This window comes from Clostridium paraputrificum (assembly GCF_900447045.1).
Taxonomy (GTDB): domain Bacteria; phylum Bacillota; class Clostridia; order Clostridiales; family Clostridiaceae; genus Clostridium; species Clostridium paraputrificum.
In genome coordinates this window covers 1-57,671 of sequence record NZ_UAWH01000018.1, presented here as the reverse complement: position 1 = coordinate 57,671, position 57,671 = coordinate 1, and the positions used below count along the sequence as shown (strand labels likewise).

Genomic DNA, 57,671 nt, shown 5'->3' with positions numbered 1-57,671 from the left:
GTTTTCCCTTTTCATTATGAACAGTGTAACCAAATAACTTATTTATAGCATCAACTTGTCCTCTACCCCAAGCTACTTCGATAGCATGTCTTATAGCTCTTTCAACTCTTGAAGCAGTTGTATTATACTTCTTAGCTATTGATGGGTATAATTCCTTAGTAACAGCTGATAATAATTCCATATCGTTAACAACCATAGTGATTGCTTCTCTTAAATACATATATCCTTTAATATGTGCTGGCACACCAATTTCATGAATTATGCTTGTAATTTCAGTTTCAAGATCAATAGGTCCTCTGCTAGTTGCAGCAGCTTCTCTTTGAACAACTTGAGTTGAAACAGATCTTCTCTTAGTTTCAACATCTTGTGTGCTAAACATCTCTCTTATTCTCTTTGTAAATATATCCATGTCAAATGGTTTTACCACATAATAATCAGCACCTAAAGTTATTGCTTGTTGAGTAATTTTATCTTGTCCAACTGCAGACAATACGATTACTCTTGGCATTTTATCTAAATCCATTCCATTTAATTTTTCTAGAACTCCTAATCCATCAAGGTGTGGCATTATAATATCTAAAACTACTAAATCGGGTTGCTTTTGTTGAATTAACTCCAATGCTTCCCTACCATCTTTCGCTATTCCTGTTACCACTATATCCTTTTGGTTTAATAAATAATCATTAAGTATGCTGCAGAATTCTTTGTTATCGTCAGCGATTAATACTGATATTTTTGAATCTTCCATGCTTTTCTCCCCTTTTATCCATTTTTTACCAACGTAATTATTAATTCGCCATTTATTTATCAATTCCTTCTTTCACCAAGAAAGATTTCACTAAGACTTTATAATTGCATTATTATAATATAAATTCGACATTACTTAAAAAATTCCTTTTTAACTTTAAAATGTATCATCTAAATTATAAGATTTTTTAATCTTAGTATATACGGTTTATTAATATTACTTTAGTATATAATATTCTTCTTTGTTTTTAAATATTATAATTATATCTTCCACTATTTGTAAATTATACACCATATTTGCATCTTCGTAAATACTTTTATCTAAAATAAATAAATATTTTTACATTTATTGGTAATTATTTCTGTTCTTTACTTCCTATTTACACTCTATTAACAGTATTTCGTCAAAAAATTAAGGATATCCAATAATTTAGATATCCTTAGTATTTTACTTCAAAATTCCTGCATCTTCAAGCATCCAATCAATATAAATTCCATAACCAACATCTGGTTTATTAATTAACACATGAGTAACAGCTCCAACCAATTTTCCATTTTGTATTATTGGGCTTCCACTCATACCTTGAACAATCCCTCCAGTTTTACTTAATAAGGCTTCATCAGTAACCCTTATTAACATACTTTTAGGACCAGGTGAATCTTGTTGAAGCAATTTTACTATTTCTATTTCATATTCCTTAGGTCCTTCTTCATCTATGGTTGTTATTATAGTAGCTTTTCCTAATTTTATTTCATCTCTGAAAGCCACCTTCATAGGTGATGACCTCATGGGATTACATTCTGCTTTTTTACCCTCTCCAAAAATACCACATTGAGTATTTTTCACTATACTCCCTATTGGTTTATCATCATTCACAAAAATACCCTTAAGTTCCCCAGGCGCACCCTTTTCACCTTTTCTTACACTTATTATTGATGATTGTAGAAGATCACCTTTCTTTATTGTAAAAGGTTTATTTGTATCTCCATCAGTTACAGGATGACCTAATGCAGCAAACTTTCCTGTCTTTTCATCATAGAAAGTCATTGTACCAACTCCTGCTGTTGAATCCCTTACCCAAAGACCTAATTTATATCCACTATTGCCTTCCTTAACAAGAGTTACTTCTTTGTTTAAACTTTTACCATCTCTTAATAGTTCAATATTAATTTTTTCTTTATTAATTGAACTTACTTTTTTTATTAAGTCATGCGATGTTTCAATAGCCTCTCCATCAATTTTTAAAATTACATCTCCTACTTCTATGCCAGCTTCACCAGCAGGGCTAATCTTTCTATCATTAGCTATTGCTATTTCAGAAAACCCTACTACTAAGACTCCTTGTGATGAAAGTCTTACACCAATACAATTTCCACCAGGTATAACTTCAATATTCTTCACTTTATGTACTGAAACCTGTTTTATTGGTATTAGTCCAAGTAAGTTCACCTTTAACTTTTCTTCTTTATATTCTACCTTATTAAAAGGTCCCACATTGGGAAGTGCCGACATTACTTCCACTTCACTACTTGTATAAAGATGATCTGGTACATCTTTTAGCATAATGCATGTGGACAGAGCCAAAATCAAGATTGGAGTAATTATTACGCTTACTATTTTTAATAGTTTTCTATTCATGTCCTTCTCCTCCTTCTCCTCCTTTGCTTCTGTTTTTAAGTTACCCATTGGACATGCATTATATTCTATAGGAACTTTTCTAATATAGACAAATATTAAATATAAAATTTTTAAATATCTCTTTTTGAAAAAAATTGATACCTAGTTACAAGGTTTCATAAAATTATGTTTCTTTTTATGGAAAACAAAAAAAATAAAACCACAAACTCTTGTGATTTTATTTTTACCAATATATTATAACTTATGTATATTAAAGATTTTTAATTTCATCTTTTTTAGACTCTGCAAACTTTAGCATCTCTTTTACGTTTTGTATGGTAGCTTCTGTTACTCCATTACCACCCATCATTGATGCCACTTGATTTATTTTATCTTCTATAGATAACATTCTAATTCTTGTATAAGTTTTATCATTTACTACTTCCTTTGAAACAAAATAGTGATGATCTGAAAGTATAGCTATTTGAGGAAGATGTGTTATACATAAAACTTGATGTCCTAATGATACTTGATACATCTTTTCTCCAACACGTTGTCCAACTGCTCCACTAATTCCAGTATCTATTTCATCGAAAATTAGAGTTGAAATTTCATCCTTATCAGCAAATACACATTTAAGTGCAAGCATTATTCTTGATAATTCTCCACCTGATAAAACTCTTTCAAGAGGTTTTAAAGGTTCTCCTGGATTTGTAGATATCATAAAGCTAACATCATCAAATCCTCTTTCATTATAATTATCCTCTAAGGTTATTTCTATCTTCATTCTTGACTTATCTAATCCAACGTAAGATAGTTCTCTAAGAATTTTTTCTTCTAATGAAGGACTGTATTTTTGTCTTATTTCATGTAGCTTTTCACCTACATTTTTCATGTCACTTAAAATTTGGCTTTCTTTTTCAGTTAATTCATTTAGTATTTCTTCAGCATTAATTAACTCATCATATTTTTCTTTTAATTTTTTATGATAAGCTAGCACTTCTTCTACTGAACCGCCATACTTCTTCTTATATGTATTAATTTCATAGATTCTCTCGTTGATTTTACCAAGTCTAACATCATCATAGACTATTTCATCACCAAGATCTCTAATATCTCTTGTAGCCTCTTCTAAGCTAAAATAAGCACCTTCTAATAATTCTCTCTTTTCTTTTAAAGCTTCAAGATGATTTTCCACTGAAGAAACTTCACTTATTACCTTCGAAAGAGATTCTAAAATTGAATTTCCATCTTCTCTTTGGCTTAAAAGTCCATAACTTATTCTAAGAGCATTGTTTATTTTTTCTGCATTATTTAAAACATTGTACTCTTCTTTTAGATCTTCCTCTTCACCAATTTTTAATTTACCTTTTTCTATATCTTCAATTTGGAATTTAGTATAGTCAATTAGCTTATCTCTGTCCTCAGCACCTTTAATTTTATTAATTTTTTCTTTAATTTTTGATAGTTCTTCTTTTAAATTTAAAAATTTATTTAAAGGCTCTTCTATATCTTCTCCAATATAATTATCTAAGTATAAAATATGACTACTTCTTTGTAGTAAACTTTGATTTTGATGCTGTCCATGAATATCTAATATCTTTTCTCTTATTCTTTTAAGCTGAGTTATAATTAAACTTCTTCCATTTACTTTTATTATGCTCTTACCAGATAATAAAGTTTCTCTTGATATTATTAGCATATCATCATACTCGATACCTAACTCATCTAATACATGGTTAACATTGTCATTGTCTATTGAAAAAATTGCTTCAACGAAGGTTCTTTCTTCTCCTGTTCTTATTAGATCCTTTGAGAACTTTCCACCTAAAACATAATCAATAGCATCAATAAGAATAGATTTACCTGCACCAGTTTCTCCTGATAGTATATTGAATCCTTCACTAAACTCAACAGTTATTTCTTCAATTAGAGCAAAATTTTTAATGTTTAATCTAATTAACATTCTACCCCACCTTTTTAACCCTTAAGATATTAAATTTCTTATTTTAACTACTAATTCTTCTGCGCCTTCAGTAGTTCTAAGCATTATAAATATTGTATTTTCACCTGCAATTGTTCCAGCAATCTCATCAAATCCAAAACTATCAATAGCTTCTGCAACTGGAGCTGCGCCTGCAGATACAGTCTTTACAACTACCATTTTATCTATATTTTCAACTGAAGTAGTTAAATTAGCTAAAACGTTAGTTAATTTATCTGACATATTATTTTCATTTGTCTTTGGAACAGCATATTTATACTTTCCTGAAGGCCCTTGCATTTTTATAAGCTTTAAGTTTTTTATATCTCTAGATACTGTAGCTTGAGTCACATCAAAACCTTCAGATTTTAACGTTTCTGCTAAATCTTCTTGTGTCTCAATATCTCTTTGAGCTATTATTTCCAAAATCTTTAAATGTCTTTTTGATTTCAAATTTTCTCACCATCTCATTCCTTAGAATTATTTAAGATTTTTGTCCTTAACACTTTAAAATAATCATAATCCTTAAACAAAAGAACTTGAACACTTTTTTCTGCTCTTTCAACCTTTATCTTAGTTCTTTGTTCAACCTTTGTAGCTTTTTGACCATCCACTGTTAAATAAATTTCTTCTTCCCCATTTTCAGGTATAATCTCAATTTTACTTTCTCCACTTAAAACCATTGTAGGCATACTTTTGGTATGAGGACAAATTGGAGTTAAGGTTATTAAATCAAGATTTGGATAAATAAAAGGCCCCCCTGCAGAAAATGAATATGCTGTTGATCCAGTTGGAGTTGCAACAATTAATCCATCACCCTTAAAAGTTGAATAAAGCTTTCCATCTACAAAGACTTGAAACTTTACCATTCTTGAAAGTGTGCCTCTTGCTACAACTACATCATTTAATGCATGTTCTTCAATAACTTCTCCATCTTTCATGGTTTCATATTTAAGAAGCATTCTATCATCAAGATTATATTCATCTTTTTTTAATTTTTCTATTGCTCTATCTATATCTGAAATTTCTGTACTAGACAGAAAACCTAGATTTCCAATATTGATACCGAAAATAGGTAATGAAGTTTTTTTACTAATTTCTCTTGCTACATTTAGGAGTGTGCCATCTCCCCCTAAGACAACAAGTAAATCTAAAGGGGTTTTAAACTCTTCATCTTTAATCTGGAATGAATTAAAAATTCTTATCTCCTCTAAATCGAAATTCATTTCAAACTTCTTTTTAACCATATTTAATATCTCATCATTTTTATCTTTAGTAGGATTTATGGCTATCCCTATTCTTTTCATACTTTCCCCCAAGAAAATTATATTTCAGTATGAGATGCTTCTACAACCTTATCCACATCTTCCCTAACAAAAGTACTTTCTCTTTCCATATCCTTAGTAAAATAAACTAAATACTCTATGTTTCCTTCAGGTCCCTTTATAGGAGAATAACTAACTCCTAATACATTAAGATTATGTTCAATTAAATAATCAATAATTCCAAATACTACTTCTTTATGTACTTCAATGTCTCTTACAACACCTTTTTTTCCTACTTTTTCTTTACCTGCTTCAAATTGTGGCTTAATTAAAGCTACAACTTCACCTTTATCCTTTAAAAGTTCTACAGTTGCAGGCATTATCTTTTTTAATGATATAAATGATACATCTATAGAAGCAAAATCTACAAGTTCTCCTAAGTCTTCAGGTTTAACATATCTTATGTTTGTTCTTTCCATACAAACAACTCTTTCATCAGTTCTAAGCTTCCATGCAAACTGACCATATCCAACATCTATAGAAAAGACCTTACTTGCACCATTTTGTAGCATACAGTCCGTAAATCCACCTGTTGATGCACCAATATCCATACATACTTTACCTTCTAATGTAATAGGAAAGTTTTTCATTGCCTTCTCAAGCTTTAATCCCCCTCTACTTACATAAGGTAATTTTTCACCTTTATATTCAATATTAGCTGTTACTGGAACCTTTTCTCCTGCCTTATCAACTCTTCTTCCATCTACAAAAACCTTACCAGCCATTATTGATGTTTTAGCTCTTTCTCTAGATGTAATTATTCCTCTATCAACTAATAGAATATCTAGTCTTTCTTTCTTATCTGCCATAATCTTCTCCTTATATTATATAAGTTTAAGCACAGTATCTGCTATTCCTTTTCCATCTAAACCATTATCCTCATATAGAAGATCTACACTACCTTGATTTATAAATTTATCATCGTATCCTAAGTTTACAAATTTACCTTTATGTCCACAGTTAGTTAACTCTTTTAATACTAGAGTACCTAAACCGCCATTTTTCATATTATCTTCTACAGTTACTATGTGGTAACCTTCTTTAGATAGTTCTCTTATTAAATCTGTATCTATTGGCTTAATAAAGGTAGCATTAATTATACTTGGGTTAACATTTTTTTCTTCTAATATTTTTTTTGCTTTTAAAGCATGTTGAACCATTTTTCCAGTAGCTATTATTGCTACTTTTTCACCTTTATTTAATGTTTCCCACTTACCTAGTTCTACTTTACTTATAGGAAACAAGCCATTTACTTCATCTCCACCTCTAGGATATCTTATAGCAACTGGTGTTCCTTTAGCTAAGGCCCATCTAAGTAACACATCAACTTCTTCTAAACACTTTGGTGCCATAATAGTCATGTTAGGAATCATTGATAAAAATGATATATCCATAATTCCTTGATGAGTTTCACCATCATCTCCAACAATACCTGCTCTATCTATGCAAAAAACAACAGGTAGGTTTTGTATGCATACATCATGTATAACTTGGTCAAATGCTCTTTGCAAGAAAGTTGAGTATACTGCAAACACAGGTTTTAAGCCACTACAAGCCATTCCTGCAGCTAAAGTAACTGCATGTTGTTCTGCTATTCCTACATCAAATAATCTATCAGGGAACTCCTTATAGAAGCATCTAAGACCTGTACCATCTGGCATCGCTGCTGTTATTGCTACAACGTCTTTATCCTCTTTTGCAATTCCTATTAAAGATTTTCCAAAGGCTTTTGAATAGCTATTTGATGGAGATATATTAGGTTCCCCACTCTCTAAATCAAAAGGAGAAACACCATGATATTTCCATGGACTTTTTTCTGCAAAATCATATCCTTTACCTTTTTTAGTTATGGTATGTATAATTACAGGTCCATTTATCTCTTTAGCTTTATTAAACATTTCAACCATTGTTGGTATATCATGACCATCTATAGGCCCTATATATTTTATTCCCATATCTTCAAACAACATTGAAGGGACAACTAATTGTTTAACACTATCTTTTAATTTTGATAATGAATGAATAACTGCTTTTCCTACAGAGCTATTGCCTAAGCTTGAATTAATATCCATCTTAAGTTTATTATATCCTGGTTCCATTCTTAATTTATTAAGGTACGATGATATACCTCCTACATTTGGAGATATAGACATTTGATTATCATTTAAAACTATAATCATATCTGTCTTATTGAAACCAACATCATTTAATGCTTCAATGGCCATTCCACCAGTTAAAGCTCCATCACCTATTACTGCAACTACTTTATAATCTTCTTTTTTTAGATCTCTAGCTCTTGCCATACCTAAGGCTGCAGATATTGATGTACTACTATGCCCCGTATCAAATGCATCATATTTACTTTCATTCCTCTTAGGAAATCCGCTCATTCCATCTTTCTTTCTAAGAACCTTAAATCCTTCTTTTCTTCCAGTTAAAATTTTATGAACATAGCTTTGATGTCCAACATCCCATATTATTTTATCTTTTTCTAAATTAAAACTCTTGAAAAGACTAAGTGTTAATTCAACTACACCTAAGTTAGATGCTAAGTGCCCTCCAGTTTTAGATACACTATTTATAAGAAACTCTCTTATTTCTTCCCCTAAAGATCCTAATTCATTATTATTTAGAATTTTAATATCTTCAGGAAACTTCATATTATCTAAAAACTTTGTCATATTATCATTTCCTTTATACTAATATTCTCTATCTAAAAGATTGTAAGTTAACTCCTTTAGATATTTAGCATCTACTGTCAAATCATTTAGTATAGAAATACATTCTTCCGTTAACTCTTTGCAAATATATTCGCATCTGTCTATACCATACATTGTAACAAAGTTGCTCTTATTTTTATCCTCATCCTTATTAGTGTTTTTGCCTAACTTATCTACTGAACCTAAAACATCTAATAAATCATCTTTAATTTGAAAAGCTAACCCTAGTTTCTGACCAAAAATATCAAGCTTTTCAATATCACTTTCGTTAGCATCCCCTAATATTGCACCTGCAACAATAGAACTTCTTATAAGTTCACCTGTTTTCTTTAAATGCATATATTTTAACTCTTCTTCTGATAGTGTTTCCTTTTCTTCACTTAATATATCTACAACTTGACCACCAATCATACCATCAGCACCAGCTGCATTAGCTATTTCTTTTGAAGCTCTTAATGCATTCTTTCCTGATTTTAGTGAATAATCCATCATTAAAATCATAGCTTCATTTAATAATGCATCTCCAGCTAATATTGCTATAGACTCTCCAAAAACTTTATGGTTTGTTGGTTTGCCTCTTCTTAAATCGTCATTATCCATTGCTGGAAGATCATCATGAATTAAAGAATAAGTGTGAATCATTTCTATTGCAGCTGCCATAGGCAATACTTCTTTATAGGATACTTTATATAAACTATATGTTAATAAAAGTAATATTGGTCTTATTCTTTTTCCACCAATATTTAAACTATAACTTGCTGCATCATAAATTTTCTTATTATAACTTCCTTTTTCCAAAAAATAATTACTTAAATATTCTTCTATATCCCTTTTACACTGGTCAATCTTAATTACCATCTTCAAACTCCACTTCTTTTTCTTCTTTTATAATAGAAATTTTGCCTTCTAGTGTATTTAAAGTTTTATATAATTTATTAACTATTTTTACTCCCTCTTCATAGGATTTCATAGATTCCTCTAGAGAAAGTTCCCCATTTTCTAATTCTCCTAAAACTCCTTGAAGCTTTTGAAGCATTTCTTCATAACTCTCTTTTTTTGCCATAAATCCTCCTATTTATCAGGGCTAAACTTACCTTTTACTAGGCCATCAGCTAAGAAAACATTTATTTCTTTCTCCTCTGACATTCTTTTTACGGTATTTATAACACCACTTTCATCCTCTATTATAGCATAACCTTTATTAAGTAGGTTACATGGATTTTGTGCCATTAAAAGATTATTTAGTCCAGATAATTTTTCTTTTTCAAGATTAATCTTGTTAACTATGTTAGAATTGAGCCTTTCTTTAAGCTTTTCTACTACCATATAATTATTAACAATCCTAGTCATAGGTGAGTTTAACTTAAGTATTCTGCTTAATGAATCCACCTTATTTTTTTCTAATTGAAGCTTGTTAGCTATAATACTTCCCATTCTATTATTCATATATTCTATTGCATCTTCTATATCTGATTGCAAAGGTATAGCTATTTCAGCTCCTTGTGATGGAGTAGCTGCTCTTACATCACTCACAAAATCAGAAATAGTAAAATCCACTTCATGTCCAACAGCTGATATTATAGGTATTTTCGATTTAAATATAGCCTTTGCTAATTCTTCTTCATTAAAGTTCCATAGTTCTTCTATAGAACCTCCACCTCTACCTATTATTATTACATCTACTGATTTAGTTCTATTAAAGTATTTTATACCATCAATAACTTCCTTGTAAGCTCCAATTCCTTGAACCTTAGCTGGATAAAGCACTAAATCTACTAATCTATTTCTTCTTCTAGAAACATTTATAATATCTCTAATTGCAGCACCAGTTGGAGATGTAACTATTCCTACTCTACTAGGAAACTTAGGTACTTCTTTTTTTAATTCTTCATCAAAGTATCCTTCTTTACTAAGTTTTTCTTTTAATCTTTCAAACTTTATGTAAAGTTCCCCTCTACCTTCCTGTTCAATAGTATCGCAATAAAGCTGTATACTACCATTTTGAGGGTAAATAGAAGCTCTTCCTCCAATTACTACTCCCATTCCTTCTTCTAAAGTAAGATTAAGCATAATTGCCTTACTTCTAAACATAACACAGTTTATTTTCCCCCCTTCATCCTTAAGAGAAAAATAAATATGTCCACTAGAATGGTATTTTAAATTAGAAATCTCTCCTTTTACAGAGAGATTATTAAGTATAAAATCATTATCTATTATTCGTTTTAAATAATTATTAACCTCACTAACAGTTAAAGTCTTAATCTTCATACTCTTCTGCCGCCTTGCAAGCATTTTTTATTAAAAGTGTTGTAGTTAATGCTCCTACTCCTCCTGGTACTGGAGTTAAATATGAAGCCTTATCTATAACTTTGTCAAAATCTACATCTCCTGTTATTTTACCTTCAAAGGATGAAGTTCCAACATCTATAACTACTGCACCTTCTTTTACATAAGTCTCATCTAAGAATTTAGGTTTACCTATTGCTACAACTAAAATATCAGCTCTTTTACAAACCTCTTTTAAATCCTTAGTTCTTGAATGACATATAGTTACTGTAGCATTCTCCTTTAGTAACAGTTGCGCTACAGGCTTTCCAACTATATTACTTCTACCAATAACAACTGCTTCTTTTCCGCTCAAATTAATACCTAAACTTTTAATTAGGGTGACAACTGAATTCGGGGTACAAGGTAAGAAACCATCTTCGCCCATATATAACTTACCTTGTGATTCAAAAGTTAAGCAGTCAATATCTTTTTTAGGAGATATTCTAGCTACTGCTTCCTTTTCATCAATACCTTTTGGTAGAGGAAGTTGAATTATAATACCATGAACTTTCTTGTCTTCATTTAATTTATCAATAGTATTTAACAATTCTTCTTTGGATGTATCCTCTGAAAGTTCAACTCTCTTAAAAAGAATTCCTAAAGATGTAGCAACCTTCTCTTGACTATTCATGTAATAAATAGAACCACCATCATTTCCTACAAGAATTGATGCTATTTGAGGAATATCTTTTCCTTCTTTTATTCTTTTGTCTACATAGCTCTTTATTTCTTCTTTTATATTAGTTGCAATTTCTCTACCATTTATAATTTGCCCCATTTTATTTCCCCCTATATATTTTTTAGAACCTTATCTAAAACTCCGTTAACAAATGAAACTGACTTTTCATCTGAATATCTCTTTGTTAATTCTAGTGCTTCATTTAAAGCAACCTTTTCTGGAACATCTTCTACATAAAGCATTTCATATATTCCCATTTCTAAAATGCAAAGATTAATTTTAGAAATTCTGTCAAGCTTCCAGTTTTGTAAATTCTTTTCTATTATTGCATCTAACTCAGCTCTCTTTTCATTAATTCCTTGTAATATATTATTTATGTAACCAAAATCTATACCATCTAGACATTCTTCACTGTTCTCTTTGAACATTTCTATAACTTCTTGTGGTGTATCTTTACTTAAGGTCATTCCAAATACTAATTCTAATGCTTTTTCTCTTGAATCTTTTCTACTCATTATTTCCTCCAAATTTAAATCTATATAAATATTTATTACCTTTATTATAGACTTTATAAAAATATAATAAACGACTTTTATTATTTTATCACAAGGGAACTAAGCTTTCCACAAAAAATCACCCATTATTAACTATTTTATCATCTCGAAACCATATAGTTATATTTATTACAAATTATTCTTTAAAGCTTTAAGGAATATAACAGCTCTCCATTTATAATTTCTCCTGTATTTTTAAACCCAACATCTTCATAAAGATTTTTAGCTTTTATATTTTCTGGATAGAATGATAAAAATATTTCCTTGCATTCTTTAAGCTTTTTCATTTCTTCTATTATTATTTTAATTGCTTCTTTACCATAACCTCTTCCTTGATATTTATGATGGATCATTAATCTACATAACTCATAAAAATTATCCTCATAGCAATATCCATACATAGTAAATCCAATGATTTTATCTTCATCATATATTCCTTTTGTAATCCATCCATTTTCTATTTTAGATTGAGCTAGGGATAAAGTATTAGATGGAATAAATTCTTCAAATACAAAATGCTGATTGCTTTTGTCTGTTGTTAAAGCTATACACTCTAACCAATTCTCTTCATTAATATCTCTTAAATTAATTTTCATATAACAATCCCCCTAAACCACTTCTAATACAATAAATTATAAATCACTTATCCAATTCTTTACAGCATAATTTCTATTCAACATATTTATATATTTTTAACTTCTTATAAATATATAAATACTTAAATACATATTTATATATTTATAACTTAATTTTATTTCAAAAAAAGAAACTACATCTCTGTAGTTTCTCCACCAATTTTATTTTGCTACAATAACTTTTAACTCATTAAATTTATTCCACGTCTCTTCATCTTCAAGCATCTTATCCATATACTGTCCTAATACTGCTTCTATATACGATCTTGAATAATTATAACTTTTTTTCTCTATGTCCCCTACTTTAAAAGATATATTATCAACGTCCTCTATTAATGTAAATAAAATTGCGCTATTCTTTTGAAGCACATTTTGTGGATTCTCCCAAAAGCTAGCATACTCATCCTTATCATTAGCTCTAATAGCATATTCAACTTCAATATCATTTGAATCTTTTACCCTTTGAACTTTATCTACATAGAGTTCACCTGGTAGCTTCTTTAATATATCATATGCTTTATTATCTTCTAATTTAGAATTCTCATATTTCTTTAATGATTCAATTTTTACTTCTGCAGTTGATAACACATTATCTTTCTTAGTACTACACCCTGTAACAGTAATCATAAGTAAACACAATAATATAATTATGGAAATCTTTTTTCTCATAGAATATACCTCCCACATATAATCCCATTACTATATTACCATATTTTTACATGCAATATGTCTTTTTTATTTATCTTTAGCAAAATTCCACTCTAGAAAGAATTCATTTAAATAATTCTCCATAAACTTATGTCTTTCTTCTGCTATTCTTTTTCCTTCGGTTGTGTTCATCTTATCTTTAAGCTTTAATAATTTTTCATAGAAATGATTTATTGTTGTACTTTTTTTATTTTTCACTTCTTCTAGAGAATTATAACTATTAATACTTATATCTGGATCATATATAGGATTATTTTTATATCCTCCATAGGTAAAGGTTCTTGCTATACCAATAGCTCCAATTGCATCTAATCTATCAGCATCTTGAACAATCTTCCCTTCTATACACTCTTGAGAAGAATCAACAATGCCTCCTTTAAATGAAATTTTTTTTATTATTTTTATAATCCTATCCCTATCACTTTTCTTAACTTGAAGATTCTCTAATAAAGCTTCTATTTCCTTAGTTTCTGTTTTATTATCATTAGAAAATTTCCAGTCTCCAATATCATGAAGTAGAGCGCACATTTCAATAATAAATATGTCTCCCCCTTCTTTTTTATAAATAGCTTTTGAGGTATTATATACCCTTTCTATATGGAACCAATCATGTCCACTCCCTTCATTTATAAGTTTATCTTTTACATATCTCTTCGTTTGTTTTATAATATCTTTCTTATCCATAGTTCTCCTAACTTAAACTATATAGTCTGCAACAATTCTTGAATTAGTAACCTTTTTAACATAAGAAGCAACCTCTACATGTTTAGGATTTATTTGGTAACTATCTAAATCTTCCTTACAGTTAAATTCTGAATATAAAACTATATCATAGGCTTGTTCAGATTTATTAAAATCTATACCAACCTCAATTTTTACTATTTCCTTAATTTTATCCTTTAATCCTTCTAACATATTCTTTATTAATTTAGCATTTTCTTCTTTAGAGTGCCCCTCTGCTTCTTCTTTTAATTTCCACATAACTATATGCTTTATCATTTCTCCACCTCCATTTTTTATAAAACCGAAAAAAAGGAATTATACTATAAAGCATAACTCCTTTTATAAACTATTCTTCTACTTTTTCTTCTTCCTTTGGTAAGTAAATATTTTGTACATAAACATTTACACCACTAACAGTTAAACCTGTCATAGCTTCTACTGTTTTCTTAACGTTCTCTTGAACTTGGCCTACGACATCCATTATTCTTACACCATATTCAACTGAAACTTCAAGTTCAATAGTAGCTCTATCTTCTTCTAAAGTAACCTTTACAGCTTTACCTACTGCTTTTTTTCCTTTAAAAATTTGAGTTATATTATTAGAAACTCCAGTATGTTGGAATCCTACAACTCCTTGTATCTCTTCAGCTGCTATACCAGCTATTACACTTACAACTTCGTCGGATATTTTTACAACCCCAACATTTTCTTCATTGTTGAAATCTTGCATTTTGTTCGCCCTCCTAAGCTTTGTAAAACAAAACTAAATTATCTTACGTTAATTATATCAAAATAGAAAATATATTACAATGTATTATTTTTTCACAGAAATATTAACATCACTAATTCCACAAGCGCTTTGAACTATCTCTTGGATTATAGCTCCTTCTTTTTCAGTAAGCTGATTATCTGACTTAACTATTATGTCAGCTTTTTTACTATCATCAGAAATTTCACAAATAGCATCACTATAACCTTTATTCTTTATATTTGTTTCTATTGTTTTTTGTTGACTTTGTCTTAATGTTATTTTTGTAATCTGTGCAGATGCAGCATCTTTTTGTGATTGTGAAGTCTTCTCATTTTCAACTACATCTTTTAGTCCTTGTATAGCTGAGGCATCATTGTTTTCTCTTGTGCTTCTTGCATCTATAAAGAAATCTGTTTGACTGATTGTTTCCTTATCCTTGTCTTCATCTTTCTCCCCTTCAACCAATGCCCCTGCTAAATCGCTAGCATCATTTAAACCACCATTATTTAATTTTGCTCCTAAAATAGCAGTACATACTATTAATGCTAATAAAGTAAAGATAATCCCAACTTGTTTTTTTGTCATTTTTTATTCCTCCCATCAACTTTCTATTGAATTATATGCTAAATCCCCATAGGATATACATTAACCTTTTCAACTGATATCCCATATAAACTAGATACAGCTTTTTCTATGTCATATCTAACCTTGCTACTTTCTGCACCCTCTGCAGCAATAACAACGCCTATTACCTTAGGCTTATATGTTTTTAAAATTACTGGTGAATTTCCACCAGACTCACTACTCATTACAACCTTAGTTGTGTCATTTTGCTGATCGCTAACTCTCTTTCCACCATTTGTATCTGTTTCTTCTGTTTTTGTTGTTTGGTTTGTACTATCATATGCTGCTACCTTCTCTTCTCCACTCTCAAAGTTAATCATTACATCAACTTCTCCAACTCCATCTATTTTTCTTAGAATGTTTGTAAGTTCAATCTTTTGTTTATCTTCATAAGTAGAGGCAGTAGTGTTTACTTTTGTATTATTTTCTTCAGTGAGAACTTCATTCTTACCATTTAAAAGTCCTGGCGCTAAAATGGTAATGGCTATTAATATAAAACCAATAACTAAAAGCACCGCAAGAATATTACCCATATACTTGTTTTTAAATAATTTACTAACCTCATTCTTTAGCTTCTTAAAATCCATTGATATCCCTCCTTTTTACAAATAATACACTACTATCTTATCCTTACTTATTTCTAATTCATCTGAAAGAAAATCCTTCACCTCTTTTTGAATGCTATCCTCTTCCTTAACATCTTTTTCCTCTTCCCCAATCTTAACTTCCTTTACTTTCTTAACCCCTTTTTCGCTTATTCCTATACGTAATTCATTAATCTGACAAGTCATATTATCAAAATCTACTATGCAATCAAGGTCGCTTTCAAAATTCATATCTTTAAATTCTTTTAATAACTTATTAATGCAGTTTTTATTAAAGTTATCCTTAAAACTGTCCTCTCTAAGTTGCTGTGTTGCTATAGTAGTATCCTCTTTACTTATGCCTTCTTCTATCTCTTTATCATATTGATCAATAATAGATGTTAAGGCTGTTTCCCCCTGTGAAAAGAACTTTACAATTGGATTTAATAATACAGCTACCAGTATTAGACCCATTACAAACTTCAAATATTTTTTCATGCTGTTATCTGGTCCAACAAGCTCTATAGCTGTAATAAATATTAATGTAGTAACAAGTGTTGTTATAAAACCTTTAATTAACTCCATCTCTTATCCCCCCACAATAAACTTTCCAGCAGAGGCCATAATTGCTAACAAAACAAAGAACATTAAACTTACGCTTAAAACGCATGATAACAACAATACCAATGAATCCCCTGTTGCTGCAATTGTACTTGTTATTCTTTTATCACTTATTGGCTCTACAAGTGCTGCTGACATTTTATATATAAATGTCATAAGAACCATTTTTATTATTGGATATAGAATGATAAGTATTATAACCATAAGTCCAATTCCACTTATTGCATTTTTTATAATTAAGGAATATCCAGCAACTGATGTAATTGCATCTGAAAAAGCTTTACCTACTATAGGTATAAAATTATCTACTGCAAATTTTGTTGTTTTTAAAGCAACAGCATCTATCGTTGTACTAGTTATACCTCTTATTGTTAAAAGAGCTATAAAAGAGGTAATTATTATTCCTTGGATCCATACTGTCCACTGCTTTAATAATTTACACAGGTTATCTATTTTATGCTCTTCCGAAAGATTGTTAGCAAATTGTAGAACAAAACCTACCATAATTAATGGAATTATTACAGTTACATATATCCTTGGTATTATTACAACTGCTGCCATTACAATTGGGTCTATGGTTGCTGCTTGAGTAACACCTCCTGCTAAAGCTATCATTGTAACCAAAACAGGTAAAATTGCTGCCATAAAATCTGCTACACCATTAATAACATCTTTTGCTACAGATATTGATATTAAAAAGCTTTTTGAAAGAAGCATAACCATAACTGCATAACATGCATAAAAAGCTATCTGAGATATACTTTTTGTACTAAAAGCATCCTGTAGATTTTTTAACAAGGTACATAATATAGCTATTACTATCATTGAAATAGCAAGCTTTAATACACTACCAACTTCTTTAAATAGAAGAGAAACTACAGCCTTGCCTAACTGTGAAAAGGATAGGTTACCCTTTCCATTTGTTATATAGCTTTTTACATATTCAACAGGGTCAAGATCATTCATAAGCTCAACATCTACCTTCATCTTATTGATATAATCATAAAGTCCCATTAAATCTTTATTTGTTTCAGGATCTATCATTCCCTCATCTACTATTGTCTCAATAGCCGATTTATTTTCTTCTTCTTCTGCATTAACTATAGCTGTTGGAGATATGATAGAAAAAATACATATGTTTATCACTAATAAAATCATAAGTCTCTTAAATCTCTTCATATTTACACCTACAAAATTTGTAATATAGAGTCTAATACAGCCATCAATATTGGAATTGCTAAAACTAGTATGAACATCTTCCCTGAAAACTCAACCTTGGATGCTAAACTTCCAGCCCCTGCATCCTTGCATATTTCACTTGCAAAACTGGCCAGATATGCTATAGCTAATATCTTAAGTACTATCTGTATATAAACTGTATCTATACCTGCTCTATCAGCTATGTTCTTCAGGAAATTAACTACTTCACTAACTTGTGAAATACAATATATAAAAATCACTACACCAGCAGCTAAAAGAATTAAGGCTGCTAGGTCTCCTCTTTTATCTTTAAAAAGTAAATATAAAAATAGGGCAACAAGCGCAAAGGAAATAACCTTTAAAATCATCATCTTACTATCACCTAGAACATAAACATTGTCTTTACTGTATTAAACAAATTACTAATTAATGAAATTATCATAATTAATATAATTACTATTCCTGCTATGTTAGTGATAGCTGCTATTTCACTTTTTCCACTACTAGTTAAAACCTTGTCCAATATCACCAAAATAATTCCTGCCCCACCTATTTTAAAAAGTATACTTAAATCCAGCATAATCTTCCTCCTAATCTACAATAAAAATATGGATATCATTGCCCCAAAACACATTCCTAAATATCTATAAAGCTTTGTATTCTTTTTAGATTCTTCTCCAGCTTCTTTTATATTTATCTTTAAGTTTTCTAATGCTAGATTAAAAATCTTCTCTTGCCCATAAACCCCAGAGTAACCTAAGGATTTTAGAAAATCTCCTAAGATATCCTTATCTTCTTTATTCAAATAAACCTCTTCTTTAACATCTTCATAATTTTCTTTAAAGGCTATATAAACATCTCCTATTTCCCCATTTTTCAAGTCATCTGAAACGTTTGATATTAGTTTATTAAATGGCTCCTTGCTTTTTTTTGATATTTCATACAAGGCTTCTGGTAATGGTGTTGTATTAAATACAACTTCATTTTGTAATAGTAATACCCCTTTATAGCATTCGTTAAGATTTAATAACCTTTTTCTAAAACTCTCACCATAAATATACCCTGCAAAAGTAAATATAGAGAAAATACTAATTATCAATATAATCTTGACCACTTTTTTTCTCCTCCTTTGCTTAATGAATAAACATTCTCTACTGTCCCAACACCCTCTCTATTGCTCAGCAAAATAACTCTTTCTACAACGTTATTTTCCAATAGCTCTTTAAAAACACTTCTGTTTGTTAAATCATCAATACTTTCTCCATGTAAGGTTACAATAATGTTTACTCCTGAATTAAAAGCCATAATAAGTGCTTCAATATCCTTTAATGTTCCTATTTCATCACATATAATAATCTCTGGTGATAAACTTCTTATGGCCATAATTAACCCTTCACTTTTTAAACAATTATCAAGAACATCAGTCCTTATTCCAACTTTCATTTGAGGTACTCCAAGATAACTAGCTGCAATTTCACTTCTTTCATCTATAATTGATATCTTTTTGCCCCTATCAGATAGGTTCCTTGCAATATCTCTTAGAATAGTTGTTTTACCACACTTAGGTGGTGAAATAATCAAGGTATTTAATACCTTTTTATCTTCCACTATATATTTCATAACTTTTTTTGAACACCCAAGTATCTCCCTACAAATTCTTATATTTAATGAAGAAATATTTCTTATAGTTTTTACTTTTCCATTATCCATAACACACTCACCTGCTAGTCCAACTCTGTGCCCTCCTCGTATAGTTATGAATCCTTGTCTTATTTCTTCTTCATAGGCATATAATGAATAGTTAGAAATTCTTTGAAGTATGTACTTTATGTCTTCTCTTCCCAATATATAGCTAAGTACCACCTCACCTTTAGATGATGTAATTATTATTGGTTTCTCTATTTTTAACCTTATCTCTTGTAAAGCATTATCTTTCAAATATTCTCCTAAAGCCTCTACGACTCTAGGTGGAAATAATTTTACTATTCCCTCATCCAAAATATCCATCACTTCCTCCTCCCTAGTTTGATTCCTATATAATTTCTATTTACGTAATTTAAAAATTATAACCTTATTTTATAAAAATATGTGAACTAATTATTTTGCATAAAAAAATTGGGGTGGATATTTATTTTTCTCCTTCCGTCGCAAGCTCCAAGTCACAGAAAAATAAATATCCCCCCGCTCCTACTAAAGGTAAGGAATAAAAAAAAGAATCCTAAAAAGGATTCTTAAAAATTATTTCACTATATTTTCTCCACAATATGGACATGGTATATTATCTTCTTCTAATGCAGAGGCTTCAATAAATATAGGTTTTCCACATTTACTACAGCTAACTTCTGTATACTCTGATTCAAATTCATCTAAATCTTCTAATGATACTTCCTCAAACAATTCTTCTTGAATTTCTGATATATCATCATCCATATACTTTAAGTTTTCAGAAAGAACAGCTTCATTCACCATAATTTCTTCAATTTTATTACTTAATCCCTCTAAAATTGAAGAAATATTGTTAAAAACGCTTTTATACTCTGATTTATCTATAGTTGAAATTTCTTCTTTTAATTTTTCTATATTATTTCTTATTTCCTTCATACAAACACTTCCTTGTATGTATTTCATAGATAGCAAAAAGTTGCTAAGCAAATTGAACTTAGCAACTTTCTTAATATTAAACTCTTTCCATGTAATCGCCAGTTCTTGTATCTACTCTTATAGTATCTCCTTCATTAACGAACATTGGAACATTAACTACTGCACCTGTTTCAACTGTAGCAGGCTTTAATGCATTTGTAGCAGTATTACCCTTTACACCTGGTTCACAGTGAGTGATTTGTAATTCTACGAAGTTTGGAGCTTCTACTGAGAAAGCTTCTCCCTTATAGAACTTAATTATTGCAAACATATTTTCCTTTAAGAACTTTATAGCATCTTCTACTTTTTCATAGTTTAGTGGAATTTGCTCATATGTTTCTTGATCCATGAAGTAGTATAATTCTCCATCGCTATAAAGGTATTGCATTTCTTTTCTTTCAATAACTGCTTCTTGGAACTTTGCAGTTGGGTTGAAAGTTGTATCTGTAACACCACCAGATATAACATTTCTTAACTTTGTTCTAACGAAAGCTGCTCCCTTACCTGGTTTAACGTGTAAGAAGTCTACAACTGTGTAAACTTGTCCTTCATGTTCAAAAGTCGTACCTTTTCTTAAATCTCCTGCTGATATCATTTAAATATCCCTCCAAAATGTATAAGTTTCAAATATAAATACCTAAAATATACGATACTCTTATTGCATCTAACAATTTCCGTATACACAACAAATTTATTTTATCAGAAGAAAACTAGAATTGCAATTATTTTAGTCACTTCTACCTAAAATTCTCCTATTATGAATATTTAAATGTAAAATTTCCATATATAGTATCTGAGTGTAATTCTAACGAATAATCTAAAATATTTAACTTATCTAGAGAATTTATTTTCTTCAAAAACTCCCCATTTTCTCCGCTTATTACGCCATTAATAATATAATCTTCTCCTGATTTATAAATATTTTTCACTTCTATTGTGTTATCATTTAAGTATTCTAAAACTTCTGTAAGCGAGTATTTTTTTACTATAACTTTTTCTGTCAGTGTAGGCTTTGCCTCTTCTTTTTTAGAATAAAATATAAAGTAGGATTCAATACCTATAAAAATCAATAAAACTATAGCTAGTATTTTATTTTTCATACTATTACCTCTTTATTAGTTCTATTTTATATTTATCATCGCCAAGATAATATATATTATTTATAGATACCTTATCATCTTTACTTAATTGCTCTAAAGTTTCATTGTTGCTTACTTCTAGTGAGGCATTATTTTTAACTATATTTCCTTTTACGCCATTCTTATTTAAACTAAGCCAAAATATAACTTCATCCTTTTTTATACAATTTGCACTCGCATATTCTACATTTTCTATTTTAACCTCTTCTTTAGTATTTATACTTCTTAATGAAAACGGTAATAAGATAAGTGCTGTGATTATTAAAATATATAATCCTCTTTTTTCATCCTTTGAATCTTTCCTCACCTTATCATTTACATATTCTATTGGTAGAAAATTTTTATTTATAAACTTTTTTTGCATTTAATACCTCTCCAAAATCCTTTATGACAAAAGTGTTATAACTCTCTGGAAACTCTTTTGAAATGCCCTCTTCAATGTATGTTTTTAGATTTTTCTCTCTTTCCACTTCTAGATATTTCTCAATAAACCTTGAAAGGCTAGTGTCTACAAAACTTCTAGCTATAAAATTATTATCACATGAAATATAATAGTAGTTTCCCTTATAACTAAATAAAGTTTCCCAGTTCTTTTCCCTTACATTCTTTTTAAACTTTTTAAAAAAACACATCTGAATAGGCTCTACTGTAATAGATGCTGCTCCTTGGCATAATTCACGTATTTTCATTCCACCTTTAACAGCATATATTATAAGTTCACCTTTTCTTCTAGAAAATTCATAATGAAACAAAAAATCTTCACTACTTCCAAAAGCTCTTTCTATTACAGTCTGAATTTCTTCTTCCTTAACTTTAACTTTTCTATTTAGCTTTATCTTTTTTGTATATAAATCCTCTCCTAAAATTATTACTTTTCTCTTTTTACCTAATTTAATTCCCCTTAGGATTTCCAAAGAAAAATTGTATGTATTATTTTTATAGAAAATTTTTTCATTACATATTTCTATTAAATTATTTTCCACTAAACACCTCCATTTTAATACCTATAACTATAAGGTATTAAACTTTTTCCACTACCATCTTCTTTTAAAAATGTATAATTTTCATCATTACCTAAAATAAAAACCTTTTTATTTATGTCATATTTCAAAAAAACATTTTCTCTTATATATACCTTGTCATCACTATTATTTTTCAAGTAATTTATAGCAGTGTTATTAACTATTAAATAATTATCTAACTCTTCTATTTCACATTCTAAATTATAACTTTTCATATCTTTGCTATAATACTGATCAAATTTTTCCCTCTTTAGTCCATTTATTATCATTGTCACTAATACTGTAGAAAAGAAAGATATTAACATTAATATATAAATGAGATTAATTAATACATAACCTTTTTCTTTTCTTAAATACATTTAATGTACCTCTCTCCCCCTTTAGTTATTTCTGCATATACTAGATTTCCTTTTTTATAAACCTTAAAATCCTCTATGCTTTCTATTATTGGATTATTGCTTACCTCTTGAACATTAGTTTCATTGTAATGAACAATACTTAAATTATTTCCTCTCTTTAAAACCCTTTTTATCTTATAATTTTCAATTCCTATATTTTCATATATTTCAACTGTATCTTCACTTTTATCTACTTTAAACACATCCTCTTTAGACGAAAAGTAATCAATTGTACTAAAAGCATTATAAACTTGATTGATTTCTCTACTTTTAATAATTAAATTTCTAGTGTAGTTATAAGCTTCTATAGCTGTACTTACTGCAATTGAAATTATTATTAATGATATGCTCAAATAAATTGTTGTTTCTAGTAAAGTGAATCCTTTATTAGAATTAGTATTTACAAGCTTCCCATTACCTTTTGCTCTAATACCTTTTCACCATCCTCTAACCTTATGACAAACTCTTTTCTTTCATCACTAAATTCTATCATCAAAAAGTTGCTTTCCTCACTATATGCAATATCTAACAAGTCCTTACTTTTTAACTCTTCAAGTAAATTTTTATCATACGGAATCTTAACCTTATTTCTAACTGCTTTACTTTTAAATTTCTCTTTATCTAAGTTGTATCTTATTTCATTTACTACTGCATGAAAGCATTCATAAGTTTCTCTATCTTCCTTTTCATTTTGTAGATATTTATTTGCTGAAATTGCTAGATTAAAAGCTAAAAGTCCAATTATACTTAATATAAAAAGACCAGCCACTAATTCTAAAAGTATATTTCCCTTTTCTTTTCTAACCATTTTTTCTTTTACCCACATAAATATTATTCACTGTTGGATTAATAGAGAGCTGATATTTATTGTTTCTGCTGTCTTTAAGAAGTGTAGTTTTAGATTGTACTATTCCGTATTTACTAATATCATAGCTATCAACTATCGGATAAAATAAAACATAATCATTATCAATCATTATACTCTTTTCCAATTCCCTTTTAATCTTAGTGTCACCTCCGCTACTAAATAAAATAATAAACTTATCTTCATATTCTCTTAATTTTATAGTCCCAATAACACCATTGTTCTTACAATAATCTCTTCCATAACAAAAAGTGTCCTCTAACTCATATAAAAAATTCTCTACTTTTATATTTTCCTCAAAACTTTTATAAAGATTATAACCACTAAAGCTAAATGAAAGTATAATCCCAAGTATTAGCATTACTACTACCAATTCTATAAGCGTATATCCCTTCTTCAACTACATAACTCCTCCATAAATCATATCGAACATAGGTAATACAAATACCCATATAAATACCAAAACCCCAAGAGCCATAGTTATGATTAAAGTTGGTTGAATTAATGATAAGAGCTTTGAAATACTCTCTTTTGTTCTCTTTTCCAATCTCTCTTCTGCCTTTTTTACCCTTACTGTAAGTGACCCACTATTCTCACCAAGCTTTATCATTGATATTGAATACTTAGATAGGAAACTTAAATTACTTATGCACTCACTAAGTTCTTTTCCCTTTAATATCTCTTCATTTATTCCCTTTAAAATGTCACTTAGAAATTTTATATCATTTGAATCTGAGCAGTAACTAAAACCTATTGGCAAAGATACACCACTATCTAAAATTAATGACAAAATCAACATAAATATAAATTCTTCTAACTCTTTCACAATTTTTACTTTTCTAATGAACTTAAATCTTCCTTTAAAGTATTTTGAAACTTGAAAAATTATTAATGGAATTATAGGTAGATAGCATATAACGCTTACTATAGACAAAATAGGACTATCATTAAAACTTAGTTTTAAATTATATAAGAATTCGGCAACTTTTGGCGCCTCACTTCCTGCATTTTTATAACTCTCATAAAAAGATGGAATAAGTACAAATGCTAAAAAAACTCCTAATAAAATTAAAGTACCTATTAAAAAGCTGGGGTATATTAAAGCATTTTTTATTTCTTTTTTTATGTTACCTAGTTTAGAGTAGAACATTTCAAGCTTATTAAAGGTTCTTCCTAGCTGGCCACTGTTTTCTCCTACCTTTAATATTCCAATAAAAAGTCCTGGATATAGTTCATCAAACTTACTAAAAGCTTCACTTAAGCTTTTTCCTAGTAAAATATCGTTACGAATATAAGTTATACTATTTTTATAATTTTTACTTAAGGGTAATTCATTTAATAGCTCTAGTCCATCACCTATAGCTATACCATCTTCATACAAGCTCCCCAAGTTTTCAGCTATTATTGTTAAATCACCATAGCTAATCTTCATTTAATTCTTCCCCTTCTAAAATACTTAAATAATCGTAATAATCAATTACCCCTTTTAAAAGTAAATCTCTTAAGCTACTTACCATCTGACAGTTGGAAAGTAAATCTTCCTTTTCATATATTTTACTAAGCTCACCTTTTAACTTCTTATCTATATGATAAACAGATGCAATTAGTTGCCTACCAATATATCCACTATTATTACAAATATTGCAGCCACACTTTTTGTATATTTCTATACTTTCTCCATTAAGGTCTATAACTCCAATTTCCTCTTTACATTTACATAATAGCTTTATTAACCTTTGAGAAATAATACCTACTAAAGCATCTTTTATTAGGTAGCCCTTTACTCCCATTTCTTCAAGCCTTAAATACACTTCTCTTGGTGATTTCGTATGTATTGTAGAATACACCTTATGCCCTGTTATTGCAGATCTAACAGCCATTTTCGCAGTTTCTTCGTCTCTAATTTCTCCAACCATTATCACATTAGGATCCTGTCTTAATAGACTACGCAAACCTTCAACAAAGGTAAGTCCAATTTTATAATTTAAATTCACTTGATTTATCCCCTTCATTGTTACCTCAACTGGGTCTTCGAGGGTTGATATATTTATATCGTCATCCTTTATTTCATTTAAAATTGTATAAAGTGTTGTTGATTTACCACTTCCTGTTGGTCCATTAACTAGCACAAGTCCATTTTTAAGTCTAATAATTCTGCTTAATGTTTCTTGCTGTTCCCTAGTAAACTGTAAATCTTCTATAGGGGTTAAAAATCTATCACTATAAAGAATTCTAAGAACAATTTTCTCTCCATATATAACTGGCACTGTAGATAATCTACAATTATATTTTTTATCCTTACACCACATAAAAAGCTTCCCATCCTGGGGTCTTCTTTTTTCCGTAATATCCATGTCAGCCTTAATTTTTAATCTAGATGATATTTTTTGATAATCCTCTAAACTTAATTTTCTTACTAATGTTAATGAGCCATTTATTCTAAATCTAATATTTAACCCATTTTCTTCTGGTTCATAGTGTATATCACTTGCATTACATGCTATAGCTTCTTCAAATATCACTGCTTCTATATCTTCCATTTTAAAATTCAACATATTCTGAATTAGCTCTAAAATTTCATCTTTTTCTCTATAAATAAGTTTTATTTTCTTGTTAAACAAAAAACTTAATATATCAATTATTTCATTATTGGGTGTTTCTGTTGCTGCAATATAAACATTTTTTTCATCTTCATAAATAGGTAAGATTCCATACTCTTTTGCTTGATTTATAGACAATTTTCTTGCTACTCTTATATCTATTTTATCTATTAATCTATCATTATTTGACAACTTTACACCTCCACTTCTAGAACCTTGCCATCTTGGCCACATAATATACAAAAAAATAAAAATAGGTAAGATTTCTCTTACCTATTTTACAAAAGAATATTCATTTTTAGATTCTGAAACTTTTCTTATTGTTCCATCTTTGCTTATACTATATATTTCTTCTAGTTCAGGATCTGAATTACTTCCAATGAATAAAATATTTCCATCTTCATCTACTGCCAATCCATATCTAGTTGCTTTAATACTACTAGGAAAATCAAAGATTAGCCTATAATGCTTACCATCTTGTAACTTATATATAGATAATATTCCATCATTAAATTCACCTAAAACATAATAATTTCCATCAACATTAACTATATCATACAATCTAGTTATATCTTTAGATATAGTTTTCACTTCACTAGTTTTACTATTAATAACTTGAAGTATTTTCTCATCATTAATCGTTTCCTGTAATATAACTATACCTTCAGAATCTGTACTTAAATACTGAACTATACCCCCATCAATATTATAAAGTAACTTTTCTTCACTACTTTCTAGATTATATGTAAAAATGCCATTAACTCCTTCATTATTTACTCCATAGTAAACTAAAGTATTAGAATCTATCCAATCTAAATAATGACCTGATATACCTGTATCAGTATTAAAATCTACATATTCACCATTTGATAACCTAATTACCTTATAGGTAGTAACCCCATCTATATTTCTATATAATGATAGATATTCACCACTTGGAGACATTTTTAGTCCATCATCTCCAATTTCAATATTTGAAAGCTCAATTATTTTACCACTATAAAAAGCAATATACTTACCATCTTTTTGTGCAATATAATTATCGCTATTATGCTCATATAATCCTATTACTTCATCATCATTAACCTTCTCATACTTCCCTTGTCTATAGTTATAATTTGAATAATTTCCCCCGTCATTTTCTATAATTGCTCCCTTATTTAACTTAATCCCTTCCACCATTTCAACATCATCACTAGGTTTACTACATGACATTAAAAATAAAGAACAGAATAAAATACCTATTGTCCCAACTCTCCTACTTCTACTAATCTTCATCTCTTCTCCCTCAAATCACATTCAGTATTATATTCTATACATTTCTATATATAAAAGCACTATTTCCGTATTACATAATACTCTTTAATATGACCAATTACAATATATTTTATTAATATATTTACTTCTATCTTTTCATTAATAATTCCTTCTTATTTTGCCAATAAAAATATTACAAATTCATTACACTTAACTTACCATATTTTTAATGGTATACTAAGTTTATTATATTGAAAGGAAGAATAATATGGCACTAGACGGAATATTTTTAAACAGTTTAATTAATAATCTTAAAGATGTATTAATAGACAGTAAAATAGATAAAATTAATCAACCTGAAAAAGATGAGGTAATATTAACTATTAGAAAAGATAGAAAGAATTATAAACTTCTTATATCTGCTTCATCAAAATTTCCAAGGATTCATTTTACTGAAACTTCTAAAGAAAATCCTCTTAAAGCACCAATGTATCTTATGGTTTTAAGAAAGTATCTTACATCTGGTAGAATTGTTGACGTGTATCAAAAAGATGGAGATAGAATTGTAATAATTAAAGTAGAATCAAGGGATGAACTTGGATTTGATAGTGAATATTCTCTTATAGTTGAAATAATGGGTAGACACTCTAACATTACTTTAGTTAGAAATAGAGATAATAAAATAATGGAATCTATAAAACATATAACACCAGATATTAATAGTTATAGAGTATTATATCCTGGAGCTACTTATGTTGAACCACCCAAGTCTACAAAACTAAATCCTTTTAGCCTAGATATAAATGAAATGACTAATTTTATTAAGGAAAATAACTTAGAATATAATGATTTATTTTTCTCTAAGCTTTTAACAGGAGTTTCAAAACCACTTTCAAAAGAGCTTTATGAAAATTCTTTAAAAGAAAATATATCTACTAGTAATATTTCATCATTATATAAATATACAACAAGTTCAATAAATGATATTTGTAACCATCCTTCCTTTAATATTATTACGGATTCTGATGGTATATATAAAGACTTTTATTGTGCTAATTTAAATTCATACTATAATGGTTATAAAAATATAAAATATGAAAATCCATCTATTATTCTTGATGATTTCTTTAGAACTAAAGATAAACAAGATAGATTAAATAATAGATCCATTTCCCTTCAAAAATTAATACATACTAATATAGATAGATGTAATAAAAAGTCTAAAATATTAAATGGAAATATTGAAGAAGGTGGAAAGAAAGATGGCTATAAAATAAAGGGTGATTTACTTACTTCTTATATTTATATGATAAAGCCTGGAGATGATAAAATCTCCTTACTAAACTTTTATAACGATAAGGAAGAAGAATATTTAACTATTTCCCTTGATCCTAATAAAAGTCCTTCTGAAAATATTCAAAAGTACTATAAAAAATATAATAAATTAAAAAAATCTGAGGAATGGGCCTTAGAGCAGCTTGAAAAGAACGAAGATGAATTAAATTATTTAAATTCTGTTTTAACAAATATATTAAATGTAGAATCATATGATGAAATTGAACAAATTAAAAAGGAATTAATGGAAACAGGATATATTAAATTTAAAAATACATCTAAAGGTAATAAAAAAGTAAAGGATAGCAAGCCTCTACACTTCTTATCATCTCAAGGCATAGATATTTATGTAGGTAAAAATAACTTACAAAATGATTACCTAAGCCTTAAGTTTGCAAATAGAAATGATATGTGGCTTCACACAAAAAACATTCCTGGATCACATGTAATTATACAAGCAAATCCTGTAGATGAAATTACTTTAGAGGAAGCTGGAATTATAGCTGCCTATTATAGTAAAGGTAAAAATGATTCTAAAGTATCAGTTGATTATACAGAAGTTAAAAACTTAAAGAAACCAAATGGGGCTAAACCAGGTATGGTTATATATTATACTAATAAAACTATGTTTGTAGATCCTAAGGACTATGAAAGCTTAAAAATACAAAAACTATAATAAAAGAACCAGAGAAAGTCCTCTGGTTCTTTTATTAGCTATTTCTAATCATTTCTTGTATTACAGTACTACCTTCATTCTTAATTAAATCATTATCAAAATATTGATAGTAATAACATTTTAATTTACCATTAAATAATTTTCTATTTTTTGTTGCCTTTCTTCCAAATGGCTTTTCAAAACCTTCATATGATGTAAGAATATTAAATTCCCAATTTTTATAATCTTCCTTATACTTTCCAAACTTTCTATAAAGCTCTTCAACTTCTCTCTTATCACTTAATCTTTCACCATATGGTGGATTAGAAATTATAAATCCATATTTTCTCTTATTAGAAAACTCTCTAAAATCTCTCTTATGGAATTCTATCCACTGACTTACTCCTGCTTTAACTGCATTATTTTCTGCTGTTCTTAAAACCCATGTATCAATATCATACCCAACAAGCTTAATATCTTTATTTTTTATAGATTTTCTTGCTCCATCTCTAACTCCATTAAAAATGTACATAGGCATAGTTGGCCATGTTTCACATACAAATTCTCTATTTAATCCTGGTGCTATATTTTGAGCAATCATAGCAGCCTCAATTAAGATTGTCCCTGAACCACAGAAAGGATCTATAAGTTCATAAGAATCTTGCCATCTTGATTGAAGTATCATGGCTGCTGCTAAAGTTTCTTTTAAAGGTGCAGCTCCTGAATTTTCTCTATATCCTCTCTTATGTAACCCTGAACCAGATGTATCTATTGTTAAGGTTACCTTATCTTTTAATATGGCAACCTCTATTTTATATACAGGCCCATCTTCTTTAAATTCTGTTATACCGTAAGCTTCACTCATGCTAGTTATAATAGCTTTTTTAACAATTGATTGACAATCAGGAACACTATATAAAGTTGACTTCACTGACTTTCCTATAACATGCATCTTACCGTTCTTAGGTATTAATTTACTCCAATTTACCTTCTTTGTTCCTTGGAATAATTCTTCAAAGCTTCTAGCTTCAAACTCTGCCATTTTAATTAAAACTCTATCAGCGGTTCTTAAATGAATATTAGCAATAGCAATATCCATCTCATCTCCTTTAAAATGCACCTTACTTGTATCAACCTTAACATCATCATATCCTAAAGCTCTTAATTCTTTAGCTGTTATACCTTCTATACCAAAAGTAGTGGTAGCAATTAAATCAAAATCCATATGTTATTCTCCTTAGTCTTCATAAATCTTTACTGAATCTTCGTTGTCTATTTCTTTTATACTTACTGCAATTTTCTCATTCTTTGACGTAGGAATATTTTTACCAACATAATCAGCTCTTATTGGAAGTTCCTTATGTCCTCTATCTATTAATACTGCTAATTGTATTCCTTGAGGTCTTCCTGTATCAATAACTGCATCAATTGCAGCTCTAACTGTTCTACATGTATATAACACATCATCTACTAATACTACTTTTTTATTATGAATATTTACACCTAGGTCTATATTTTTTACTTTTGGAGACTCTCCAGTTAATGTTAAATCATCTCTGTAGAAAGTTATGTCTACACTTCCTACTGGTACATTTATTCCTTCAATATTATTAATTTCTACAGCAATTCTTTGAGCTAAAGGATATCCCCTTCTTTTTATCCCTACTAAAACTATATCTTCAACACCTTTGTTTCTTTCAATAATTTCATGAGATATTCTTATTAAACTTCTTTTTATAGCTTTATCATCAAGCAAGTTAGCTTTTAAATTCATAGCTTACCCTCCCTATACAACTTCACTTCTTAGTTTTTCCAACATTTTTTCAAAATATAATGGTAATTCAGATGAGAATTCCATATATTCTTTTGTTCTTGGATGAATAAATCCTAATGTTTTAGCATGTAGCATCTGACCATCCTGTCTATATTTACTCTTCTTAAATCCATATAATGGATCTCCAACTAGAGGATGACCTATAGAAGACATATGAACTCTAATTTGATGAGTTCTTCCTGTTTCCAAAACACATTTTACTAATGTAGTATTCTTATATCTTTCTACTACTGTATAATGAGTTACAGCTCTTCTTCCACCTTCTACAATTCCAATTTTTAATCTATCCTTCTTACTTCTTGCTAAAGGCTTATCAATAGTACCTTCATCCTCTTTAATTCTACCCTCAACTAAGGCATAATACTCTCTTTTCATAGAATGATCTCTTAATTGATCTGATAAAAAGTTATGAGCCTCATCATTCTTAGCAACAACTAAAACGCCTGTGGTATCCTTATCAATTCTATGAACAATACCAGGTCTTATAACTCCGTTTATAGAAGATAAATCATTACAATGATATAACAAAGCATTTACTAAAGTTCCATTATAGTTACCTGGAGCAGGATGTACAACCATTCCTTGAGGTTTATTAACAACTATTACATCCTTATCTTCATATAGTATATCTAATGGTATGTTTTCTGCTTCTACTTTTAAATGTACAGGTTCTGGCATAATAACTTTCACTTCATCAAAAGCCTTTAATTTATAATTACTTTTTATATTATTGTCATTAACTAATATATTTCCTTTTTCAATTAAGCCCTGTATAAACGATCTTGACTTATCCTTAAAAATTTGTGATAAGTATTTATCAATTCTTTCTCCTTCAAAGTCAGCACTAATATTAAAAATAGCTTCTTCCATTCGTTAAACTCCTCTGTTTCTATTCCATAACATTATAATATACCTATGTTTAGCCGGTCAACTTATGACATTAAAAACACCACAACATTTGTTGTGGTGTTATATGTATAATACTAATCTTCTTTAGAAGCAAAGAAACTCTTTATTTCGTCTATGTTGTCAGTTAGAATATCTTCTTCTATTGTTTTAAATGATTCTTCATTAAATTGAACTTCGCTATCAATTGCAGCTTCATCCTCTACAGGAGTTGAAATATTATAATTCTTAGTTACGTCCTTTTCTAAATCATCAAAGGTTTCTAACTGAGTATTTATAAAGTTTCTAAACTTAGCTCTAAATTTAATAAATTCTTGTTTTACTCTATCATATTCATCATTTATTTGAATAACATCTGCATGAGCTTTATCAACTATTCTTTGTGCAGTTTCATTTGCATTCTTAACTACTAGTTCTGCCTCTTTTTCTGCTGAACTCTTTGCTTGATCCGCAGCATTTTGTGCTAAAACTAAAGTGTTTTGAATAGTACTTTCGATTTTAGAGTAATGCTCTATTTGCTCTGTTAATGTGGCAACCTTTTCTCTTAATTTAGAATTATCTTTGTATAATTCTTCATAGTTTTCTACTACTTCATCTAAAAATTCATCAACTTCCTCTGGATTATACCCTCTTAATCCTCTTTTAAATTCCTTATTATTAATGTCCATTGGCGTAAGTTTCATAAAATCCCACCTCTATTATGTATATTTTTTTATAATTACTTTATATTTACCACTTTTACTATTCCCAACTATATCTCCCAAAATAAACTTTCCAACTCCTCTTATAGTTATTCTCTCACCACTTAATACCTCTTTGCTTTTATCTCTAATGGTATTATAATCAACTAAAACTTTACCTGCTTCTATTACATCTTGTGCTTTGCTTCTAGATAACTTCATTACCTTAGATACTATAGAATCTAGCCTTAAAGATGGTATTAAAATAATCTCTTCCTTAAATTCAGGTGTAAAAGGAATAAAATCCTCTTCTAAAAGAATAACCTTACAGGGTGATTTACCTACTGTTTCTAAATTACTTATTATATAATCAGCAATCTCTTCACATACAGGTAAATAGCATTCACCACTTTTTATAATTAAATCTCCAAGTTTATTTCTCTTTATCCCTAGAGCTAAAATTGATCCTAAATAATCTCTATGACTAGGTGTTGTAAACTTAGATGTATTTATTATTTTTAATATTTTCATAGGAAATGGAACTTCATAAATATTATTGAAAGATATCATTCTTCTCTCTGCATCTTCAAAAAATCCAAATGATGTTACTTTAAAATCATTAGTGCTTGTAAACTTCTCAAAAAACTTCCATATGTTAGGTGGATAAAAGTTGTTACCAAACAAGGGTATATCCTTTTCATAGGACAACTCATATTTTTCATATAAGTTTAAAACTTCTAACCTATCCTCTTCATTGAAACTTTGTAATAGAGTCTTCTTATCCATTGTTAAAATATCATATACAATAGTCTTTCGACTATTTGAATCGCAAATATTGCAAATATTGGTGATAAGTCAATAGGTAAGTTTCCTAAAAACTTATATTGTATTTGCCTAAATGGTTCTAACACTGGGGAAGTTATACTATTTAAAAATCTCATTATTTCATTGCCTCTATCTTGAATAATCCATGATCCTAGGCATTCTATAACTATTATTACTTCTAGTACTCTAAAAAATGTAGAAATTAGATTTAGTAACATTCCCATTATACCCACCTACTTTGTCCAACTAAATAATGCTTTTGAACTTAATTCACTCTTTAATTCATTCGTTACTTCTACATTTGATGGTGAAAGTATATATACACCCTTTTCAATTTCTTGAAGTTCTCCACCTAAAGCATAACAAGATCCACTAATGAAATCTAATAATCTTTGAGCTATTCTAATTTCAAGAGCTGTTGTATTTACAAGAACTATTCTTCTATTTTTTAATGCATCACATATTTCTGTAGCTTCTTCATATGCTACTGGTTTAGTTATAGTAACTTTTGCAGATGATGAAGTATGAATATTTACAACTTTATTGTTCTTTTTATTTTGGATAACAGGTTCAATAGCTTCCTCTAATCCATCTTCATCTTCTAATTCGTCTAAATCGTCGAACTCCTCATCATACTCATCGTATTCTCCAAACCCTAAAAATGATTTTAATTTTGTTTTCATGTCACTCATTTACTTTTCCTCCTGTAAATTATAATTTCTCTTTCCGAAGATTCCCTCTCCAATTCTAATGAAATTTGATCCTTCTTCTATAGCAATATGATAATCGTGTGTCATTCCCATAGACAAAATTTCCATTTGTATATTTTTAAATTCCTTATTTTTTAATGAATCAAAAATATCCTTTACCTTTTTAAAATAATACCTATTGCTCTCTTCATTTCCCTTTGGTATAACAGACATTATCCCTTTTACTTTAACAAATTTACATTTTTCAATCGCTTCTATTAAAGTATCTAAGTCTTCCTCAAGTAGACCACCCTTACTTTCTTCACGACCAATATTTATCTGAATTAAAGTATCAGCTATAATATTCTTTTTACCAAATTCCTTTTCTATAACTTCTAATAACTTAATACTAGAAAGGGAATGAATAAGAAAAGTTTTACCCACCAAATATTTCACTTTATTAGTTTGAAGGTTTCCAATAAAATGCCATCTTACATCTTTATGAAAGTTTTCAAACTTATCTTTAAGTTCTTGGACTTTATTCTCTCCAAAATCCCTAATTCCTGCATTATATGCTTCCTCTAGTTCATTTAGAGGTTTAGTCTTAGAAACCGCTAATAGCGTAACTTCATTTGGTATATTACGTCTCAAACTTTCTATATTATTCTTTATATCCATAGCCGTTTCCCTCCTAACAAGAGTAACTAATACTTTACTATAAAGTAATTCTGCATAAAAGTTAAATATCCTTCATAATATTATAAAAATATTATTTATTAATGTCTTCTTCAGCATATTCTACAGCATGATTGCTAGCTGCTGGCATTATAATTTCATCACTTTTTTCAACTGTAACGTCCAAACCTCTAAATTGCTTCAATACTCTTAAATGGCTTCCCTCTGAATTTAGGGATTCTTCCATTAACTCTGCATTTCCTATTACATAAATTTTAAAAGGTGCTGCCTCTCTATCTCCATCATCAAATCCTAAAAAGGCACTATTACATACAACAGCAGTATTAGGTGTTACTCTATGATTGTTTACCGAAATAGCCTCTGCACCACTACCTCTTAGCTCATTTATTAATAAAGCCATATCACTATCATGCAATATCTTATTCATTACTTCATAATCTGTATCTTCATCATAGTTAATAATGGCATCATTAATTGTAATTATAAGTCCAGGCCCTTTTACCTCATTTAGCCCTGTTAACATCCCATAATCACCTAACTGATTTCTCATATCTTCTAATACTTTTCCATTCATTTTATCATCATTTTTATACTTATCTATCTTCTCTTGAAATTCTCTATTGCTTTTTTGTAATAAACTTATTTGCTTATATAGCTGTGTTCTCTCTTCAATAGCATCTTGATATTCCTTTGCTGTTAATTGCTTTGAAGCTATCCCGTCAAAATTGAAGTTAATTGCAATTAATATACCTACTATCAGTGTTCCAATGAAAAGAGCAATCTTTGCGCTCTTATTTTTCATTTAATCACCTCATTGCCTACTTTTATATTTTTCTATGATTAATCTTCTTATAATAGCAAAATTATCAAATATTCTTCCACCAAAAACAATAACTGCTGCTATATATATAGGAATTCCTAATTTATCCCCCAAATAAGCTAACGCTGCTGCTAACACTGCATTCCCAAAAAATCCAGATATAAATATATCTGCTTGAAAGTTCTTTGATAAATTAGCTCTTACTGCACCAAAAACTGAATCTAAGCAGGCAAGAATAGCTACTGACATATATGGTGAAAATCTTTCTGGTATATTTACATCAAAAACAACCCCTAATATAATTCCAAATAAAAGTCCTATGATTGCTATCATTAATTATTCCTCCTTACTCCTTTACTGGTGTAATAAAATCGGTTCTATATGACTCTGTAGTTTTTTCAATAAATATATCATCTACAACCTTATAGGTAACATCATAATTATCCAAAGCACCAAACTTTAAAGCTCCAGGAAAATCTAATGCTACATTTAGCTTAGTTTTATCTCCTATGGCTTTTATAACAATAGTTTCTTTAGGACTTACCTTTCTTCCCGATGTTCCTATCCATATTATACTAGTTCCAGAAGAGTTCATTATACCAGTTTGAGCAGTTACTCTATAATCGTTAATAGATATAGCCTCTGCTCTAGCATACCATAAGGTATTTACTAAATGTACAAGTTCAGCACTTCCTAAATCCACACTTGTATCAGTAGCATTGCTAAATATCGGTGTCTTAGGTTTTATAGTAACTATAATCCCTGGCCCTTTAACATCCACTGTTCCAAGCTGTATTCTTGCATTATCAAGTGCTTTCTTTACTTCTAAGTCAACCTTACCATTTTCTGTAGCACTCTCTTCTAATTTTTTTATTTCCTCTGTAAGTTTTGAGTTTGTAGATGCTAACTCTTCTTTTTCTTTCTTTAAACTTTCAACTTCACTTATTATATCAGTATTATTTATGTTGCCATCAGTACCATCCTTTTTAGCAAGCATTTTAAACTGATATGCAAGTAAGAATCCTAATAATGCACATACTACTGCAACAAATATTTGTGATGTTTGCTTTTTCATCTTACTCCTCCTTATTTATAATCTGGTGAGCCTTCATGGCCAACTTTTATATATTCCTTTGGTTTTGCATGAATATATATATTCATAGCATCACTTAACTTTTTTGTTAAGTTTTCATCATTTCCTAATAATACTTGGATATCACCAAAATAAATTTTCATATTTGCCATATCATTAACATCCAAGGATGTAATACTAACACCCTTATTATCTTTTTGCATTTTCTCTTCAGCTTTATATAGTAAATTTAATACTTTTTCTAACCTTGTATTTTCCTCTATTTTCATCCCAACTTCTTTATCTTTAATATTTAGTCCTTTTATTTCAATTAAGTTTTTCCCATCTAAAGAATTTGTTCTTTCTAATAAATGTAAATCTTCAGAAATTATATCAAAGCTATTTCCATTCTTTTGATAATATATACCTTTCTTTTCGTTTACATTAACCTCTAAGGTTTTTGGTAACTTTTTGGATATTGTAACTGTATTTACATATGGATTTTGCATTAACTTTTTTATTAGTTCATCTTTATTAAAAGTAATTATATTACTACCCTTAACTTCTTCTGCATTTGTTTTAACAAACTCTCCTGTTATTAAAGAATCTCCTTTATACACTATTTTATTTACCGTAAAAAACTCCGTTTTGTAAGCTAGAAAAGTTCCTATTCCTAATAATAATATAAGGAGTAATATGCATTTCTTAATTAATCTTTTTTTTCTCTTTTTTCTTATATAAATATTGTTGCTTTTTACCATAATCCATCCCTATTCCAAACTTTTTATAAATTAACATAATATACACTTTTCCTTCTTATATCATACCACTTTATATTACCTATTTCATTAAAAAAATATGATAATTAAGATATTTTTTATAATTATCTATTTAATCTCCCTTTACTTTTTTATAAATAATTGTATAAAAAAGGTGTGGTAAATATTTATTTTTTCCTTTCGTACTTAAAGTTTTACACTTTTATATATAAAAAATACTACTGCACATTTTGTACAGTAGTATCTTATTAATCTTCTTTACCTACACGCTGTCTAGATATATTTAATAACACGCCCATTGCCGTCATGGTTATAGCTAATGATGTTCCACCATAACTTATAAAAGGAAGGGGAACTCCAGTTACAGGCATTGAACCAGTTACAACAGCTATATTTATTATTGCTTGGAATCCAATTATACTTGTAATCCCCATAGCTAACAATGAACCGTAAGTATCTCTTGCTTCCATTGCCACCTTAACACCTCTCCAAATTAAAAATACAAATAGAGATATTATTACTAAGCACCCTATTAGCCCTAATTCTTCACCAATTATAGAGAATATAAAGTCATTATGTGGCTCTGGCATATATATTGTCTTTTGTCTTGATTGTCCTAAACCTAATCCTGTAAGTCCCCCTGCCCCTAAGGCATAAAAGGACTGGATAAGCTGATATCCTTTATCAGCTGCATCTTTCCAAGGATCTAAGAAATTTAGCATTCTATCTCTTCTATACTCCTCTCCTAAGGCAAAAACCAAGGCTGCTGCCACAAGGGTTGGAGCTACAACACCAAACATATGCTTATTCTGACCACCTGCTACAAATAGCAAAACAAAGGTTACTATCATAATAAGAGCTGCAACACTAAGATTCTTTTGAGCAAGAACCATACCTGCATAAAGACCACCTACACATAATGGTGGAATAACTCCATGCCAAAAATCTTTTATTCCATCACCTTTTTTAGTTAAATGCCAAGCTAAAAAGAGGACAACTACATATTTTGCCAACTCAGAGGGCTGAAAGGATAATGGTCCTAGCTTTATCCATCTATATGCACCATTTGTTGGCTCAAATAAGTAAACAGCAAAAAGTAATGGAACAGTAACTACCATTAATATTCCTGTTACTCTCTTTAACTTATGATAGTCAATAGCCATAAAAACAAATAAGGCTATTGCTCCTAAAGCACAAGCAATCAACTGTTTTTTTAAGAAGGCAGTACTATCATGTTGCTTAAACATTGCAAAATAAGAACTTGCCGAATATATCATTACAGTTCCTATAGCAACTAAAATAAGTACTGTATAAAAAATGCCATAATCTATAGTCCCCATTTTTCTTTTTTTGGGTCTACCTTTCATCATACATAAATCCTCCACCTATCTATTACTAAAGTGAAACAAAACCTATAATGCATAATATTAAAGTTATTATAGAGAATACTGTTACTATCTTTACTTCTGACCATCCACATTGTTCAAAATGGTGATGTAATGGAGCCATCTTAAACACTCTCTTTCCTGTTAACTTAAATGAAGTAACCTGAATAACTACTGAAAGTGTCTCAGCAACATAAATTCCTCCAACTATTAAAACTACTAGTGGAGTTTTTAATACCATCATAATTGTGGCTAATGCTCCACCTAATGCTAAAGATCCTGTATCACCCATAAACACCCTTGCTTTATATGCATTGAATTTTAAAAATCCTATTAATGCTCCCACTAAAGCTATAGCAAATACTGCTACGCTGTAATGCCCCATATTAAAGGCTAAAATACTAAAGAAAGTAAAAACTAAAACACTTACTGATGTAGCTAAACCATCTAATCCATCAGTTAAATTAACTGCATTAGTAATAGCTGCATAATAGAAAATTACAAAAGGTATGTATATCCACTTCAAATCTATAGCAAAATCTGCAAATGGTATTGATATTGATGTTCCTACAAACTTATAACCATAGTAAGCTAAAGCTACAGAAAATATTATTTGAAGTATAAACTTTTGTCCTGATTTTAATCCTTCATTTTCTTTATGAATAATCTTTAAAATATCATCTAAAAAACCTATAAGTCCAAAAGCTAGAGTTCCATATAAAACTATCATACCTTCACTAGTAAACTTATATCTCATTATTATCATTACCAAAGTAATAGAAATTAGAAATATTAATCCCCCAATAGTAGGTGTTCCAGCTTTCTTCATATGGCTTTGTGGCCCATCTTTTCTTATATTTTGACCAAACTTAAGTTTATGAAGCATTGGAATTATTATAGGCCCTAGTATTAATGAAAAAACTAGTCCTAACCCAAATGCTACTAATACTGTTCTATTAAAAAATCCACTAAATAATTCCCCCATCTTTTCTGCTGCTTTGTAAGCAGCTCACCTCCTTCATTATATATCTAAATTTTCTAGGGCTTTTACTATTTCTTCAAACTTAACTCCCCTAGATGCCTTAATTATTATAGCATCTCCTTCTTTTATTACATTTCTTAAATCTTCTATTAAGTCTTCTTTTGTGTTATAAAGCTTAACACTATCCTTTTTAAACCCCATTTTATAGTTTTCTTTTTCTTCACCTGTTGAAATCAGTAGGTCTGCCTTATTAGTGGCATACTCACCAACTTCTTTGTGTGCCTTCTCTGACTCATTACCAAGTTCATTCATATTTCCTAAAATAGCTATCTTTCTTTTACCCTTTGTATTTTCTAATACATCTAGAGCAGCTTTCATTGAATCAGGACTAGCATTATAACAATCATTAATAATTGTAAACTTATCTTTATTAATAAATTGTAATCTCATAGAAGTAGCTTCTAAGTTGTCTAACCCCTTTATCATATCTTCATAGCTTACATTAAGTTCTCTACAAGCAGCTATACCAAGCAAAGCATTTAATACGTTATGTGCTCCTACCATAGGAAGATTAAATCTATATTCACCTTCTTGGCTTACTACAGTAAAGGATGTTTCTTTATCTGTTAGTTCAATATCTTTTGCTCTAAAGTTAAAACTTTCATCATATCCTGTTTTTATAAGTTTATAGAAATCACTTTCTACATTTGGAAGATACTCATCTTCTCCATTAACTATTAAAACATTATCCTTTGTAAAGAAATCTGTAATTTCCATCTTTGCTTTCAAGATATTTTCTCTTGTTTTTAAATTTTCAAGATGTGATAATCCAATGTTTGTTATAAGTCCAATATTAGGTCTTGAACATTCTGCAAGCTTATGTATCTCTCCTAAATCACTCATTCCTAATTCTAGAACAGCTACATCATATGTAGAATCTAATTGAAATACCATAAGAGGTAAACCAACTTCATTATTAAAATTTCCTTTAGTTTTAAACACCTTATACTTATTACTTAAAAAGGCTGCAACTAAATCTTTTGTAGATGTCTTTCCTGTAGATCCAGTTACTCCAATTACCTTTATTCCTAGTTTATTTCTATAATAGTGTGCAAGATCTAATAGAGCATCATATGTATTTTTGACTTTAATAATTATTCCTAAACCTTGAATATCCTCTAGACTACCTACAACTTCATCAATTATAGCTATGGATGCACCTTTTTCTAATGCATCTTTTGCATAGACATTACCATTAAAGTTTTCACCTTTTAATGCTATAAAAACATTGTCTTTTTCAATCTTTCTAGTATCAGTATTTACATTATTGAAATTTCTGTTTTCATTATCTACTAGAATTTCACCTTTTACTGCTAGTACTAATTCATCAAAGCTTAATTCCACGTTATCTACCTCTTCTTCCTATAACATTCAACAATATGTGGAATACTGCTTATGCAATATTCCACATAATTAATTATAATATAAATATTAAACTAATATTCCTTTTCTTTTTCCTTTAATATTTTATCAACAATTTCTCTTTCGTCAAAGTGTATTTTACCACTTTTTAATTCTTGATAAGTTTCATGACCTTTACCAGCAATTACAATTACATCTCCAGCTTGTGCTAAATCAATTGCTCTTTTAATGGCTTCTTTTCTATTTTCTATAACTTCATAGTTATTTTTATTTATCCCTTTAATAATATCGTCTATAATTCTTATAGGTTCTTCAGTTCTTGGGTTGTCAGAGGTTATTATTGAAATTTCAGAGAGTTCTGTTCCTATTTTCCCCATTTGAGGCCTTTTAACTTTATCCCTGTCTCCCCCACATCCAAATACAGATATTAGTCTATTTTTTTTAAATCCATTCACTGTAGTTAAAATATTATCTAATCCATCTGGTGTATGTGCATAGTCGATTATTATTGTATAAGGTAACTTATATTCTTTTCCTACTTTTTCACACCTTCCAGTAACAACAACATCTTTTATGCCCTTTTTTATTGATTCAATAGACACATTAAGAGCAAGGGAGGCCCCTATAGCACCAAGAGAATTATAAATATTAAACTCACCTGGCAATCCAACCTTTATAGTTTCTTTTTTTCCTTTAAGGTTAATATCATAAGTTGAAAATTCACTTTCACACTTTTCATTAAAGGCTTTATAATCTGATTCGCTTTTTACAGAATAAGATAGTGATTCTCCAGATATTTCATCTATTATTCTCTTTCCATAATTATCGTCAACATTTACAATACTTATACCACTTTCTTTAAAAAGCTTCAATTTAGCCTCGTAATAATTTTCAAAGGTTTTATGAAAATCAAGATGATCACGAGTAAGATTTGTAAATATACCAACATCAAAATTAATTCCATACACCCTATCAAGGGCTAGAGAATGTGATGATACTTCCATTACGCAATATTCACATTTTTTCTCTACCATCTCATGAAACAATTTGTAAAGTTCTAGTGATTCCGGCGTTGTTCTTTCTGAAGGTACTATTATATTTCCTATATGATTTGATATTGTTCCTACAAGTCCTACCTTATGTCCTTCTTTTTCTAAAATGCTTTTTATCATAAAGGTTGTTGTTGTTTTCCCGTTGGTGCCTGTAACTCCAATCATTTTCATTTTTTTATGAGGATTATTATAGAAGGTGGCAGAGACTATAGCTAATGCTTTCCTAGTCTCCTCCACCTTTACTATAGTTATTTCTTTATTTTCTAATTGTATATCTTCTTCACATACAATTACTTTTGCACCCTTTTTAACAGCTTCGTTAGCATACTTGTGTCCTTCATTCTTTAAACCTCTTATACAAAAGAAGATATCTCCACTTTTTATACGTCTGCTATCATAACTAATGCCATTTATATCTACATTTAAGTTACCTTGAATTATTGTATAATTGCTTTTTTCTAAAAGCTTTTGAAGAATCATTTTTTTACCTCTATTAATTATTAAAAGAAGTTCTTACTCATTAATCTCCATACTCATTGTTTAATTCTAGTTTAACTGTTGTTCCTTTTTCAATTAATTCACCATAAGGAATACTTTGACTTTGAACCATTCCTTCACCATCTACCGAATACTTAAGTCCTAGTGAGCCTAATAGAGCTGATGCTTTCTCTAAAGAATATCCTCTAATATCAGGCATTATAACTCTTGTTAAGTTTTCTGCTTCTCCCTCAGTATAAAGTGTTATTTTTGATCCTTCTTTTACTGCATATCCTGGGAATGGTGTCATTGATTTTACATATGATCCATTTCCAACAACTTCACACTCTAACTTTTGTTCTTTTATAATTTTTTTAGCTTCTTCTATATTCTTTCCTCTTACTTCTGGAACTGTAACTTCTTTTACTATTGAAACAGCATTTTCTGATGAGAACTTACCTTCCATGTAATTGAATATATTTGTAAATAAAGTTTTAGCATATGGTGTACATACAGGACCTGCATAATACACACCAGTTCCTGGTTCATCAACAGATACCATTATAGTTACCTTTGGATCATCTACAGGCGCCATACCTACAAAAGTTGATAAATATTTGGAAGATGAATAAGTACCATTTTCAACTTTTTGTGCAGTACCTGTTTTACCTCCAATATGATATCCCTCCATGAAAGTACCTTTTCCTGATCCTGAAGTAACAACTCTTTCAAGGTATTGTCTTAATTGAGCTGTATTCTCTTCAGATGCTAATTTCTTAGTTGTAGCTTCAAAAGATTCGTCCATTACTCTTGTTCCATTTTCATCTTTATGAGTAATTTCTTTCATTATATGAGGTTGAATCCATGTACCTCCATTAGCTACAGTATTAAATGCAGCCATATATTGAACAGAATTTACTGTGTTAGTTTGTCCAAAAGCTATTGTAACTAAGTCTGTAATAGACATATTTGCAGCCTTCTTTATAATTCCCTTTGCTTCACCTGGTAAATCCACACCAGAAATTTGTCCAAAACCAAACTTCTTAATATACTCAACTAAAGTTTCGCTACCTATTTTTTCACCAAGTTGCATAAATCCAACGTTACATGAATTTTGAATTATTTCTCCAAATGTTTGAGTACCATGTCCTCCAGACTTCCAACACTTTATTCTTCTATTACCATATGTTAGACTTCCATTACAGGTGAATGTATCATTTTCCGAAACTAAACCTTCTTCCATAGCAGTAATAGCAGTAATTACCTTAAATATAGATCCTGGTTCAAAGGTATCATTTACTAGCCTATTTCTCCACATTTTTTGAAGTTTTTCTCCATCAGTTTCTCCCACAAAATTTTCTATTCCATCATAAGGATTATTAGGATCAAAGTCAGGTTTATTTACCATAGCAAGTATTTCTCCTGTTTTGGGGTCCATTACTAAAACAGAAACTGCCTTAGCCTTATGATCAATTAATGCTTGGGATGCTACACTTTCAGCAAAAAATTGTATATTTTCGTCTATAGTTAAAGTTACATCTTTTCCATCAACTGGATTAGTAAATTGTGAAATTGTGTAAGGAAATCCTCCACTTTGACTTTCTAACTCAGTTATCTTTCTTCCTGGAACGCCAGAAAGTGCACTATCATATTGTAATTCTACTCCTGTAAGACCTTTACCATCACTATTAGTTGACCCTAAAACATGAGATAAAAAAGATCCATTAGGATAATATCTTTTTGTATCTGGCGAAACAATTATTCCAGACAATTTTTTTTCTTCTATTAATTTCTTTAAATTATCAGCTTGTTGTTTTTCTATTCTTCTTATTAAAGTAGCTGCACCTGCATCTTTACCACTTGGAAGTTTTGTATCCAACTTTTTTTGAACATCTTTAGTTTCCATACCTACTGCTTCAGCAATTAAAGGTGCAAGCTCTGCACTAGACTTATACCCTTTATTATTTTCTATACTTTTTTTATAGTATGCTCTAATTGCATTCAAGTCAAAATCAACTCTATAAACATTAGCAGAAACAGCTAATTCTACACCATTTCTATCTAATATTCTCCCTCTTCTAGCATCAATTTTTACTTCGCTTGTCCACTGTTCCTTTGCCATTGCAGAATATTCAGCATGTTTTCCAATCATTATGTAAGCTAGTCTTACACTCAAAACAAAGAATAGAAATGTCAACCCTACTAGAGCCAAACTCATTCTCTTCTTCATTGAAGCTTTGTCTCTGAATCTACTATTCTTCACTCATATTCCTCCATCTATCATTGTTCCGTAGCTAAGTCATATAAAATATAAGGGATGCTACTATTAATCTAGTGCATCCATTATTTTAGAAAACAATCCACTCTTATTATCTTTTGCATTAGTTTCATCATTTTCTAAATCTTCAAAATAGTTTCCCGATAAATCCATCTGTAACATTTCATCCTTTGTAGCTACTACCATCCCTAATTTCTCCTCAGCATTAGTTTTGATATTATCTAATGATGCTACTTTTAGGAGTTCAACTCTTAATGCTTCATTTTCATCATCAACGCTTTTAATTTCGCTATTAAGTTTTGCCAAATCACTTTGCATTGAATATACCTTAGTATCTCTTGCTATTGTTATAACACCTAGTATTGCAATTGCAGCGGCTATTTGACGTGCACCTTTTCTCTTACGTCTTTCCTCTTCAAGTTTTCTTCTCTTTCTTTCTCTCTTTGCCTTTTGTAGTTCCTCATATCTTTTTCTGTCAGGTTCACTACTTCTTCTTGGCTGAGTTGCTGTATTCCCTCTTATATATTCATACTCTTTTACTATCATTTTATTCACATCCCCATTTTTTTATAACTAATCTCTAAAATCTCTCTATAACTCTTAACTTAGCACTTCTACTTCTTGGATTTTCTTCTACTTCTTCTTTTGATGGTTCAATAGCTTTTCTTGATATAAGCTTAACTAAAGGTTTCTTCCCGCATACACAGATTGGGAACTCCTTTGGACAAGTACATGGATTTGCAAGTTCTCTAAACTTTAACTTTACAATCCTATCTTCTAAGGAATGGAAGGTTATAATTGCCATTCTTCCACCTTTATTTAGTCTATTCACCCCATCTTCAATAGCTTTATTTAGAATTTCCAGCTCCCCATTAACTTCTATTCTAATAGCTTGAAAGGTTCTTTTAGCCGGATGAGGACCTTCTCTTCTAGCTTTTGCAGGTATTGCTGCCTTTATTATGTCAACAAGCTCTAGAGTAGTTTCTATTGGCTTTTCTTCTCTTTTATTAACTATAAATTCCGCTACTCTTTTTGCAAACTTTTCCTCACCATAATCTCTTATAATTCTCCAAAGATCCTCCATGGAGTAACTATTAACTACGTCATAAGCAGAGAACTCTCTATCTCTGTTCATTCTCATATCTAAAGGAGCATCTTTCATATAACTAAATCCTCTTTCTCCCTCATCTAATTGATAAGAGGACACCCCAAGATCCATTAATATTCCATCAACTTTTGGTATTTCTAATTCTTCTAAAATACTATCTATATTATGAAAATTATTATGGACTAACTTCTTATTTTCATATTCTTTTAATCTTTCACCAGCTGCTTTTAAAGCATCTGTATCCTGGTCTATTCCTACCAATAAACCATCCTTTGATAACCTTTGTAATATATGAGATGAATGACCTGCTCCCCCTAGGGTACAGTCTACATAAATTCCATCATCTTTTATATTTAAGGCATCAAGACATTCATTTAATAAAACTGAAACGTGTTTAAATTCCATTGTCAAAACTCCTTATATTCCTAAGTCACTCATTTTTTCTGCAATTGATTCAAAATCAACATTAGAATCATTGTATTCTTGCCACTTTTCTTTACTCCATATTTCTACTCTAGTTAATACTCCTATACTTACTATTTCCTTTTCTATTCCTGCATATTCTTTAAGATTTTGTGGAATCAACCCTCTTCCTTGCTTGTCCATCTCTATTTCACATGCTCCTGCAAAGAAAAACCTTACAAAAGATCGAGCATCTCTATTGGTAAGAGGTAGAGTTTTCATCTTTTCTTCTAAATTTTTCCATTCATCTTGTGGGTAAGCATATAGGCATCCATCTAGCCCCTTTGTAATAACAAACTTATTACCTAGCTCCTCCCTTAACTTGGAGGGTACAATCATTCTGTTTTTACTATCTAAGGCATGTTGATATTCACCAATAAACATTTTTGTACTCCTCTATATACTTTATAGTGATTTTACTCTACTTTCAACCACTTTACACCACTTTTACCCACTTTTTTATAAATATTCGAGAAAACTTTCTAAATCCCTTCTATAATTGGAAAATAATTTGAATTTTTTTCAAAAAAAATAGAAGAGACATCTAAAAAGATATCTCTTCTTTAAAGCTGTAATTTACTTTATACATTAAATCTAAAGTTAACTACATCTCCATCTTCCATTATATAGTCTTTTCCTTCTAATCTATAAAGACCTTTTTCTTTAGCTTTTGCTTCTGAACCACATTCAACTAAATCATCGTAAGCAACAACTTCTGCTCTTATAAATCCTCTTTCAATATCTGAGTGAATCTTTCCTGCTGCTTGTGGAGCTTTTGTTCCAGCTTTAATCGTCCAAGCTCTTACTTCTTGAACACCAGCTGTTAAGAAACTCATAAGTCCTAATAATTTATAAGAAGCTCTTATAAGCTTATCTAATCCTGATTCATCTAATCCATATTCTGATAGCATTTCTGCCTTTTCTTCTTCATCAAGTCCTGATAATTGTTCTTCAAGACTAGCACATACTATCATAACTTCTGCCTTTTCAGCCTTAGCATATTCTTGGACTTTCTTTACATAATCATTTTCTAAATTTCCACTCATTAAATCATCTTCAGATATGTTACATGCATATAAAACTGGCTTCGAAGTTATTAAGAATAAACTTTTTACAAATACCATTTCTTCTTCAGTAAAATCTAATGATCTAGCTGGTAAATTCTTTTCTAATTGAGCCTTTATTTTTTCCATTATTGCATATTCTGCCTTAGCTGCTTTGTCACCAGATCTAACAAGCTTTAATGATTTTTCCATTCTTCTTTCTAGAATTTCTAAATCTGAGAATATAAGCTCTAAATTTATAGTTTCTATATCTCTTATTGGATCAACGCTTCCTTCTACGTGAACAACATTTTCATCATCAAAACATCTAACAACATGTACTATTGAAGCTACTTCTCTTATATGAGAAAGGAACTTATTTCCTAGACCTTCTCCTTTAGACGCTCCTTTAACTAGTCCTGCAATATCATAGAATTCTATTGCTGTATAAACTTTTCTTTTAGTATTATACATTTTTTCTAGTACATCTAATCTCTTATCTGGTACTGATACAACACCAACGTTTGGTTCTATAGTACAGAATGGATAGTTAGCTGATTCTGCTCCTGCCTTTGTAATTGCGTTAAATAAGGTACTTTTCCCTACGTTTGGTAAACCTACTATTCCTAATTTCATATTCTTACATTCCTTTCTTCCTAAAAACATTCCACCTAATGTCGTAAAAAATGGTTTAAAAGCTATTAGTGTTTTAAACTTCCAACTTTTAAACCATTGCTTTTCCTAAATATGCAATGTTACTTAACTTAAATGCATCCACTGTTTACATCATAAGTCTAATTATATGTATTTATTTGATTTTTTTCAATACCTTTGACCATGTTTTAGATTTCCTTTATATTAAATAAAATAAAAAGGACGAATTAAGTCCTTTTTATTCTCAATTTGAATAATCTTGCTAAGCAAAACATTCATTATATATAATATTTAAAAATTCCTCTTCATCTAAATCTTTAAAGTTATTAGAAATACTTATATATTTATTTTCACCAATGACAATATACTTTTTCCCTAGTTTATTATTGTTTGCATAAACACAAACATCTTTAGGTAGATTGGTTTCTATAATTTCTAATATTAAATCAGCATCATCATATTCATATGATAATTTACAAAAGCTTTTAATTTTTTTATTTACACATAACTCAAAAAGCCAATTACTATCACATATAAAAGTATCATAAAAAAATAATTCATTTTCTCCTTCACTAAAATAGCTTCTATTTTCTGCTATTATACTTTTAGAACTATATACCTTATTACATGTTTCTTCATATCCAAAATCATTTAATATTAAATTTGATATATACTCATAATTTTTCTTAATATCATTGGAGAATGTGCCTCCTAATACATTAAATACTGTTAGATTAATAAAAAGAATATACATCACTATACAACTTAAAATAGTAATAATTATATTAGTTCTTCTCTTAAAATTCTTTTTCTTTAAAAATTTTATTATCATATAAAAAAGAAGCATAAAAACTAAAAAGAAAGATAAAACAGATACTATTTCGACTCTAGAAAAACTACTATCCATTGCAGGAGTAACAATAATAAATACTAGTGCAAGTATTATTCCTATTATATAAAGTTTATTTTTTCTTTTTAATGATTTATACGAGTTATATGGTATGAATTTATTTTCTTTTAAACTTATTCTACTTTTTATAATCCACTGAATAAATAAAATTAGTTCTATAGAATAATAAAGTATGGCTGCACTATATATAAATGAACATAATATCATTACATTACTTGAGAAAATAGTCTTTACCATACCAAAGCTAGCAAACCATTGGTAAAAAACAATCATCCATAAAGCAACAATAACTGCATATCCCAAGACATTCCACATAGATGCCTTTATTATTTGTTTAAATTTTTCTTTCTCATCAGTGTGTATTGGGATTAACTCTAAATTATCTTCAGTATAAAAAATTTGAATCTTACCTTTGCTACAAACATATTTCCAACCAGCTTCTTCACAATAATCTCTATATCTTAATGTTTCTTCATTATCTTCAGCATGGAAGAAAGTAACATCTCCAAGTATATCAACTGTAAATTTTAATTTTCTTGCTTTAATCTTTTCAAATTTAAATATGTTGCCACTAATAGAAGTTAATAACCATCCTTTACTTGCCTCTTCTTCTAAAAACTCTTCTACAGCTGCACACTCATATGGCATAAAATTAAATAAAACTCTTTTTTTATTTTTATTCTTCATATCTCTCCTCCAAAAATTCTCTTCCTTCTGCAACCAAAGTTTTTAACCTTTTATATTCACATTCTAAGATTTCTTTGCCCTTACCAGTAATCTTATACATTCGTTTTCTTCCTACCCTAGAGGTTTCAATAATCATATGCTCTTCCTCAAACTTTCCTAAAAGAACATATAAAGTTCCAGGTCCAACTTTAACCCTTCCATTTGAAATATCTAAAACATTCTTCATTATATCTACTCCACATTTTTCATTAAGAAGAGATATTAAAACATAATACATAGGTTCAGTTAAATTTTGAAATTGTTCTCTAGCCAAATTATCACCGTCCTTATATCGATAATCGATATTGTCAACTCTCCTTGTAAATCATTCCAGTATTTTAGGTGGACATAATACAAATAATAACCTTGAAATTCAAAAAGAAATTAGGTGATTATATGAAGAAAAAATTATTTGTATTTGCTCTTTTAATAGCTTTAATTGTTTCTATAATTCCTATGAATGTTATGGCTCTCACAGCTAGTGACACTACAGAACTTAATTGGTATTACGTTGCAAGAGTAAAAGGAGAAACACCTGAACCCGCAAAAGAATCTGCATCATTTCTAAAAGAATGTGGAGGATATTATGTAGGTGACACTTCTCAAAAAGTTTTATATTTAACTTTTGATGAAGGATATGAGAAAGGGTATACTAGTGCAATACTTGATACACTTAAGGAGCTTAAAATACCTGCTGCCTTTTTTGTTGTCAAGCCATACATAGATAGCGAACCTGAATTAATAAAGAGAATGGTTGATGAAGGTCACTTAGTTTGTAATCATTCTAACCATCATCCATCTATGGCTTCAATTACTGATCCTGAAAAATTCAAAAAGGAATTAACTGACGTTGAAGCTGCATTTAAAGAGCTAACAGGAAAAGATATGCCAAAATACTTTAGACCCCCAATGGGTAAATATTCCAAAAAATCTTTAGAGATGACTAAAGCTTTAGGATATAAATCTATCTTCTGGAGCTTTGCTTATAAAGATTGGTTAGTTGATGATCAACCTAGCGAAAGTTTTGCTATAGAAAAAATTAAAAAAGGTGCTCATCCTGGAGGAATTTTATTATTGCACGCTGTATCAAGTACAAACACAAAAGTTATGAAGCAAGTGTTAAGTGATTTACAAGCTGAAGGCTATGTATTTAAATCTCTTGATGAGTTGCCAGAATAAAATTTCACAAAGAAAAAGTATAGGAATGTTTTTTCCTATACTTTTTTAATATTTATTTATATAAATATATATTGTTATATTTATATATTGTTATATTTATAAGAATTAATGAAAGGCATTACTCTATAATTATATCTTTTTGATCAACTGTATCCCCATAAGCTGGCTTCAAAGTTTTATCATAAGCCTCTTTTATTTTTCCTTCTTTAGAAAGCTTATTGATTTCATCATTTAACCAGTTTAAAAGTTCAGTGTCCCCTTTCTTAACAGCAGGTGCTATTACATCTTCATCACCAAGATTTTTAATTCCTACAGTGTAACCTTTATTCTCTACAGCCCATGCAAATAATAAAGTATTGTCATGAGCTAAAGCAGCTCCTCTTCCATCCTTCAAAGCTTCAAAAGCTTCTGTGTTCTGATCAAACTTTAACAATTCCATATCAGGATAATTTTTTGAGAAATAAGCATCAGCTGTTGTTCCCTTGTTTACAATTAACTTTTTACCTTTTAACTCATTAACATCAGTAATTACTGTTCCATCTTTTGAAACAACCCCTAAAGCAACTTTCATATATGGATTTGCAAAATCCACCTTCTCTTTTCTCTCATTTGTAACTGTAAAATTAGCTAAGATAATATCAACTTTATTTGCCTGCAAAAATTCAACTCTACTAGCTGCCTCAACTAAAACAAACTCTACCTTTGTTTCATCCCCAAACAAATCCTTTGCTATTTCCTTTGCAATTTCTACATCATAACCTTGGTTTATACCATTGGAATCTACATATCCAAAAGGTGGCTTATCACTAAAGACACCAATTTTTATAGTTCCACGTTTTTTTATTGACTCTATAGAAGATTCATTTTCATTCTTGCCACCACATCCAATTAGGCTCAAAACTAACAGCACAGCAGAAAGTAATACTCCAATAACTTTAAATTTCTTTTTCATAAAATATGCCCCCTTTTAATAATTTAAAATATTTAAAAATGATCTTGCCCTCTCTGTTTTAGGATTTGTAAAGAACTCTTCTGGACTAGTTATCTCTACTATCTTCCCTTCATCCATAAAAGCTATCTTATTAGCCACTTTTCTAGCAAAAGACATTTCATGAGTTACAACTATCATAGTCATACCATCTTTTGCTAAGGCTTGTATAACTTCTAATACTTCTCTTACCATCTCTGGGTCTAATGCAGCTGTTACTTCATCAAAAAGCATTATATCTGGATTCATACATAAGGCTCTAACTATAGCAATTCTCTGTTTTTGCCCTCCTGATAACTCCCTAGGAAAAGATTTTTTCCTATCTAGAAGTCCAACCTTTTCTAATAATTTATCAGCCTTAGCTTCTACTTCTTCTCTTTTTCTCTTCTGAACCTTTAAAGGTCCTAAAAGAATATTATCTATTACATTCATGTGGGAAAATAATTCATAGCTTTGAAATACCATTCCTATTTTTCCTCTTACTTTAGTCCAAGAAACATCTTTCCCAAGTTCACCCAAACCATCTAATGTAATCATTCCATCATTTATATTCTCAAGTCCATTAATACATCTTAATAAAGTACTTTTTCCACAACCTGAAGGACCTAATAAAACTAAAACTTCACCCTTATGAAGATCTAAGTCCACTCCTTTTAAAACCTCTATATTGCCAAAACTTTTTCTTAGTCTTTGTATTTTTAAAAACTCATCTGCCATATCTCTTTACCTCCTAACTTATCCATTTTCCCTCTAAATATTTTGATAATAGAGAAAGTGGATAACAAATAATAAAGTATAGAATAAATATTGTTCCATATATCCAAAATGATGCTGAAGGATTTGTTAAAATTGAGGATTCTATTATTTGCTGTCCAATTTTAATTACTTCAACAACACCAATTAAAACTACTAAAGAGCTTGTTTTAATCATCCTAGTGGCTAAGTTTATTGCACCTGGAGTTATTCTTCTTAATGCTTGTGGAATCAATATATATCTAAATGTTTGTACATTGCTTAGCCCTAAGGCATAAGATGACTCCCACTGATGTTTTTCTATTGATGTTAAAGCACCTCTAACTATATCTCCCATTTCTGCAGTTCCCCATATAACGAAAACAATTATAGATACAAGCACTCCATCAATATGAGTATTTAAAGCAGTCGCAACTCCAAAATATACAATAAATAACCATACTAAAATTGGTATTATTCTAACTGCTTCAAGATATAATCTACACAACGCTTTTATAACCTTATTTTTACTAGTCATTATTACTCCTAAAATTACACCTAGAATAGTTGCTAGTATTACTGAAATAAAAGCTATTTTACAGGTAACTAATAAACCACCAAGAAGTCTCTCAAGATTTTTCCCTTGAAAAATAACATCAATCCCCATACTTTGCAGACCTTCCTTTCTTCTCTAAATAACTAATTAATACAGATATTGGAAGTAATATTATCAAATAAAAAATAACCAATAAAAATAATGCTTCTATAGTTTTATATTCCATACCAATAATGTCTTTAGCTAAAAACATTAAATCTGCCACGGCTATCGCCCCAACAATGGAAGTTTCCTTTAACAAGAATAAACAATTAGCTCCTATTGATGGTATTGCAATAGATATAGCTTGTGGTAGAACAATATATCTCAATGTTTGAAATCTAGTTAGCCCTATGCTTAATCCAGATTCAATCTGTCCTTTGGAAACTGCCTCTAAACCTCCTCTTATTGCTTCAGCCATATAACTGCCCCCTAAAAAGGTTAATCCTATAACTCCACAAGTAAACCCACTTAGTTTTATCCCAATTTTGGGCAACCCATAAAATAAGAAAAATAATTGGATTAATAAAGGAGTATTTCTAGACATCTCTATATAAGCCTTAGAAATAGTCTTTAAAATTCTAACCTTATAGAAAATCAGATTACTACAGATCAAGCCAACAACTACTGAAAGAATTATTCCAATAGCCCCTAATTCCAATGTTAAAATTGTTGCATCTACATACCTTGGTAAAGCCTCAATTATAAACTCCCAATTCATATAACTTCCCTCCTATGAAAATAAGCCTCATCTCTTAATACATAAGAGACGAGGCTTTTTGCTCCGCGGTTCCACCCTAATTAGATTCTATAAAATCCCACTTAACTATGTACTTTCATACACTTACGCTATAACCGGCGCACCGTGATAGTCCTACTATAATTCTTCAAACTATCTGCTCTAGAGGGCACTTCACTATTCTCATTATAGAAGTTCTCACCAAACACCTCTTCTCTGTGATAATTGCAAAATAGCTACTTTTCTCTTTCTACGCATTTAAAAATGTTTTCTAAAATTTATATGGTATTAATAACCTATAAATACTAAATCTACTTTTATCTCTTATCTTTATTTTTCTTTCGTTTAATTTTGTAATATTATTATATAAAACAAAGTATAAATTTCTAATTATCTTTTTATATTTTCTTAAATGCTCGTAAAGCCTTATTCTATGTGCTTTCGAGTATTTTTACTGTAGGAAGATACTTCACGTTTCTTTGCATATTTCCTCATGTCTTAGCTGTCAGAAGTGGTAAATAAGTAGTAAATTCATTTGTACTACTAAGCAACAAGACGCTCCTGTTGCTTCTCTTTATTCAAGCGTTTCATTTCTGCCATTGCAGAATCGAATGTTGCATGTGCGTAATAGTTCAGCGTCATGGCTATATTAGCATGTCCCATAATGTACTGTAATGCCTTTGGATTCATTCCTGCATTTGCATAGTTGGTACAGAATGTATGTCGCAAACTATGTGGAGTGATGTGTGGCAATTTATCCTCGTTATACTTATTGTATTTCTTAACAAGACCTTTCATCATGCCGTTGTAATCACTTGCCACTTTTGGATAGTTCTTTCTATTAAGAAAGAGGAAATCACTATATCCATCAATCTCAACACGCTTATCATTCTTTCGATTCGCTAACACTCGCTTAAATGCTTGATAGGCTTCTTCAACCATAGGAACTTGACGTTCGCCACTTTTGGTCTTTGGTGTTTCAATGTAGTACCCAATTTCAGTATCTCTCAATAGCTGATGGTCTATATTGACAAGACGATTCTCAAAATCTAAATCTGGAAGTGTCAAACCACCAAACTCTGAAATACGAAGACCTGTTTTTAAGAGTATCAGAATTTCATCATAATTTTTGCTGTAGGTTTTATCAGCTTTTGCAAAGGCTAACAGTTTTTCTTCCTGTTCTTCTGTTAGTACGGTCTTAGGGACAGTATCATCATCAAGAACTGCTTTCAGTTGAAAGTCAAATGGATTCTTCCGAACACAATCATCTTGTATAGCAATATAGAATGAAGCCTTTAAAGAACGTTTGTAGTTATTGATGGTTTGATAAGCATAACCATTTTCACTCATTCTAATAGCCCATTCTTTAGCGTCTGATGGCTTAATACTGTCAATACTTCTTACACCTAACTTGTCTTTCTTCAAAATATCCATAAGATATTTGCGTCCAGTTTCAGTGTTTTTTCTAACCTTTGGTCTTTGAGCGTTCTGTTTTGCGTAAAGCTGGCAGAGTGTCATTTTCTTTCCTACAACATCAATACCATCATGAATGTCTTTCTGTAACTCTGCGATTTTCTCTCTAAGTGAGATACAATCACGCTTTCCTGCTGGTACTCGGTCTGTAGCCACAAGTTTCCACGAGTAAACAAATTGCGGTTCTCCAAATGAATCTATATATTTGTATAAGTATCTTCCGTCTTTTCGTTGGCTCTCTCCAGTCTTTAAGATTCGACCTTTATTGTCACGTCTTTTTTCTGACATGGCATTTGCTCCTTTCCTTTATGGAAAGAGCCTTGATACGACTTAATACTATTTTATCATATACAAGACCCTTTGGCGACGCTAGATTGCGTCCAATGTATCTATAATTTTTTCAAATTGTTTTCGTTTAATCTGAATACGATTGCCATTCATAATCAGCCAATTTGCATTTTTATTTTCCTCTGCCAAGCGTCGTAGCTTGTTTTCGCCAATACGAAAATATTTTGACGCTTCTTCAATGGTTAGGGTATAACGTTCCCAAATAGGAATGTCAGTCTGCTTCATAAAATCCTCCTTTCCAAATCACTTATTTGGATTTCATAAAAGTTGTTTTACCAGCAATCGAACAGCTTTAGCAAAGCTCACGGGAGTTCCACCCCTGCATGGTTCTCATGTAGCCATACTCATTGCCTGCGACGGTTTTATCACGCTCGGACTATTGACTGTATGGGAGTATCATTATCACGATAAGAATGTCGTTGCAGGCAATCCTGCTAAAGATTGCTTCTCGGATCACTAACATGAATCGCTCGCTATCTTTATAAGATAGGTCATGGCGGTTAGTTCCGTTGGCTCTTTTCTTATCGAAACGTATTCGATTACTTTTATTCAGTTTTCAAAGAACAATGGCTCGTTAGCCTATCAAAACACATTGAAAGCTCAATATGCTTTGGTGGAATAACAAACCTCCCTGTTCGGGAAGCGTGGAATGGTTTAGCACGCTTCCACGAAAGGAGAGAGGATATTACTTAATTTCAAATGACAAAATCTTTGTAATCAGTCTGGTTTCCATTCTTCCACGTAAGACTTCATCAACGACCATACTTTGATTGCCATATTCATCTTTCATAAGTCGTAGGGAACGCTTCGTTATGTACCCTCTGTAATGATGTAGAATCTGGTTAATCGCTTCGGTATCGCCATCTGTTGCCTTTACAATGAGAGGAAAGGGAATCATAGGATATTGTGTTTTCATTCTTCAAATTCCTCCATAAACTTTTTAATTAAGGCTAGTCCACTGGTTCTATGCCGATAGACAGTAGAACGGTTCAATTTCAACAGGTCTGCAATTTCTGAATCGCTCATGTCCATAAAGTAAAACAGCAGTAGAATTTCACGTTTCTTGTCTGGCAACTCACGTAATGCTTCACTCAACAAATCATTT

The 57,671-nt window shown here is 29.9% G+C and carries 70 protein-coding genes and 1 other annotated feature (1 of these 71 running past the window's edge); of the genes, 2 read left to right on the top strand and 68 right to left on the bottom strand.

The annotated features are described in order from the left end of the window. From spo0A to DR024_RS15785, 37 genes are all read right to left on the bottom strand, one after another. Positions 1–748, bottom strand: the 5' portion of a protein-coding gene (gene spo0A, locus DR024_RS15965) for a sporulation transcription factor Spo0A (protein ID WP_027097704.1). Its footprint begins 65 nt before the window's first position; only the first 748 of its 813 coding nucleotides appear in the window; it begins with the start codon at positions 746–748; its stop codon lies off the left edge, out of view. Between the two features lie 447 nt (positions 749–1,195). Then, positions 1,196–2,386: a SpoIVB peptidase gene (gene spoIVB / locus DR024_RS15960; RefSeq protein ID WP_111919152.1), complete on the bottom strand. Its 1,191-nt coding sequence runs from the start codon at positions 2,384–2,386 to the stop codon at positions 1,196–1,198. A 250-nt stretch (positions 2,387–2,636) separates the two neighbouring features. Next, entirely contained in the window at positions 2,637–4,331 is a 1,695-nt protein-coding gene (gene recN / locus DR024_RS15955; protein WP_055183884.1) for a DNA repair protein RecN, read from the bottom strand. Positions 4,332–4,352: 21 nt separating this feature from the next. Continuing rightward, positions 4,353–4,802: an arginine repressor gene (locus DR024_RS15950; RefSeq protein WP_027097701.1), complete on the bottom strand. Its 450-nt coding sequence runs from the start codon at positions 4,800–4,802 to the stop codon at positions 4,353–4,355. 14 nt (positions 4,803–4,816) lie between these two features. Continuing rightward, positions 4,817–5,656 (bottom strand): NAD(+)/NADH kinase, encoded by an 840-nt coding sequence (locus DR024_RS15945; RefSeq protein WP_027097700.1) that lies wholly within the window; start codon positions 5,654–5,656, stop codon positions 4,817–4,819. Positions 5,657–5,673: 17 nt separating this feature from the next. Continuing rightward, positions 5,674–6,483, bottom strand: a complete 810-nt coding sequence (locus DR024_RS15940) for a TlyA family RNA methyltransferase (protein WP_111919150.1) — start codon at positions 6,481–6,483, stop codon at positions 5,674–5,676. 15 nt (positions 6,484–6,498) lie between these two features. Next, positions 6,499–8,355 carry a 1-deoxy-D-xylulose-5-phosphate synthase gene (dxs, locus tag DR024_RS15935; protein ID WP_111919148.1) on the bottom strand — a complete coding sequence of 619 codons (1,857 nt, stop codon included), beginning with the start codon at positions 8,353–8,355 and terminating at the stop codon, positions 6,499–6,501. An 18-nt stretch (positions 8,356–8,373) separates the two neighbouring features. Further along, entirely contained in the window at positions 8,374–9,246 is an 873-nt protein-coding gene (locus tag DR024_RS15930; protein WP_172458968.1) for a polyprenyl synthetase family protein, read from the bottom strand. Further along, positions 9,242–9,457 (bottom strand): exodeoxyribonuclease VII small subunit, encoded by a 216-nt coding sequence (locus DR024_RS15925; RefSeq protein ID WP_027097696.1) that lies wholly within the window; start codon positions 9,455–9,457, stop codon positions 9,242–9,244. Before DR024_RS15925 ends, DR024_RS15930 begins: the two co-directional genes overlap by 5 nt. 8 nt (positions 9,458–9,465) lie before the next feature. Continuing rightward, the gene (xseA, locus tag DR024_RS15920; RefSeq protein ID WP_111919144.1) at positions 9,466–10,662 is read right to left on the bottom strand and encodes an exodeoxyribonuclease VII large subunit; all 1,197 of its coding nucleotides are present in this window, start codon (positions 10,660–10,662) and stop codon (positions 9,466–9,468) included. Then, positions 10,652–11,500: a bifunctional methylenetetrahydrofolate dehydrogenase/methenyltetrahydrofolate cyclohydrolase gene (locus tag DR024_RS15915; protein ID WP_111919142.1), complete on the bottom strand. Its 849-nt coding sequence runs from the start codon at positions 11,498–11,500 to the stop codon at positions 10,652–10,654. Before DR024_RS15915 ends, xseA begins: the two co-directional genes overlap by 11 nt. A gap of 11 nt (positions 11,501–11,511) precedes the next feature. After that, positions 11,512–11,916, bottom strand: a complete 405-nt coding sequence (gene nusB, locus DR024_RS15910; protein WP_111919140.1) for a transcription antitermination factor NusB — start codon at positions 11,914–11,916, stop codon at positions 11,512–11,514. A 182-nt stretch (positions 11,917–12,098) separates the two neighbouring features. After that, positions 12,099–12,551 carry a GNAT family N-acetyltransferase gene (locus DR024_RS15905; protein ID WP_027097692.1) on the bottom strand — a complete coding sequence of 151 codons (453 nt, stop codon included), beginning with the start codon at positions 12,549–12,551 and terminating at the stop codon, positions 12,099–12,101. A 201-nt stretch (positions 12,552–12,752) separates the two neighbouring features. Then, entirely contained in the window at positions 12,753–13,259 is a 507-nt protein-coding gene (locus DR024_RS15900; protein WP_055254666.1) for a DUF4825 domain-containing protein, read from the bottom strand. A 66-nt stretch (positions 13,260–13,325) separates the two neighbouring features. Next, positions 13,326–13,982, bottom strand: coding sequence for an HD domain-containing protein (locus DR024_RS15895; protein ID WP_055183893.1), 657 nt, complete (start codon positions 13,980–13,982; stop codon positions 13,326–13,328). Between the two features lie 12 nt (positions 13,983–13,994). Beyond that, complete coding sequence (locus tag DR024_RS15890) at positions 13,995–14,297, bottom strand: Dabb family protein (protein ID WP_027097689.1); 303 nt, start codon at positions 14,295–14,297, stop codon at positions 13,995–13,997. A 70-nt stretch (positions 14,298–14,367) separates the two neighbouring features. Continuing rightward, a complete protein-coding gene (locus tag DR024_RS15885) occupies positions 14,368–14,751 on the bottom strand; it encodes an Asp23/Gls24 family envelope stress response protein (RefSeq protein WP_027097688.1) in 384 nt (127 codons plus the stop codon). A gap of 84 nt (positions 14,752–14,835) precedes the next feature. Continuing rightward, entirely contained in the window at positions 14,836–15,357 is a 522-nt protein-coding gene (locus DR024_RS15880; RefSeq protein ID WP_027097687.1) for a SpoIIIAH-like family protein, read from the bottom strand. 38 nt (positions 15,358–15,395) lie between these two features. Next, the gene (locus DR024_RS15875) at positions 15,396–15,983 is read right to left on the bottom strand and encodes a stage III sporulation protein AG (protein ID WP_027097686.1); all 588 of its coding nucleotides are present in this window, start codon (positions 15,981–15,983) and stop codon (positions 15,396–15,398) included. Positions 15,984–15,998: 15 nt separating this feature from the next. Further along, positions 15,999–16,565 carry a stage III sporulation protein AF gene (gene spoIIIAF, locus DR024_RS15870; protein WP_055183894.1) on the bottom strand — a complete coding sequence of 189 codons (567 nt, stop codon included), beginning with the start codon at positions 16,563–16,565 and terminating at the stop codon, positions 15,999–16,001. Between the two features lie 3 nt (positions 16,566–16,568). After that, entirely contained in the window at positions 16,569–17,780 is a 1,212-nt protein-coding gene (gene spoIIIAE, locus DR024_RS15865; RefSeq protein WP_027097684.1) for a stage III sporulation protein AE, read from the bottom strand. An 8-nt stretch (positions 17,781–17,788) separates the two neighbouring features. Next, positions 17,789–18,172, bottom strand: a complete 384-nt coding sequence (gene spoIIIAD, locus DR024_RS15860; protein WP_055183895.1) for a stage III sporulation protein AD — start codon at positions 18,170–18,172, stop codon at positions 17,789–17,791. A gap of 11 nt (positions 18,173–18,183) precedes the next feature. After that, complete coding sequence (gene spoIIIAC / locus DR024_RS15855; RefSeq protein WP_027097682.1) at positions 18,184–18,381, bottom strand: stage III sporulation protein AC; 198 nt, start codon at positions 18,379–18,381, stop codon at positions 18,184–18,186. A 15-nt stretch (positions 18,382–18,396) separates the two neighbouring features. After that, positions 18,397–18,915, bottom strand: a complete 519-nt coding sequence (gene spoIIIAB / locus DR024_RS15850; RefSeq protein WP_027097681.1) for a stage III sporulation protein SpoIIIAB — start codon at positions 18,913–18,915, stop codon at positions 18,397–18,399. Then, on the bottom strand, positions 18,897–19,811 hold the full coding sequence (spoIIIAA, locus tag DR024_RS15845) for a stage III sporulation protein AA (RefSeq protein ID WP_479927490.1): 915 nt from the start codon (positions 19,809–19,811) through the stop codon (positions 18,897–18,899). The genes spoIIIAB and spoIIIAA overlap by 19 nt, the downstream gene beginning before the upstream one ends. A gap of 228 nt (positions 19,812–20,039) precedes the next feature. After that, a complete protein-coding gene (locus tag DR024_RS15840; RefSeq protein WP_055183896.1) occupies positions 20,040–20,402 on the bottom strand; it encodes a CD1247 N-terminal domain-containing protein in 363 nt (120 codons plus the stop codon). A 76-nt stretch (positions 20,403–20,478) separates the two neighbouring features. Continuing rightward, positions 20,479–21,036: an elongation factor P gene (gene efp, locus DR024_RS15835; RefSeq protein WP_027097678.1), complete on the bottom strand. Its 558-nt coding sequence runs from the start codon at positions 21,034–21,036 to the stop codon at positions 20,479–20,481. A 160-nt stretch (positions 21,037–21,196) separates the two neighbouring features. Continuing rightward, complete coding sequence (locus DR024_RS15830) at positions 21,197–21,541, bottom strand: hypothetical protein (RefSeq protein WP_027097677.1); 345 nt, start codon at positions 21,539–21,541, stop codon at positions 21,197–21,199. Positions 21,542–21,545: 4 nt separating this feature from the next. After that, entirely contained in the window at positions 21,546–21,944 is a 399-nt protein-coding gene (locus DR024_RS15825; RefSeq protein ID WP_055183897.1) for a hypothetical protein, read from the bottom strand. Continuing rightward, the gene (locus tag DR024_RS15820) at positions 21,922–22,563 is read right to left on the bottom strand and encodes a hypothetical protein (protein WP_027097675.1); all 642 of its coding nucleotides are present in this window, start codon (positions 22,561–22,563) and stop codon (positions 21,922–21,924) included. Before DR024_RS15820 ends, DR024_RS15825 begins: the two co-directional genes overlap by 23 nt. Positions 22,564–22,577: 14 nt before the next feature. Next, complete coding sequence (locus DR024_RS15815; protein ID WP_027097674.1) at positions 22,578–22,961, bottom strand: hypothetical protein; 384 nt, start codon at positions 22,959–22,961, stop codon at positions 22,578–22,580. Further along, a complete protein-coding gene (locus DR024_RS15810) occupies positions 22,952–23,353 on the bottom strand; it encodes a hypothetical protein (protein WP_055183898.1) in 402 nt (133 codons plus the stop codon). The genes DR024_RS15815 and DR024_RS15810 overlap by 10 nt, the downstream gene beginning before the upstream one ends. A gap of 47 nt (positions 23,354–23,400) precedes the next feature. Next, positions 23,401–23,808 (bottom strand): hypothetical protein, encoded by a 408-nt coding sequence (locus DR024_RS15805; protein WP_141668626.1) that lies wholly within the window; start codon positions 23,806–23,808, stop codon positions 23,401–23,403. Next, a complete protein-coding gene (locus DR024_RS15800; RefSeq protein ID WP_055254658.1) occupies positions 23,801–24,265 on the bottom strand; it encodes a type II secretion system protein in 465 nt (154 codons plus the stop codon). The genes DR024_RS15805 and DR024_RS15800 overlap by 8 nt, the downstream gene beginning before the upstream one ends. Further along, entirely contained in the window at positions 24,266–25,297 is a 1,032-nt protein-coding gene (locus tag DR024_RS15795) for a type II secretion system F family protein (protein ID WP_027097671.1), read from the bottom strand. Then, positions 25,287–26,657, bottom strand: coding sequence for a GspE/PulE family protein (locus tag DR024_RS15790; RefSeq protein ID WP_242983113.1), 1,371 nt, complete (start codon positions 26,655–26,657; stop codon positions 25,287–25,289). The genes DR024_RS15795 and DR024_RS15790 overlap by 11 nt, the downstream gene beginning before the upstream one ends. Positions 26,658–26,738: 81 nt before the next feature. Continuing rightward, the gene (locus DR024_RS15785) at positions 26,739–27,743 is read right to left on the bottom strand and encodes a hypothetical protein (protein ID WP_027097669.1); all 1,005 of its coding nucleotides are present in this window, start codon (positions 27,741–27,743) and stop codon (positions 26,739–26,741) included. A gap of 247 nt (positions 27,744–27,990) precedes the next feature. Here DR024_RS15785 and DR024_RS15780 point away from each other — a divergent pair, with 247 nt between their 5' ends. Beyond that, positions 27,991–29,733 (top strand): Rqc2 family fibronectin-binding protein, encoded by a 1,743-nt coding sequence (locus DR024_RS15780; protein WP_027097668.1) that lies wholly within the window; start codon positions 27,991–27,993, stop codon positions 29,731–29,733. A 34-nt stretch (positions 29,734–29,767) separates the two neighbouring features. Here DR024_RS15780 and DR024_RS15775 read toward each other — a convergent pair whose 3' ends face one another. From DR024_RS15775 to DR024_RS15665, 23 genes are all read right to left on the bottom strand, one after another. Then, positions 29,768–30,937, bottom strand: a complete 1,170-nt coding sequence (locus DR024_RS15775) for a THUMP domain-containing class I SAM-dependent RNA methyltransferase (RefSeq protein WP_099313479.1) — start codon at positions 30,935–30,937, stop codon at positions 29,768–29,770. Between the two features lie 12 nt (positions 30,938–30,949). Further along, positions 30,950–31,486 carry a bifunctional pyr operon transcriptional regulator/uracil phosphoribosyltransferase PyrR gene (pyrR, locus tag DR024_RS15770; protein ID WP_027097666.1) on the bottom strand — a complete coding sequence of 179 codons (537 nt, stop codon included), beginning with the start codon at positions 31,484–31,486 and terminating at the stop codon, positions 30,950–30,952. A gap of 12 nt (positions 31,487–31,498) precedes the next feature. Continuing rightward, positions 31,499–32,416 carry an RluA family pseudouridine synthase gene (locus DR024_RS15765; protein ID WP_099313481.1) on the bottom strand — a complete coding sequence of 306 codons (918 nt, stop codon included), beginning with the start codon at positions 32,414–32,416 and terminating at the stop codon, positions 31,499–31,501. Positions 32,417–32,529: 113 nt separating this feature from the next. Continuing rightward, positions 32,530–33,135 (bottom strand): DivIVA domain-containing protein, encoded by a 606-nt coding sequence (locus DR024_RS15760; RefSeq protein ID WP_055183940.1) that lies wholly within the window; start codon positions 33,133–33,135, stop codon positions 32,530–32,532. Positions 33,136–33,150: 15 nt separating this feature from the next. Continuing rightward, positions 33,151–33,918 (bottom strand): YlmH family RNA-binding protein, encoded by a 768-nt coding sequence (locus DR024_RS15755; RefSeq protein ID WP_099313482.1) that lies wholly within the window; start codon positions 33,916–33,918, stop codon positions 33,151–33,153. Between the two features lie 2 nt (positions 33,919–33,920). Continuing rightward, on the bottom strand, positions 33,921–34,181 hold the full coding sequence (locus tag DR024_RS15750; protein WP_027097662.1) for a YggT family protein: 261 nt from the start codon (positions 34,179–34,181) through the stop codon (positions 33,921–33,923). A gap of 9 nt (positions 34,182–34,190) precedes the next feature. Beyond that, positions 34,191–34,649 (bottom strand): cell division protein SepF, encoded by a 459-nt coding sequence (locus DR024_RS15745; RefSeq protein ID WP_027097661.1) that lies wholly within the window; start codon positions 34,647–34,649, stop codon positions 34,191–34,193. Continuing rightward, positions 34,650–35,324: a YggS family pyridoxal phosphate-dependent enzyme gene (locus tag DR024_RS15740; protein WP_055183942.1), complete on the bottom strand. Its 675-nt coding sequence runs from the start codon at positions 35,322–35,324 to the stop codon at positions 34,650–34,652. 91 nt (positions 35,325–35,415) lie between these two features. Continuing rightward, positions 35,416–36,144 carry a DUF881 domain-containing protein gene (locus DR024_RS15735; protein ID WP_027097659.1) on the bottom strand — a complete coding sequence of 243 codons (729 nt, stop codon included), beginning with the start codon at positions 36,142–36,144 and terminating at the stop codon, positions 35,416–35,418. A 9-nt stretch (positions 36,145–36,153) separates the two neighbouring features. Continuing rightward, a complete protein-coding gene (locus DR024_RS15730; RefSeq protein WP_027097658.1) occupies positions 36,154–36,495 on the bottom strand; it encodes a small basic family protein in 342 nt (113 codons plus the stop codon). Positions 36,496–36,508: 13 nt separating this feature from the next. Continuing rightward, positions 36,509–37,237 carry a DUF881 domain-containing protein gene (locus DR024_RS15725; RefSeq protein ID WP_027097657.1) on the bottom strand — a complete coding sequence of 243 codons (729 nt, stop codon included), beginning with the start codon at positions 37,235–37,237 and terminating at the stop codon, positions 36,509–36,511. 11 nt (positions 37,238–37,248) lie between these two features. After that, on the bottom strand, positions 37,249–37,905 hold the full coding sequence (locus DR024_RS15720; protein WP_278335692.1) for a cell division protein FtsQ/DivIB: 657 nt from the start codon (positions 37,903–37,905) through the stop codon (positions 37,249–37,251). Between the two features lie 356 nt (positions 37,906–38,261). Continuing rightward, a complete protein-coding gene (gene spoVE / locus DR024_RS15715) occupies positions 38,262–39,383 on the bottom strand; it encodes a stage V sporulation protein E (RefSeq protein WP_027097655.1) in 1,122 nt (373 codons plus the stop codon). A 25-nt stretch (positions 39,384–39,408) separates the two neighbouring features. Next, positions 39,409–40,383 (bottom strand): phospho-N-acetylmuramoyl-pentapeptide-transferase, encoded by a 975-nt coding sequence (gene mraY, locus DR024_RS15710; protein ID WP_027097654.1) that lies wholly within the window; start codon positions 40,381–40,383, stop codon positions 39,409–39,411. A 36-nt stretch (positions 40,384–40,419) separates the two neighbouring features. Next, positions 40,420–41,784 carry a UDP-N-acetylmuramoyl-tripeptide--D-alanyl-D-alanine ligase gene (locus DR024_RS15705; RefSeq protein ID WP_099313484.1) on the bottom strand — a complete coding sequence of 455 codons (1,365 nt, stop codon included), beginning with the start codon at positions 41,782–41,784 and terminating at the stop codon, positions 40,420–40,422. A gap of 92 nt (positions 41,785–41,876) precedes the next feature. After that, on the bottom strand, positions 41,877–43,334 hold the full coding sequence (locus DR024_RS15700; protein WP_027097652.1) for a UDP-N-acetylmuramoyl-L-alanyl-D-glutamate--2,6-diaminopimelate ligase: 1,458 nt from the start codon (positions 43,332–43,334) through the stop codon (positions 41,877–41,879). 40 nt (positions 43,335–43,374) lie between these two features. Next, positions 43,375–45,594, bottom strand: coding sequence for a stage V sporulation protein D (locus tag DR024_RS15695; protein WP_027097651.1), 2,220 nt, complete (start codon positions 45,592–45,594; stop codon positions 43,375–43,377). Positions 45,595–45,657: 63 nt separating this feature from the next. Then, positions 45,658–46,155 (bottom strand): hypothetical protein, encoded by a 498-nt coding sequence (locus DR024_RS15690; protein WP_027097650.1) that lies wholly within the window; start codon positions 46,153–46,155, stop codon positions 45,658–45,660. 34 nt (positions 46,156–46,189) lie between these two features. Next, on the bottom strand, positions 46,190–47,122 hold the full coding sequence (gene rsmH / locus DR024_RS15685) for a 16S rRNA (cytosine(1402)-N(4))-methyltransferase RsmH (RefSeq protein WP_027097649.1): 933 nt from the start codon (positions 47,120–47,122) through the stop codon (positions 46,190–46,192). Positions 47,123–47,134: 12 nt separating this feature from the next. Next, a complete protein-coding gene (gene mraZ, locus DR024_RS15680) occupies positions 47,135–47,563 on the bottom strand; it encodes a division/cell wall cluster transcriptional repressor MraZ (RefSeq protein WP_027097648.1) in 429 nt (142 codons plus the stop codon). 197 nt (positions 47,564–47,760) lie between these two features. Further along, positions 47,761–48,858 (bottom strand): redox-regulated ATPase YchF, encoded by a 1,098-nt coding sequence (ychF, locus tag DR024_RS15675; RefSeq protein WP_027097647.1) that lies wholly within the window; start codon positions 48,856–48,858, stop codon positions 47,761–47,763. A 280-nt stretch (positions 48,859–49,138) separates the two neighbouring features. Beyond that, positions 49,139–50,473 (bottom strand): DUF2812 domain-containing protein, encoded by a 1,335-nt coding sequence (locus DR024_RS15670; RefSeq protein ID WP_051195912.1) that lies wholly within the window; start codon positions 50,471–50,473, stop codon positions 49,139–49,141. Next, complete coding sequence (locus DR024_RS15665; protein ID WP_027097646.1) at positions 50,463–50,786, bottom strand: PadR family transcriptional regulator; 324 nt, start codon at positions 50,784–50,786, stop codon at positions 50,463–50,465. Before DR024_RS15665 ends, DR024_RS15670 begins: the two co-directional genes overlap by 11 nt. 122 nt (positions 50,787–50,908) lie before the next feature. On the opposite strand from DR024_RS15665, the gene pdaA reads away from it, so the two are divergent. Next, on the top strand, positions 50,909–51,691 hold the full coding sequence (pdaA, locus tag DR024_RS15660; RefSeq protein WP_027097645.1) for a delta-lactam-biosynthetic de-N-acetylase: 783 nt from the start codon (positions 50,909–50,911) through the stop codon (positions 51,689–51,691). 118 nt (positions 51,692–51,809) lie between these two features. Here pdaA and DR024_RS15655 read toward each other — a convergent pair whose 3' ends face one another. The 8 genes from DR024_RS15655 to DR024_RS15615 all read right to left on the bottom strand — a co-directional run. Beyond that, positions 51,810–52,643, bottom strand: coding sequence for a cysteine ABC transporter substrate-binding protein (locus DR024_RS15655; protein ID WP_027097644.1), 834 nt, complete (start codon positions 52,641–52,643; stop codon positions 51,810–51,812). 15 nt (positions 52,644–52,658) lie between these two features. Then, positions 52,659–53,396, bottom strand: coding sequence for an amino acid ABC transporter ATP-binding protein (locus DR024_RS15650; RefSeq protein ID WP_111919132.1), 738 nt, complete (start codon positions 53,394–53,396; stop codon positions 52,659–52,661). A 13-nt stretch (positions 53,397–53,409) separates the two neighbouring features. Further along, positions 53,410–54,087 carry an amino acid ABC transporter permease gene (locus DR024_RS15645; RefSeq protein WP_055183948.1) on the bottom strand — a complete coding sequence of 226 codons (678 nt, stop codon included), beginning with the start codon at positions 54,085–54,087 and terminating at the stop codon, positions 53,410–53,412. Further along, positions 54,068–54,727, bottom strand: coding sequence for an amino acid ABC transporter permease (locus DR024_RS15640; protein ID WP_111919130.1), 660 nt, complete (start codon positions 54,725–54,727; stop codon positions 54,068–54,070). The genes DR024_RS15645 and DR024_RS15640 overlap by 20 nt, the downstream gene beginning before the upstream one ends. A gap of 41 nt (positions 54,728–54,768) precedes the next feature. Further along, positions 54,769–55,007 (bottom strand) — a binding site (T-box leader). A 281-nt stretch (positions 55,008–55,288) separates the two neighbouring features. Further along, entirely contained in the window at positions 55,289–56,506 is a 1,218-nt protein-coding gene (locus DR024_RS15635) for a tyrosine-type recombinase/integrase (protein WP_001291561.1), read from the bottom strand. A gap of 81 nt (positions 56,507–56,587) precedes the next feature. Next, complete coding sequence (locus tag DR024_RS15630) at positions 56,588–56,791, bottom strand: excisionase (protein ID WP_000814511.1); 204 nt, start codon at positions 56,789–56,791, stop codon at positions 56,588–56,590. 460 nt (positions 56,792–57,251) lie between these two features. Beyond that, complete coding sequence (locus DR024_RS15620; RefSeq protein ID WP_050212332.1) at positions 57,252–57,464, bottom strand: helix-turn-helix domain-containing protein; 213 nt, start codon at positions 57,462–57,464, stop codon at positions 57,252–57,254. A 14-nt stretch (positions 57,465–57,478) separates the two neighbouring features. Further along, on the bottom strand, positions 57,479–57,671 hold a 193-nt coding region (locus tag DR024_RS15615; RefSeq protein WP_146742889.1), incomplete at its 5' end, for an RNA polymerase sigma factor.

Excerpts from the sequence above, each read along its gene's own strand:
- mraZ (WP_027097648.1), bottom strand. The coding sequence starts at position 47,563 with ATGTTTATTGGTGAATATCAACATGCCTTAGATAGTAAAAACAGAATG.
- mraY (WP_027097654.1), bottom strand. The coding sequence starts at position 40,383 with ATGGGGGAATTATTTAGTGGATTTTTTAATAGAACAGTATTAGTAGCA.
- DR024_RS15890 (WP_027097689.1), bottom strand. The coding sequence starts at position 14,297 with ATGATAAAGCATATAGTTATGTGGAAATTAAAAGAAGAAGCAGAGGGG.
- DR024_RS15755 (WP_099313482.1), bottom strand. The coding sequence starts at position 33,918 with ATGGATAAGAAGACTCTATTACAAAGTTTCAATGAAGAGGATAGGTTA.
- spoIIIAF (WP_055183894.1), bottom strand. The coding sequence starts at position 16,565 with ATGGAGTTAATTAAAGGTTTTATAACAACACTTGTTACTACATTAATA.
- DR024_RS15780 (WP_027097668.1), top strand. The coding sequence starts at position 27,991 with ATGGCACTAGACGGAATATTTTTAAACAGTTTAATTAATAATCTTAAA.
- DR024_RS15875 (WP_027097686.1), bottom strand. The coding sequence starts at position 15,983 with ATGGATTTTAAGAAGCTAAAGAATGAGGTTAGTAAATTATTTAAAAAC.
- DR024_RS15915 (WP_111919142.1), bottom strand. The coding sequence starts at position 11,500 with ATGGGGCAAATTATAAATGGTAGAGAAATTGCAACTAATATAAAAGAA.
- DR024_RS15925 (WP_027097696.1), bottom strand. The coding sequence starts at position 9,457 with ATGGCAAAAAAAGAGAGTTATGAAGAAATGCTTCAAAAGCTTCAAGGA.
- ychF (WP_027097647.1), bottom strand. The coding sequence starts at position 48,858 with ATGAAATTAGGAATAGTAGGTTTACCAAACGTAGGGAAAAGTACCTTA.
- dxs (WP_111919148.1), bottom strand. The coding sequence starts at position 8,355 with ATGACAAAGTTTTTAGATAATATGAAGTTTCCTGAAGATATTAAAATT.
- DR024_RS15945 (WP_027097700.1), bottom strand. The coding sequence starts at position 5,656 with ATGAAAAGAATAGGGATAGCCATAAATCCTACTAAAGATAAAAATGAT.
- DR024_RS15740 (WP_055183942.1), bottom strand. The coding sequence starts at position 35,324 with ATGGATATAAAGAATAATATAGAAAGTTTGAGACGTAATATACCAAAT.
- DR024_RS15735 (WP_027097659.1), bottom strand. The coding sequence starts at position 36,144 with ATGAAAAATAAGAGCGCAAAGATTGCTCTTTTCATTGGAACACTGATA.
- DR024_RS15630 (WP_000814511.1), bottom strand. The coding sequence starts at position 56,791 with ATGAAGCAGACTGACATTCCTATTTGGGAACGTTATACCCTAACCATT.
- DR024_RS15650 (WP_111919132.1), bottom strand. The coding sequence starts at position 53,396 with ATGGCAGATGAGTTTTTAAAAATACAAAGACTAAGAAAAAGTTTTGGC.
- DR024_RS15785 (WP_027097669.1), bottom strand. The coding sequence starts at position 27,743 with ATGAAGATTAGTAGAAGTAGGAGAGTTGGGACAATAGGTATTTTATTC.
- DR024_RS15825 (WP_055183897.1), bottom strand. The coding sequence starts at position 21,944 with ATGCAAAAAAAGTTTATAAATAAAAATTTTCTACCAATAGAATATGTA.
- DR024_RS15815 (WP_027097674.1), bottom strand. The coding sequence starts at position 22,961 with ATGTATTTAAGAAAAGAAAAAGGTTATGTATTAATTAATCTCATTTAT.
- DR024_RS15880 (WP_027097687.1), bottom strand. The coding sequence starts at position 15,357 with ATGACAAAAAAACAAGTTGGGATTATCTTTACTTTATTAGCATTAATA.
- DR024_RS15730 (WP_027097658.1), bottom strand. The coding sequence starts at position 36,495 with ATGATAGCAATCATAGGACTTTTATTTGGAATTATATTAGGGGTTGTT.
- DR024_RS15745 (WP_027097661.1), bottom strand. The coding sequence starts at position 34,649 with ATGAGTGACATGAAAACAAAATTAAAATCATTTTTAGGGTTTGGAGAA.
- DR024_RS15830 (WP_027097677.1), bottom strand. The coding sequence starts at position 21,541 with ATGAAAAATAAAATACTAGCTATAGTTTTATTGATTTTTATAGGTATT.
- DR024_RS15760 (WP_055183940.1), bottom strand. The coding sequence starts at position 33,135 with ATGAAACTTACGCCAATGGACATTAATAATAAGGAATTTAAAAGAGGA.
- recN (WP_055183884.1), bottom strand. The coding sequence starts at position 4,331 with ATGTTAATTAGATTAAACATTAAAAATTTTGCTCTAATTGAAGAAATA.
- xseA (WP_111919144.1), bottom strand. The coding sequence starts at position 10,662 with ATGAAGATTAAGACTTTAACTGTTAGTGAGGTTAATAATTATTTAAAA.
- nusB (WP_111919140.1), bottom strand. The coding sequence starts at position 11,916 with ATGAGTAGAAAAGATTCAAGAGAAAAAGCATTAGAATTAGTATTTGGA.
- spoIIIAE (WP_027097684.1), bottom strand. The coding sequence starts at position 17,780 with ATGAAGAGATTTAAGAGACTTATGATTTTATTAGTGATAAACATATGT.
- DR024_RS15635 (WP_001291561.1), bottom strand. The coding sequence starts at position 56,506 with ATGTCAGAAAAAAGACGTGACAATAAAGGTCGAATCTTAAAGACTGGA.
- spoIIIAC (WP_027097682.1), bottom strand. The coding sequence starts at position 18,381 with ATGCTGGATTTAAGTATACTTTTTAAAATAGGTGGGGCAGGAATTATT.
- spoIIIAD (WP_055183895.1), bottom strand. The coding sequence starts at position 18,172 with ATGATGATTTTAAAGGTTATTTCCTTTGCGCTTGTTGCCCTATTTTTA.
- spoVE (WP_027097655.1), bottom strand. The coding sequence starts at position 39,383 with ATGATGAAAGGTAGACCCAAAAAAAGAAAAATGGGGACTATAGATTAT.
- DR024_RS15795 (WP_027097671.1), bottom strand. The coding sequence starts at position 25,297 with ATGAAGATTAGCTATGGTGATTTAACAATAATAGCTGAAAACTTGGGG.
- DR024_RS15895 (WP_055183893.1), bottom strand. The coding sequence starts at position 13,982 with ATGGATAAGAAAGATATTATAAAACAAACGAAGAGATATGTAAAAGAT.
- DR024_RS15905 (WP_027097692.1), bottom strand. The coding sequence starts at position 12,551 with ATGAAAATTAATTTAAGAGATATTAATGAAGAGAATTGGTTAGAGTGT.
- DR024_RS15805 (WP_141668626.1), bottom strand. The coding sequence starts at position 23,808 with ATGGTTAGAAAAGAAAAGGGAAATATACTTTTAGAATTAGTGGCTGGT.
- DR024_RS15750 (WP_027097662.1), bottom strand. The coding sequence starts at position 34,181 with ATGGGAATGTTACTAAATCTAATTTCTACATTTTTTAGAGTACTAGAA.
- spoIVB (WP_111919152.1), bottom strand. The coding sequence starts at position 2,386 with ATGAATAGAAAACTATTAAAAATAGTAAGCGTAATAATTACTCCAATC.
- efp (WP_027097678.1), bottom strand. The coding sequence starts at position 21,036 with ATGATATCAGCAGGAGATTTAAGAAAAGGTACGACTTTTGAACATGAA.
- DR024_RS15700 (WP_027097652.1), bottom strand. The coding sequence starts at position 43,334 with ATGATTCTTCAAAAGCTTTTAGAAAAAAGCAATTATACAATAATTCAA.
- pyrR (WP_027097666.1), bottom strand. The coding sequence starts at position 31,486 with ATGAATTTAAAAGCTAACTTGCTTGATGATAAAGCTATAAAAAGAAGT.
- DR024_RS15655 (WP_027097644.1), bottom strand. The coding sequence starts at position 52,643 with ATGAAAAAGAAATTTAAAGTTATTGGAGTATTACTTTCTGCTGTGCTG.
- DR024_RS15690 (WP_027097650.1), bottom strand. The coding sequence starts at position 46,155 with ATGATAGTAAAAGAGTATGAATATATAAGAGGGAATACAGCAACTCAG.
- DR024_RS15670 (WP_051195912.1), bottom strand. The coding sequence starts at position 50,473 with ATGAAGAATAAAAATAAAAAAAGAGTTTTATTTAATTTTATGCCATAT.
- DR024_RS15840 (WP_055183896.1), bottom strand. The coding sequence starts at position 20,402 with ATGAAGGAAATAAGAAATAATATAGAAAAATTAAAAGAAGAAATTTCA.
- DR024_RS15620 (WP_050212332.1), bottom strand. The coding sequence starts at position 57,464 with ATGATTCCCTTTCCTCTCATTGTAAAGGCAACAGATGGCGATACCGAA.
- DR024_RS15775 (WP_099313479.1), bottom strand. The coding sequence starts at position 30,937 with ATGGATTTTGATTTAATTGCTACCACTACTTTTGGTATAGAAGGTATA.
- DR024_RS15725 (WP_027097657.1), bottom strand. The coding sequence starts at position 37,237 with ATGAAAAAGCAAACATCACAAATATTTGTTGCAGTAGTATGTGCATTA.
- DR024_RS15900 (WP_055254666.1), bottom strand. The coding sequence starts at position 13,259 with ATGAGAAAAAAGATTTCCATAATTATATTATTGTGTTTACTTATGATT.
- rsmH (WP_027097649.1), bottom strand. The coding sequence starts at position 47,122 with ATGGAATTTAAACACGTTTCAGTTTTATTAAATGAATGTCTTGATGCC.
- DR024_RS15640 (WP_111919130.1), bottom strand. The coding sequence starts at position 54,727 with ATGAATTGGGAGTTTATAATTGAGGCTTTACCAAGGTATGTAGATGCA.
- DR024_RS15885 (WP_027097688.1), bottom strand. The coding sequence starts at position 14,751 with ATGCAAGATTTCAACAATGAAGAAAATGTTGGGGTTGTAAAAATATCC.
- DR024_RS15940 (WP_111919150.1), bottom strand. The coding sequence starts at position 6,483 with ATGGCAGATAAGAAAGAAAGACTAGATATTCTATTAGTTGATAGAGGA.
- DR024_RS15765 (WP_099313481.1), bottom strand. The coding sequence starts at position 32,416 with ATGGAAGAAGCTATTTTTAATATTAGTGCTGACTTTGAAGGAGAAAGA.
- pdaA (WP_027097645.1), top strand. The coding sequence starts at position 50,909 with ATGAAGAAAAAATTATTTGTATTTGCTCTTTTAATAGCTTTAATTGTT.